Below are 56,337 nucleotides of genomic sequence, written 5' to 3' on the forward strand. Positions count from 1 at the left end.
CGACGCGGGCCCCGGCGCGGCGGGCGCGCTCGGACAGCCCCGCGAGCCCGTGGCCGGACCCGCGCGCGGCGTCCGCGGCGCCGTCCGCGCCGTCGTCGTCGATGGTCAGGGTGTCGTCGGACAGGGTCACGCTGACCCGGGTCGCGGCGGCGTGGCGCAGCACGTTGGTGGTCCCCTCGCGGACGGCCCACGCGAACAGCTCGCGCAGGTGGTCGGGCACGGCGTCGAACGCCCCGGGCACGTCGGCCTCGATGCCGGCGGCGTCGAACGCCTGCCGGGCGCCGGCGAGCTCGCCGGCGAGCGTCACGGCGCGGGTGCCGGCGACCATGCCCCGCACGTCGGCGAGCGCCGACCGCGCCAGGCCCTGGACCTCGAGCACCTCGGCGCGCGCCCGGTCGGCGTCGACGTCCATCAGCCGCGCCGCGAGCTCCGCCTTCACGGAGATGACGGTGAGGCTGTGCCCGAGGATGTCGTGCATGTCCCGGGCGATCCGCTCGCGCTCCTGCTCGACGGCGAGCACGGCCACCTCGTCCCGGGCCGCCTGGAGCTGGCGGTTGCGCTGCACGAGCTGCGTGAACCCGAAGACGGCGAGCGTCGCCAGCACGACCGAGATCACCAGGTCGTCGATCGGCTCCCAGCCCGGGACGACCCGCGGCAGCACGAGGATCGCCGCGATGGACACCGGGGCGACCAGCAGCGCCCGCGGGTCGCGGAGCAGGAAGATCGCGGACACCCCGACGAACACCAGGCCGACGAGCCCGTCCGCGTCGGCGGCGAGCGTCGCCAGCACCACGAGCACCAGCTGACCGGCGAGGAGGGCGGCGGCCTGCGGCAGCGGGGTCGCCCGGCCGAACGGCCCGGCGCGGTTGATCACCACCCAGGCGAACGACGCGGCGAGCAGGGCGACCGCCACCAGGGAGACGTCCCGCTCCGCGCCGGGCGCGCTGTCCCACGCGGCCTGCCAGGGCTGCAGCAGGAACACCACCCAGACCACCCCGAGCGCGGGGCCGACGACGCGCATCACGCGGCGCCCCTCGCCCGGTGCCCACCCGATGTCCCGGGCCGGACGCCGGGGGCGGTCGGTCGTCCCCTCGCTGCTCACCCGGCCCACGGTAGCCACGCGGCGGCGTGCGGCGGCGCGGGCGCCCGCGGCGCGGACGTCCGCCCCGCCGCGGGCGCCCGGCCGGCCGGTCACACGCGGGCCGTGTCGCGGCGGAACCGCCACGCGGCCCCGCTGACGAACACCGCGGCCCAGGCCACCACGTTCACGACCGCCCAGACCGGCACCCCGTCGCCGGTCAGCGGGGCGCGCACGATCTCGGCGAGCCCGTAGGTCGGCGACACCTGCGCGATGTCCGCGAACAGCCCGTCGCCGAGCGGGACGAACAGGCCGCCGGCGAACGCCAGCAGCGCGAGCACCGGGCCCAGGATCTGCATCACGTTCTCCGCGGGGAGCAGGTAGCCCATGAACAGGCCGAAGGCGGCGAACACCACCGACCCGGCCCAGGCGAGCCCGACGCTCAGCGCCAGCCGGCCGGCGTCGCCGCTCGCGCCGGAGACCAGCCCGACGACCGTGACGACCAGGGCCGAGGCCAGCCCGAGCACCATGGCGACGACGACCTTCGTCGCGACGTACGTGGTGGGCCGCAGCGGGGTCAGCCGCAGCTGCCGGGTCCAGCCCTGGGCGCGCTCGACGGAGACGCTCGCGCCGCCGCCGGTCGTGGCCAGCATCGCGCCGTACAGCGCCATCGAGGTCATGATCCAGGCCGTGACGTTCGCGTGGCCGACGGACTCGGACGTGTACGCGTCGGCGGTCCCGAAGATCAGGAAGAACGCGGGCGGCATGATCAGCGTGAACACGATCGTCCGACGGTTGCGGAGCAGGCGGCGCAGCTCGACGGCGAGGAACGCGGGGTTGATCAGACCGGCGCGCGGGGCGCGGCCCGGGTCGGCGGCGGCGGCGGGCGCGGGGACGGGTGCGGTGGCGGTGGTGCGGGCGGCTGCGGCGGTCATGCGAGGCTCCGGGCGGTGTCGGTGGGGCGGTCGGCGGTGGCGGGGGTCGCCGCCGGGTCGGTGGCGGCAGCGCCGTCGCCGGTGAGCGCGAGGAACGCGTCCTCCAGCCCGCGCGCGGTGATCTCGACGTCCGACGCGGTGGTGGCGGTGAGCAGGTGCCGGGCGACCCCGTCGGAGTCGGTGGTGCGGACCAGCAGCCGGTCGCCGCGCCGCTCGACCGAGCGCACCCCGGGCAGCGCGCGCAGCGCCGCGACCTCGGCGTCGTCGGCGCCGGGCAGCGCCGCCGACACCAGGCGCCCCGCGGCGAGGTTCTTCACCTGCGCGGCGGACCCGTCGGCGACCACCCGGCCGTGGCTGACCAGGACGACCCGGTCCGCGTACGCGTCGGCCTCGTCCAGGTAGTGCGTGGCGAACAGGATGGTGCGCCCGCGGTCGGCGTCGGCGCGCAGCGCGTCCCAGAACGCGCGGCGGCCCTCGACGTCCATGCCGGTCGTCGGCTCGTCGAGCACCAGGACGTCCGGGTCGGGCAGCAGGGCGAGCGCGAACCGCAGGCGCTGCTGCTGGCCTCCGGAGCACTTCCCCACGGGCCGGTCGGCGATGTCCTCGATGCCGGCCCGGCGCAGCACCGCGGCCGCCGACCGGGTGGCGCGGAAGAACGACGCCGTGACCTGGACCGTCTCCCGGACCGTCAGGTCCTTGAGCAGCCCGCCGGTCTGCAGCACCGCGGCGACCCGGCCCTCGGCGATCGCGCGGTCGGGGTCGAGGCCGTGCACCCGCACGGTGCCGGCGTCGGGCCGCGCCAGGCCGAGCAGCATGTCGATCGTGGTCGTCTTGCCGGCGCCGTTCGGCCCGAGGAACGCGACGACCTCGCCCGGGCGGACCGCCAGGTCGATGCCGTCGACGGCCTGGACCGGGCCGAAGGCCTTGCGCAGACCGCGCAGGTCGATGGCGAGCGGGCCGGCCGGGGCGGCGGGGGCGTCCGGCGCGGCCAGGGGTGCGGTGGTGTCCATGCAGGCCAGCCTGGCGCGGGCGACGGCCCCGGTCCCCGGCCGCCCGTCACCGGTCCGGTATGACGGATGTCATCGGCGCGCGCCGTCGCCCGTCGGCGGCGTCACACCGCCACCGCGTCGAGCCGGAAGCCCCGCGCGCGCAGCCGGGTGACCAGCGCGTCGCCGAGCGCGGTCGCCGGGGTCAGCGAGCCGGCGCGGTCCGGGAGGGCCGTGCCGTCGAGCGCCAGCGCCAGCGCGGCCTCGCCGAGCATCACCGCGGTCGCCGCGTACCCGGGGTCCCCGGACGCGGCGACCCGGGCCGCGTACCGCCCGCCCGCGGCCGTCGAGGCGAGGAACCGGTGCCGGAACCAGCCCGCCTCCCGCGTCGCGGCGTCCGGGCCGTCGCCCGCGGCCGGGAGCGCCTGCTCGACGAGCCGGCGCGTCGGGGGCAGGGCGAGCGCGGCGGCGCCGAGCACCGTGGCGCCGGTCAGGGCGGCGGCGCGCAGCAGCCCGGCCACCCCGCGCCCGGCGTCCAGGTGCTCCGCGTACCGCAGCCCCCGGCCGTACGCCCACGCCGTCAGCGCGTTGGACCGGCGCACCACGTGCGCGTCGAACGGCGCCATCACCGACGGTGCCGCCCACCGCCCGGACACCCGGTGCGGCGGCGCCAGCAGCCGCGGCTGCGCGGTGCCCGGCTCCGCCGCGGGGTTGGGGGACAGGGCGTGCGGGTCGGCGTGCAGCCGCCGGGCGCCCGGGTCGGTCCGCACCGCCTCGACCTCCCCGAGCAGCGACGACACCGTGCCGCCGGACACCCCGCCGCGCGCCGCGACGAGCGCCTGCACCGCGGTCAGCCCGCTGCCGTCGCCGGCCGCCTGGGCGGCGCGGTGCAGCAGGTGGACGCCCAGGTCCGACGGCACGGAGTCGTACCCGCACGCGTGCACCAGCCGGGCGCCCGAGGTGCGTGCGGGCCCGTCGGCGGCGTCGACGGCCGCGCGCACGAACGTGAGCTCCCCGCTGAGGTCGGCGTAGTGCGTGCCGGTCGCCGCGCAGGCCTCGACGACCGGCAGGCCGCGGCGGGCGTACGGACCGACGGTGGTCGCGAGCGCGGTGGTCGAGCCGGCGACGCGCCGCAGCCCGGCCGGGTCCGTCGCGTCCACGACGACGAGCGGCCAGTCCGCCGCCGGTGCGGGCAGTCGCCGGCGCACCGCGGCCAGCCGCTCGCGGTCCCGGCCGGCCAGCGCGACGCGGGTGCCGGGGGGTGCGGCGCGCGCCAGGTGCTCGGCGGTGAGCGCGCCGACGAAGCTCGTCGCGCCCAGCAGGACCAGGTCGTGCTCGCGGTCGGCCATGCGCCGCACCGTAGGCACGCGCCGGTCCCGGGCGCGCGGTGGCCGCGGGGTTCCGGGAGTACATGATCCGCTGTACTGTCGCGCTCATGGAGACGGTGACGCTCACGCACACGGCCGCGCTCGCGCGCCTGGGTCACGCGCTGTCCGACGAGACGCGCGCCCGGATCCTGCTCGCGCTGCGCGAGGCCCCGGCCTACCCCTCCGACCTCGCCGACGCGCTCGGCGTCTCCCGCCAGGTGATGTCGAACCAGCTCGCCTGCCTGCGCGGCTGCGGGCTGGTCGAGGCGATCCCCGACGGGCGGCGGGTCTGGTACCGGCTGGCCGACGGGCACCTCGCGCCCGCGCTGGGCGACCTGCTCGCGCTGGTCGTCGCCGTCGACCCCGCCTGCTGCGGCCCCGACTGCACCTGCGCATGACCGCCGCCGCCCTCGGGCCCGGCCGCCGGGCCGTGCTGCAGCGGCGCATCCGCCTCGTCGTCGCCGCGACGATCGCCTACAACGTCGTGGAGGCGGTCGTCGCGATCACCGCCGGCCGGGTGGCGTCGTCCGCCGCGCTGATCGCGTTCGGGCTCGACTCGGTGGTCGAGGTGCTGTCCGCGGCGGCGGTCGCCTGGCAGTTCGCGGCGCCCGACCCCGAGACCCGCGAGCGGGCCGCCGTGCGCGCCATCGCCGTGTCCTTCCTCGGGCTCGCCGCGTTCGTGACCGTCGACGCCGCCCGGGCGCTGCTCGGAGCCGGGGAGCCGGACCGCTCGACGGTCGGCGTGGTGCTCGCCGCCGTGAGCCTGGCCGTCATGCCGGGGCTGTCCTGGTTCGAGCGGCGTACCGGCCGGGAGCTCGGGTCCGCGTCCGCGGTGGCCGACTCGAAGCAGACGCTCCTCTGCTCCCTGCTGTCGGCGGTGCTCCTCGTCGGGCTGCTGCTGAACGGCGCGCTCGGCTGGTGGTGGGCGGACCCGGTGGCGGCGCTGGTGATCGCGGGCTTCGCGGTGCGCGAGGGCGTGGAGGCCTGGCGCGGCGACACCTGCGGCACCCCGCTCGCGGAGCTGGTCGGCGGCGACGCCCGGGCCCCGCACGACGACTGCTCCTGACCGCCGCCCCCTCGCGCACGTCGTGCACCGCTCGGCGGGGCGGTGCGTCACCCCGGGCGGGGGATGCTCGCAGCGCCGGGGCGCGTCAGCGTGGCGGGATGGACGGGCTCGCGCGGTGGACCGACTTCCACGTGGCCGTGGCCGGGGCGGGCGCCGCGCTCGGCGGGCTGCTCGTGGTCGCGCTGTCGATCGGCGTCCGGCAGGTCGCCGGGTCCCGGGGCCCGGCCGCCCGGGCCGCCGCCGCGGTCGCCGCCGTCGTGGTGGGGGTGGTGCTCGCGGCCGTCGCGCTGATGCCCGGGCTGTCGCTGCCGGGGTACGGCGTGGTGGCGCTGGTCGGCGCGGCGCTCGCCGGGGCCGCGGCGCTCGCGACCACCCGGCGCGTGCTGCTCGGCGGCGAGGGCGTGCCGTCGCGCGGGCGCCCGGCCGACGCGCTGCCGGTCGTGCTGCTCGCGCTGCCGGTCCTCGCGTACTTCGTCGGCGGTGTGCTGCTGACGGCGGGCGTGACGGGCGGCGTCGTCGCGGTGGCGGTCGGCATGCTGACGGCGCTGGTCGGCGCGGTGGTGCTGACCGGGGTGGCCCTGGTCGCGGTCCTCCGCTGACGCTCAGCCGCCGCCGTACGTGCGGCGACGCCACGCGACGTACTCGCGCTGCCGGCGCGTGCGCAGACGCCCGCCGAGCCGCGCACCGGCCACCGCCCCGCCCGCCGCCCCGACCACGAGCCCCGCACCGACCAGCACCGGGTACGACGGCACGGCTTCGCCGCGCCGGACGCTCACGCTGAGGACCGTGCCGCGGTCCGCCGGCCGGGGTTCGACGAACACGGCGACCTCGACCCCGTCACGCCCGGCGTACACCCCCGTCCCGCCCTCGGCGCTCCGCTCGACCTCCCGGAGCTCCCAGCCGGCGTCGGACAGGGAGGCGGCGAGCCCGGTCGGGTCAGGGGCCGCGTCCGTGAGCGCCCTGCTGAACACCTGGCCGCGGTAGAACGCCGGAGGCCACGCGCCGGAGACGGCCGGCGGCTCCAGCACCGTGAACCCCTCGGGCACGACCTCGGCGGCCACCGCGCGCAGCTCGTCGTCGCTCGGCTGCACGAGGACGTAGTGCGCGGCAGCCGCGGCCGCGCCACCCAGCGCGGCGACCGGCAGTGCCAGGGCCACGGCGACGGCGGTGCGCAGAGCGACGCTCACCCGGGGGACGCTAGCGCGCCGCTCCTCCCCGGGGGCGGCATCTGCGCACGTCACCCGATCGGCGGCACCGCCGCGTACCCGGTCGGCGAGTTCGCCGGTTCCGCGCCACAGAGGCCCGCGCAACCGGCGAACTCGAGCGCAACCGGCGAACTCGAGCGCAACCGGCGAACTCGGCGGAGTCCACGGGGCCCGCCGCGGCCGGGGTCCCGCACAGGGGTCGGGGCCGCGGCCGCGGCGGGGTCTGGGGGAGCGGGGCTCAGGCGCCCCGCGCGAGGGCCGTCCCCGGGAGGGGGCCGCCGAGCTCCGGGACCGCCGCGCGCAGCCGCGCGGTGTACGGGTGCGCCGGTGCCTCCAGGACGCGCCGGGCCGGGCCGCGCTCCACGACCCGGCCGGCCTCGAGCACCACGGCGTCGTCGCAGAGCCGGTCCACCACGGCCAGGTTGTGCGTGATCAGCAGCATCGCCAGGCCCCGCTCGGCGCGCAGCCGCTCCAGCAGGTCGAGGACCCGCGCCTGCACCGTCACGTCGAGGGCGGAGGTCGGCTCGTCGAGCACCAGCAGCCGGGGCTCGGCGGCCAGGGCCCGGGCGATGCCGACGCGCTGCCGCTGGCCGCCGGACAGCTCGTGCGGGCGGCGGTGCGCGAGCGCGGGGTCGAGGCCGACGTCGGCGAGCAACCCGGCCACGGCGGCCGCCCGCTCGGCGCGCGGCAGGGACAGGCCCTCCGCCACCGCCGACCCCACCCGCTGCCGCGGGTCGAGCGTCTCCGGGCCGTCCTGGAACACCGGCTGCACCGCGGCGCGGTAGGCGCGGCGGCCGGCGGCGTCCAGGCGGTCGAGCGCGGTGCCGCGGTACCGGACCTCGCCGCCGACGGGGCGGAGCAGGCCGAGCGCGGCACGGGCGGCCGTCGACTTGCCGGAGCCCGACTCGCCGATGAGTGCGACGGACGCGCCCGCCGCGACGGCCAGGTCGAGGCCGTGCACGACGGTCCGTCTGCCGTACGCCAGGTCGGCGCCGGCGAGCTCGATGATCGGGGCGTCAGGCACCGGTGGCCTCCTGGGTCGTGGCGGGCGCGGTGCGCCCCAGCCGCGGCACGGCGTCCAGCAGCGCCCGGGTGTACGGCACGGTCGACCGGTGCAGGACGTGGTCGACGTCGCCCGCGTCGACGACGGCGCCGTCCTGCATCACGACGACGTGGTCCGCGACCGTCGACACCAGCGCGAGGTCGTGCGAGACGAGCAGCACCGCGGTGCCCTGCTCCCGGCGCAGCCCGTCGAGCACCGCCATCACCTCGGCCTGGACGGTGACGTCGAGGGCGCTGGTCGGCTCGTCGGCGGCGATCACGGGCGCGCCGAGCGCGACGGCCGTCGCGATCGCGAACCGCTGCGCCTGGCCGCCGGACACCTCGTGCGGGTAGCGGTCGACGATGTCGGCGGGCAGCCGCACGGCCTCGAGCGCCGCGGCGACCCGCCGCTGCGCCTCGGCCCCGCGCACCCCGTGCCGGCGCAGCGCGTGCCGCACCAGCCGCCCCAGCCGCATCGTCGGGTTCAGCGAGCCCTGGGGGCTCTGCAGCACGAGCGCGACCGCGGACCCGCGGACGCCCCGGGCGGTGCGCTCGGAGGCGCCCACCATCTCGGTGCCGCCCACCACCACGGAGCCCGACACCCGTGCGGGGCTGCCGTTCAGCAGGCCCAGCACCGCGAGCAGCAGCGTCGACTTCCCGGAGCCGGACTCGCCGACGACGGCCACGCACTGGCCGGGGCGCACGTCGAGGGCCGGCACGGCGGACACGGTCCGGTCGCCGTACCGGACGACGAGGTCCCGGACCGCGACGAGCGGCGCGGCGGCGGTCACGACCGGCCCCCGGCGGCCCGCGGGTCCAGCAGGTCCCGCAGCCCCTCGCCCAGCATGTTGAAGCAGAAGGCCGTCACGAGGATCGCGAGGCCGGGGAACGCGGACACCCACCAGTGCGTCGTGAACAGCGACTGCCCGGACTGCACCATCAGGCCCCACTCGCTGGTCGGCTCGGTGGCGCCCAGCCCCAGGTAGGACAGGGACGCCGCGGTCAGGATGACGCCGCCGGCGTCCAGGGAGAGCTGCACCAGCACGGGCGTCAGCGAGTTCGGCAGCACGTGCCGCAGGACGATCTTCGCGGGGTGCACGCCGAGGCAGCGGGCCGCGTCGACGTACGGCCGGGTGCGGACCGACTGCGCCACCGAGGCGGACAGCCGGGCGTACCAGGGCCACCAGGTCGCGGCGATGGCGATGATCGTCGTCTCGACGCTGGGGCGCAGGATCGCGGCCAGCGCCAGGGACAGCAGCAGGGCGGGGAACGCCAGGAAGACGTCGGTGACCCGCATGATGACGTCGCGCAGCCAGCCGCCGGCGAACCCCGCGACCACGCCGAGCGTCACGCCGACCACCGCCGAGATCGCGAGGACGGCGGCGGCGATGCCGAGCGAGGTGCGCGCGCCGTAGAGCACCCGGCTGAGGACGTCGCGGCCGACCTGGTCGGTGCCGAACCAGTGCGCGGCCCCGGGCGCGATCAGCCGGTCGGCGGGGTGCGTGGCGGTCGTGCCGTCGCCGGGGAACGGCGCGACCCACGGCGCCAGCGCGGCCAGCAGCACGATCACGACGAGGACCACGGCGGAGGCGGCGGCGAGCCGGTCGCGACCGACCAGCCGGCCGACCCGCGCGGCGAGCGACCCGGCGCCGGGCACCCGGGAGGCGGGCGGCACGGGCAGGGCGGGCGCCGCCTCGGTGACGGGGGAGGGGTGGATGCTCATGTCAGCCGGACCCGGGGGTCGAGGGCCGTCTGCGCGAGGTCGACGGCCAGGTTGAGGACGACGTACACCAGCGCCACCGTCAGGGTCACGCCCGCGATGGCGGGGGTGTCGACGGAGGAGATGGCGGTCGCCGTGTAGGACCCGAGGCCGGGCCAGTTGAAGATCGACTCGACCAGGAAGCTGTTCACCAGCGCGTAGGCGAACACCAGCGCGACCAGCTGCAGCACGGGCGCGGACGCGGCCCGCAGCGAGAACCGCACCAGGACGGCGAGCCGGCCGAAGCCGAGCGCCCGCTCCATGCGGGCGTGGTCCTGGGCGGCCTCCTCGAGCAGCGCGGCGCGGGTCATCTGCGCGATCACGCCGGTCGGGTAGGCGGCGAGCGCGAGCGCGGGCAGCGCCAGGTGGTGCAGCACGCTGCCGAGCATCGCGCCGTTCCCGGTGATCAGGGCGTCGACCACGGTGATGTCGGTCCACACGCTGAGCGGGCTCGTGGTGTCGAGGGACCGGTCGTACTCGCCCGCCGTGGGGAACCAGCCGAGCCGGGTCGCGAACACCAGCTGGAGCACGAGCGCCAGCAGGAAGACCGGCGCCGACACCGCGAGCACCGACCCCACCCGCACCGACACGTCGACGCCCCCGGCGCGCCCGCCGCGGAACCGCGCGGCCAGGACGCCGAGCGGGATGCCGAGCAGCACGGCCAGCAGCATCGCCGCTCCGACCAGCTCCAGCGACGCCGGCAGCGCCGACCCGAGGTCGGACGCCACCGGCTGCCGGGTGTGCAGGCTGGTGCCGAGGTCGCCGCGGACGAGGTCCCCGAGGTACCGGAACAGCTGCACCGGGAGCGGCTGGTCGAGGCCCAGCCGCTCCCGCGCGGCGGCGAGCTCCGCCGCGCTGGCCCGCGCGCCGGTCGCCGAGACGGCCGCGTCACCCGGGACCGCCCGTGCGACGAGGAAGCTCACGACCACCACGCCCAGCACGACGACGGCGGACTGCGCCAGGCGGCGCACCAGGTGACGGGCCAGCACGGTCAGCGGCTCAGCTCGTGCACGAACACGACGTTGGGGTACGCCGGGTTGTCGGCGTAGCCCTGCACGTCGGCGCGGAACGCGCGCTGGTAGGTGTCGACCCACAGCGTGCTGACCGCGGCGTCCTCGACCTCGATGCGCTGCTGCAGCTGCTCGTAGGCGGCCTGGGCGGCGTCGGCGTCGGTGGCGGTGAGGGCCGGCAGCTCGTCGATCAGCGCGTCGACCTCGGGGTCGGCGAGGTACGACAGGTTGAAGTACGGCTCGTCGGAGGAGTGGAACACGTTGACGAACCAGGAGTACGCGTCGGCGTAGTCGGGGTACCAGTACATGACGAACACGTCCTGGCGGTCGCCGGTGCGCGCCTGGTCCCACTGCGCGTTCCACTGCAGCGGCTGCGCGTCGAGGGTGACGCCGATCTCGGCGAGCGCCGAGGTCAGCAGCGTGACGTACAGCTGCTGGTTGTCGTCGCCCTGGGCGTAGGTCAGGGTCAGCGTGAGCGGGCTGCCCTCCCCGTAGCCGGCCTCGGCGAGCAGGTCGCGCGCCGCGTCGAGGTCCTGCTCGGTGCTGATGCCCGCGCCGGAGCCGAGCAGCCCGTCCGGGACGATGCCCTGGGCGGCGACACCCGAGCCGTTCAGCGCGTCGACCAGGCCCGCGGTGTCGGTCGCGAGCTGCACGGCCCGGCGCACCCGGACGTCGGCCATCGGCCCGTCGGCCGTGTTGTAGAGCGCGAGCAGGTTCTGGAACGAGCCGGTCTCCGAGGTGGCGATGCCGTCGGTCGACTCCGCCTGGTCGAAGATCTCCGGGTTCAGCGTCTCGACGAAGTCGACCTCGCCGTTCTGGAGCAGCTGCCAGGCCGTGGTGGTCTGCGGGGTCACCCGGTACTCGACAGTCGAGTACTGGCCGTCCGTCCAGCCGCCCCAGTAGTCGTCGTCCGCGACGAGCGTGAGCTCGTACTCCTGGCCGCTGGCCCACTCGTCGACGGTGTACGGGCCGGTGCCGGCCTCGTTGCCCTCGGCGAACCAGGCGTCGAGCGCCGCCGGGTCGTCGCCCGCGGCGCGGGTGTCGTAGATGTACGCCGCGTAGGCGGACGACGCGATCAGGTCGACCGGCGCCGCGTACGACAGGTGGAACACCAGCGTCGTGGCGTCGGGGGCCTCGATCGAGTCGACGGCGTCCCAGATGTACGCGGCGCCGCCGGCCTTGGCGATCGTGCGGTCCAGCGCCTCCTTCGCGGCGGTGGCGTCGAGCGCGCGGCCGGTGTGGAAGGTGACGTCGTCCCGCAGCGTGAAGGTCCAGGTGAGGCCGTCCTCGGACGGCTCCCAGGCGGTGGCCAGGCGCGGCTCGACGGTCTCGGTCGCGGCGTCGTACCAGGTCAGCGACTCGTAGACGTTCTCCATCGCCCGGATCTCGTTGGAGTAGGACAGCGCGGGGTCCCACTCGGTGACGATCTCGGTGTTGGTGACGAACGTGAACGTGTCGTCGGAGGACGAGGCCGCGGCGGTCTCGCCGGTGCCGCGCGTCTGCCCGCCGCCGCACGCGGCGACCAGGGCGAGGACGGCGACCGCGCCGGTGGCGGTCAGGATGCGTCGCACGGGGGTGCTCCGTTCTTCAGGGGGAGGGGGTCAGAGCCGGCCGAGCGGGCCGGCGGCCTTGACCTGGACGCGGATCGCGGGCTCGGGGAGGTAGGAGAGGGGGACCTCGGTCAGCTCGACGACCTCGACGTGCTCGGGGTCGGCGCCCGCCTGGATCGCCCGGCGGCAGGCGACGGACTTGGCCTCGTCCAGCGCCTCGGTGCGGCCGGCCCCGGCGGGGACGATCGCCTCCCACCGGCCGGACGCCAGCGCGATCGCGGCGCCGACGGCGTTCGCGACCTGGCCGAACTCCGGGCGGAGGACCGCGGCCACGCCGGGCACGTCGTCCGGGACCAGGAACGCCCCGCCGCCGACGGCGACCAGCGGCTGCTCGGAGCGGCCCATCGTCACCATGTCGACGGCCTCCGCGATCGCCTCGTCCGCGGCGGCCAGGCCCGCGGCCAGCAGCCCGCGGTCGTCCCCGCCGACGCGGGCGGGGTGCGCGATGTCGATCGTGGTCCGGCCCGCCACCAGGCCGGCGTCGGTCAGCGTCGGGGTGTCGCCGCCGAACGCGAGCCCGTGCCGCGGCAGCGCGTAGCCGACCGAGTCGGGGCCGATCCGGACCTCGTCGGCCGTGCCGCGCACCCGGGTGCCACCACCGACCGCGATGCCGAGGATGTCGGGCATCCGGAAGTTCGTCCGCACGCCGCCGATGTCCACCGCCAGGGCCGACTCGCGCGGGAAGCCCTTGAGCAGCACGCCGAGGTCGCTGGAGGTGCCGCCGACGTCGATCACGACGGCGTCCTGCACCCGCGAGAGGTAGGCGGCGCCGCGCAGCGAGTTCGCCGGACCGGAGCCGATGGTCAGCACGGGGTACCGCGCGGCGTAGTCGGGCGCCATCAGGGTGCCGTCGTTCTGCGCGAAGTAGGTGACGACGTCCAGGCCGTGCGCGCGGACGACGTGGTCGAGCGCCTCGGTGACGTCCCGGGCCACGCCGTACAGCGCGGCGTTGAGGGCGGTGGCGTTCTCCCGCTCGACCAGGCCGAGCGAGCCGATCTCGTGGCTGAGCGACACCGGCACGTCCGCACCGGCCTCCTCGGCCACGACCTGCGCGACCTCGAGCTCCTGGTCGCGGAACGCCGGGCTGAACACGCCGGTCACCGCGAACGCGTCGGCCGCCTCGCGGTGCTTCCGGACGAACGCCCGGATCGCCTCCGTGTCGAGCGGCGCGATCGGGTAGCCGTCGATCAGGTGCCCGCCGCCGACCACGACGGCGTCCACCAGGGCGGCGTCGCGCAGGTCCTTCGGCCAGGAGTACAGCGGCGGCACGGCGGTCGTCGCCGGCGCGCCGATCCGGATGACGCCGACCCGGCCGAGGCCGCGGCGCTCCAGGATCGCGTTGGTCGCGTGCGTGGTGCCGAGCATGACCCGGCCGACCCGCTCGCGGTCGTCGCCGATCTGCTCGAGGACCGCGCCGACCGCGGCCTGCAGGCCGGACGTCACGTCGCGGGTGGTGGCCTGCTTGGTCCAGGCCAGGACGGTGCCGCTCTCGTCGAGCACCACGGCGTCGGTGTTGGTCCCGCCGACGTCGATCCCGATGCGCAGCGGGCGCTGCCGCAGGTCAGCCACGGACGGCTCCGATCTCCTCGACGGGGACGTAGTCCAGGTCGTAGCCGAAGGCCCGGGGGCCGACGACCTCGAGCCCGCGCTCCGAGCGCCACAGCGGGTGGCACGCCCAGGCCAGGACGCTGACGCGCTGGCCGTAGCGGAGGTTCTCGGTCTGGATGGCGCGGGCGCTCGCGGTGTCGACCACGGTGATCAGGTCGGGCACGGACGCGAGCAGGGTGCCCTCGTCGAGCACGACGAGGTTCTCGTTCTGGATCTCGACGCGCACGAGGCGGCCGCGGTCGTCGCCCAGGCCGTCGATCACGACGGAGCCGCGGACGAAGCCGCCGCCGGTGCGGCGCTCGATGTCGATGATCTTGCCGGTGACCAGGACGCGGGCGCCGAGCGCCTCGACCAGGGCGGCGAGCGGGTCCTCGGCGCCCTCGGTGGCGTGGCCGAGGCGGACCGCCTGGCTGACCGTGCCGGGGATGACGGCGCCGTCGAGCTGGGCCCCGTCGAGCAGGTAGTCGGCCATGAGGGCGTGCGACCCGGCGGCCACGGCGACGGCGCGGGCCAGCCGCTCGGCCCACAGGCCGTCGACGGGCTTCATCGTCGTGACGTTGCCCAGGGTGTCGGCGAGCACGATCGAGTTCACCGGCAGCCCGGCGACGTACATCGAGATCATCTGGACCTCGGGGAACGCGCGGCCCATGCCGTCGGCGTCGACGAGCGGCACGCCGAGCCGCGCCGCCCAGGCGACCGGCTGCACGCCGTTCGACCCGCCGATCTCGGAGGACATCACGGCGGCGACCTCGCGGCCGGTCAGCTCCTCGACCGCGTCCCGCAGCCGCAGCACGTCGTCCGCGTCGGGGATCATCTCCGCCGACACGGTGGGGGCGCCGATGCCCGACAGCGGCACGACGAGGGCGTCCGGGGCGACGTCGCCCGGCTGGACCACCTCGACGGGGCCGTACTGCTCGAGGGCGTGGCCGGCGGCCAGCAGGCCGGTCTCGACGCCGCCGCCTCCGCCGGTGCTGAGCACGGCGCAGCCGCGCCCGAGGGCGCCGACCGACTCCGCGTCGATGGTCTGGATGGGGGAGAACACGCTCACGGGACGAGAGTCTGCGCGGCGGCCCGCGGGGGCGGAATGTCGTCTCACGACGAGTTTTGCCGAGGATCTGTGCTGCGGCCACAATTCGGGGCATGGCGACGGTCGGTGAGCTGGTGGCGCGTGGCGCGCATCACGGTCTGCGGGTGCTCGGGGCGGGTGAACCCTCGGCGGACGGTGGGGCTGCCGGGGAGGCCACCGAGGCCGCGGAGGTGCGCGAGGTGGCGACCGTCGGCGACCTCGCGTCGGTCGGGTCGCCCGGGGCCGGGGCGCTCGTCGTGCTCATGGCGGGCGCGCTGCGCTCCGCGGAGCCGTACGAGGTCGACGTGGCCGTGCGCCGGTCCGCGCAGCGGTCGCACGCCGGGCTCGTGCTCGTCGGCGCCGAGCGGGTCCCGGTCACCGCGGCGCGGATCGCGGCCCGCGCCGGCCTGCCGCTGCTCGCGGTGCCCGCGACCGCCGACGTCAACGACCTGATCGTCTGGCTGAACCGCACCGTGCGCGGCGGCACCTCCGACACGGTGGCCCGCGCCGAGGCGGTGCTCGACGTGCTGACCCGGGGCGCTGCCGGCGACGACCAGGCGGAGGACGGCGGGGTGGCGGCGCTGCTGGCGGCGGTGTCGGACGCGCTGGGCCGGCCGGTGGAGCTGCACGGCGGGGTGGGCGGGCTCGGGGGTGCCGGGGGTGGAGGTGGCGCCGGCGGTCTCGCGGGCCCGGGGCGCGGTGGCGCGGGCGGCACCGCGGGTGCGGCCGCCGGGGCCGGCGACGGGTCGGCCGACCCCGGCGCGGTGCTGGTCGGCGAGCGGGTGGTCGGCACCGTCCGGTGCGCCGTGCCCGACCGCGCCGCGGACCTCGTCGTCCCGTCGGTCGCCGCGGCGGTGGGCCGGCTCGTCCGCCGCACCCTGGAGCACCGGTTCGCGCCGTCGCAGACCCGCGCCGAGCTGCTGGCCCAGATCGTCGTCGCGGAGCCGACCCACCTGGTCGGCCTCACCGAGCAGGCCCGGAGCATCGGCCTGCCGGTGGACAGCACGCACGTGGCGTTCTGGGTGGACCTGCGCCCGGCGCACGCCGGCGAGGGCGACCCGCCGATCGCCGAGCGGCGCCGCCTGCTCGCCAGCGCCGAGATGCTCTGCCTCGAGATCATGCACCCGTCCGACACCTGGTGGCACGTGGTCCGGGTCGGCGGCAGCCTGCTCCTGCTGGCCAGCGACGACGACGGCGGCGACGGCCAGGTGCTGGTCCGGGCCGCGCGCGCGGACGTCGACGTCGCGGTGGCGCGGCTCGTCGCGGACGAGGGGGCCGTCGTGCACGTCGGCATGGGCACCGACCAGCGCGGGCTGGGCGGCATCCGGCAGTCGTCGGTCGAGGCCCGCTCGGCCGCGGAGCTCGCCCTGCGCACCGGCCGGCCCGGGGTCATCACCGTCATGGACACCACCGGCCTGCGCCGGGTGCTCGCCGACCTGCACGCGTCCCCGCTGTCCCGCCGGGTGATGGACGAGCTCCTGGCCCCGCTGGACGCGCTGGGGCCGACCCGGGCCGCGACGGCCGTGCGGACGCTGACGGCGTACCTCGACCACCAGTGCTCGCCGAAGCACGCGGGGGCGGCCCTGCACCTGCACCCGAACGCGGTGACCTACCGGATCCAGCGGGTCACCGAGACGCTCGGCGTGGACCTCGCCGACCCGGACGTCCGCCTCGGCCTGCACCTGGCGTGCCGGATGCGGGGCCTCCTGGACGCCGCCCCGGCGTCCTGACGCCCGAGCCCCCGGACGCAGGCGCCCACCGTCGCCCACCGTCGCCCCCGTCGCCCACCGTCGCCCACCGTCGCCGAACTTGCACCTGTCGCGGGGTTCCGCACCAGCGAAGCCGGCGGGTTGTGCAGACTCGGCGGCGGGGCGCGGCGCGGGGTGGCGCGGGGGCGCGGCGCGGGGTGGCGCGGGGGCGCGACGCGGGGTCAGCCCGCGGCGACCTCGTCGAGCAGGGCGAGGCTCGCGGTGACGATCTCGGCCTGCGCCTGCGCGCGCGGGACCGTCGGGGTGCCGTCCCCGGGCTGCGCGCCGTAGTCGGCGAAGAACGCGTGCACCGCGCCGTCGACCTCGGTGAACCTCGTCCCGGCGGGCAGGTTCGCTCGCGACGCGTCGACGTCGGCCGGCGTGGTCAGCCCGTCCTCGGAGCCGGACACGGACGCGACGACCAGGTCCGCGTCCGCCATGACGCCGAGCGGGTAGGACGCGTGCAGCAGCAGCCCGTCGACCTCGTCGTCGTGCGCGGCGGCGAAGGACGACGCCGCGACCCCGCCGAGCGAGTGCCCGCCGACCGCCCAGTGCCCGACCCCGTCGAACGAGGCCATCGCCGACGCCGACTGGTCCGGGGAGGTCAGCGCGATGCCGAGCGGCTCCTTCAGGGCCACGACCAGGTACCCGGCCTCGGCGAGCGGGCGCAGCACGGCGGCCGTCGCGCGGACGTCGACCCGGGCGCCGGGGGAGTAGACCAGGCCGGTCGTCGGCTCGGCCCCGCGCGGGACGAACGCGTACCAGCCGGCCGACTCCCGGACCTCGACCGCGTCGTCGCCGCGGAGGGCGTCGAGCGCGGCGTCGGTCGCGGGGAACGGCCGCAGCCACGCGGTCCCGGCGGCGAGCACGGCCAGCAGGGCGAGGCCGATGCCGGCGCCGGTGGCGCGGAGCGCTCGGCGGGCGCGGGGGCGCTCGGCGGCGGCGGGACGCGCCGGTGCCGCAGGAGCCGACGCGCGGCTCCGCTCCCGTCGCCACGCCAGCGCGGTCGTCGCCAGCAGGGCCACCCCGGCGAGTGCGCACACCGCGAGCAGCGCACCGAGCGTCCAGTGCTGGTGCGGGACGGCGCCGCCGGCGGTCGCGAGCACCCACGCGGGGGCGGCGAGCAGGGCGACGGCCACCAGCGCGCGCAGGATGAGCCAGGCCGTCCGTCGGGTCATGCGGTCCAGTCTAGGTGATCCTCAGCATGCTGAGGATCGCCTCGGGGTCGGCGAGGAGGAGCGGACGGACCGCGTCGCCCGGAGCGCGCCGCTAGCCTGCACCGCAGGGGCCGGGGCGCCGGCCTCGGACGGACGAAGGGGACCGGCATGGCGACGCGGGGCGAGGTCGAGGGCCGGCGGTTGCTGGTGCCTGCCGGGTACGACGTGCTCTGGACGGGCGCGGGCGCCGTGCTGCTCACCCTCACGGGCGTCGCCCGGGACCGCCGCTCGGGCCGGACCGCCGCCCGCGTGTCGACGGAGGGCTGAGCACGTGGGCGCGTGGGTCCCCGAGATCGTGCTCCCGGACGGCGAGTCGCTCGTCTGGCGCGCGGCCGTGAACTGGACCCACCAGGGGCTCGCGCGTGGCGGACACCTGGCGCTGACGTCCCGGGCGCTGCAGTTCCAGCCGAACCGCGTGGACGCCGCCGCGGGCGCCCGTCCCTGGCGGCTACCGCTCGCCGAGGTGCGGTCCGTCGGAGTCCAGCCGGTCACCTGGTGGCACCTGTTCTCGGGCGGGCTGCGGCGGCGGCTGCGGCTCGACCTGGTGGACGGGAGTGTCGTGCTCCTGGTGATCAACGGCCTCGACCGGCGGGTGCGCGAGGTGGCCGCCGCGGTCGACGCGGCGCACCAGGACGGCTGACCGCCCGCCCCCGGGGACGGGCGGTCGTGGTCCTGCCGGCGGTCAGGCGCTGCGCCGCCGCCGCACGGCCGCGACGAGCGCGCCGCCGGTGACGAGCAGTGCCGCCACGAGCCCGCCGAGCGCGACCGGGTCGGTGCCGGTCACGGCGAGCTCGTCCGCCGGGCCGGTCAGCGTCACGCCGACGTCGGCGGCACGGCCCGAGTCGGCGCCGGTGGCGACCACCGTGTGCGCGCCGGCCGGGACGCCGGCGGGCAGGGCGACGGTCAGCGCCGCGACGCCGTCGGCGTCCGCCACGGCGGTGCCCAGGACCACCGGGTCCGAGTGCAGCACGAACGTCACCCGCTCGCCGGGCACGAAGCCGCGCGCGACGAGAGTCACCTCGGCGCCGGCCCGCATGAGCGTCTTCGACGAGGTGATCTGCGGGGTCGCGTCGGAGCCGGTGAGCGGGGCGGGCGAGAGCGGCGCGGGCTCGACAGGAGCCGGGGTGACCGGGGCCGGGGTGACCGGCGTCGGGGTGACGGGCGTCGGGGTGACCGGGGCCGGGCCCGGCTCGGGCGACGGGCCGGGCCCGGGCTCCGGGGCGGGCTCGGGCGTCGGCGCGACCGCGACCACCAGGTCCTGCTCGGCGGAGTCGGTCTGGGCGTACGGCGCACTGCCGCCGCCGGAGTAGTGCGCGAGCAGGCGGTAGGTGCCCACGGGGAGCGTGCCGGTCGAGACCGTCACGGCGCCGTCCGCGAGCGTGCCGTTCGTGACCGAGACCGGCCCGGTGCCGGGCACGTAGATGATCAGCTGCACGCCACCGCCGGGGACCGGCAGGCCGGCCGTCGGGGCGGCGACCTGCACGGTGGCCGTGAGGCCCGACGTGCCGGCCGTCGTGGGAGCCGAGACGGTGACCACCGGGACCGGGATCGGCTCGACCAGCACGTCGGCCCGGCTCGACCCCGCGTCCCCGTAGGTCGCGTCGCCGCGGTAGACCGCGACCACGTCGTCGAGCACGCCCGCCGCCGGGGCGACCACGGACGTGGTGGCCACGCCGTCGACGAGAGCGGCGCTGCCCAGGGGCGCACCCTCCGAGTACAGGAAGTCGACCGTGCCGGTCGGGACCGCGCCGCCGTCGGGGCCGGTGACCCGGGCCGAGAGCGTGAACGGCACCGAGGTGTAGACCGAGGCGGGCGCGGTGAGCGTCACGGTCGGCCGCACCACGAGCGGGACGACGGCCGCGGTCGACGTCGACGTCCGGTAGGTGCTGCCGGCGGGCAGGTACCGGGCCTCGATCGTGGCGGACGACCCGCTGAGGCCGTCCAGCTCGAAGGGCGCGGTGCCGTCCACGAGCTCGACCGTCCGCACGGGCGAGCCGCCCACGAGGAGCTGGGCCTGCCCCTGCGGGATCCCGCCGGCGCTGGTCACGGTCACGTCGCCGGAGACGCGGCCGCCCTGCGCCGGGCCGGTGATCCGCAGGTCGGTCGTCGTGGCGTGCCCCTGCACCTCGACCTCGACGACCGGCCAGCTGCCGGCGGGGAACTCGCCGTAGACGCACGCGACCTGGAACCAGGCCGACCGGGCGTCGGGGAAGACGACGTCGGCGCGGAACTGCACGCCGCCGTCGACGGCCACGCCGTTCTCGACCCGCACGCGCGGGGAGGTGTTCTGGGACGTCAGGTACTCGATCGCCGTCGCGGACGGGTCGGGGCAGGTCACCAGGAAGGGCGCGGGCTCGCCGACGGTCACGGTCTGCGGCACGACGATCTCCGACGCCGGGTCGAACGGGGCCGCGGAGGCGGCACCGGCACCGGCACCGGCGAGCAGCGTCACCAGCGCGAGCACCGCCGGCGCGCGGCGGGTGCCGCGCGGGCGGTGGGTCGTGGACGGGGCGGGCGGCTCGACGGGCACGGGCCGCCGGAAGAGGACTGCCACAGGGAGGCTCCAGGTCGGGGCGTCGCCCGGGGGAGCGACGGCGCCGTCGACCGGCGCGTCCGACCGATCGGCGCGGCGGGGCCGTGCCTGAGGGACGAGCGGGGACGCCTGGGTGCCAGCACCCAGGCGCCCCGTGCGTCAGCCGCGGGCGCGGAGCGTGACGACCACCCGGTCGAGCAGGTCGTCGACCGCGTCCGGGTCGTAGCCCTGCGTGCGGACCCGCTCGGTGACCTGCTCGGTGGTCAGGTCGGCGCCGTGCGGCGCGGGCGCGGAGCCGCCGAGCGGCCGCGTCAGCCGCCGAGCCGCCGCGTCAGCGAGGACATCCCGTGGCCCTCAGTCCGAGGCGCCGTCGGCGTCGGCCGCGGGCCGGTCGGCCGGGGCGTGCACCGGTGCGACGGCCGCGTGGCTCTGCGCCGGCACGGTGTGCGGCGCGGTCGACGCCGAGCCGCCACCCAGCCCGCGGACCAGGTCGAGCAGGTCGATGCCGGTCTGCGCCTTGAGCATGGTCGCCAGCTCCTGCACGCCGGTGGACACCTGCCCGGGCAGCCGCGAGGCGCCGTCCTTGTCGATGATCGTGATGCCGTCGATCGCGCCGAGCGCGTCGGCGTACGGCTGGGCGAGCTTCGGCAGCGCCTCGAGCACCATCTGCAGGCGCGCGGACTCCGGGAACGCCTGGTAGGCGTCGGACTCCGCCTTGATCGCGGCGGCGCGGGCCTCGCCCTGGGCGCGCTCGGCGGCCGCCTCGGCCTCACCGCGCGCCTGGATGCCGTCGGCCTCGGCCTTGGCGAGCGCGAGCGCGCCCTCGGCGCGGCGCTGCTGCTCGATCAGCGCGGCCTCGGCGCGGGCGCGGGCGGCGGACGCCTCGGCCTCCGCCTGGGCGGTCGTGCGCTGGGCCTCGGCCTCGGCCTTGCGGATGGCCGCGGTCTTGGACGACTCCGCCTCCTGCTCGGCGGCGTACTTGCGGGCGTCGGCCTCCTGCGCGGCCTCGTACTTGCGGGCCTCGGCCGGCTTGCGCACCTCGGTCTGCAGCTCCTGCTCGCGCAGCGCGGCACGGCGCAGCGCGACCTGCTCCTGCTGGACCAGGACCTCCTGCTGGGCCTCGGCCTGCGCGCGCTCCTGCGCGGCGGCGGCGTCGGCCTGCGCGGTCGCGGTCTCCTGGGCGATCTGGGCGTTGCGCAGCGCCAGCGCCTTGTTCGACTCGGCGATCTGCACGGCGGCCTCGTTGGACCGCTCGGTGCTCTCCTGCTGGGCCTGGGCCTCGGCGATCTCGGCGTCGCGGGCGACGGCAGCGGCGCGCGGGCGGCCGAGGTTGCGGATGTACTCGCCGGTGTCCTCGACCGTCTGGATCTCGAAGTTCTCCAGGACCAGGCCGCGCTCGGCGAGCATCGGCACCGCGATGTCCTTGACCTCCTTCGAGAAGTCCTGGCGCTCGTAGAGGATCGACTCGACGGTCAGCGTGCCGGCGATCGTGCGCAGCACGCCGACGAGGACCTCGGAGGTCTGCTGCTCGATGACCTGCTCCTGGCTGCGGCCCGCGAACCGCTGCGCGGCGGCGCGCACCATGCGCTCGGTGCCGCCGACCTTGACGACCGCGATCGACCGCAGCGTCACGCCGACGCCGGACTTGGTGGTGGCGTCCTCGGCGGCGACCGGGAAGCTCTGCGACGCCAGCGACAGCCGGACGACCTGCTCGAAGATCGGCTTGACGAACGTGCCGCCGCCGATGACGACCCGCTGGCCGGAGAGGTCGGTGGTCTCGTCGCCCGTCTCGGGGTTGATGACCGGCTTCCCGCTCTTGCGGCCGGTGATGATCAGCGCCTCGTCGGGCGTCGCGATCTTGAACCGGACCTTGGCGTAGATCGCGCCGACGATCGCCACCGCGATCACGACGACGACCGCCAGGACGACGATCAGGGCAGTTCCGGCGAGCTCCATGCCGACGACTCTAGGCGGACTCCCAGCCGACGGTCAGGCGTTTCCGGACCCGTCACCCCTCCGTTTCCCGAGGTCGGGGGTTCCGCACCGCGACGCGGTGTGTCGACGCGGCGTGTCGCGCGGAACCACCGACCTCGTGACCCGGCGCCTCAGGCCGGGCCCACCCGGAGCGTCGGGTCGGTGGCCCACTCGGCCTCCGTGAGCAGGCGGCTGCGGATGAGGAAGCGGACGCCCTCGGGGGCCTCCAGGCTGAACCCGGCGCCGCGGCCGGGCACGACGTCGATCGTGAGGTGGGTGTGCCGCCAGTAGGCGAACTGGCTCCGGCTCATCCACACCGGCACGGCGAAGCCCTCGTCGACGTCGAGGTCCCCGAGGTGCACGTCGGCGTCGCCCGTGAGGAACTCGCCCGCCGGGTAGCACATGGGCGACGACCCGTCGCAGCACCCCCCGGACTGGTGGAACATCAGCTCCCCGTGCTGCTCGCGCAGCCGGCGCAGCATGTCGGCGGCGGCCGGGGTGTGGTCGACCCTGCTCATCGTGCCTCCCTGCCCGTGGGACCCCGGCGGTGCGGGGCCCCACGGGGTGCCGGTCAGAAGAACCCGAGCTTCTGGCCCGAGTAGGACACCAGCAGGTTCTTGGTCTGCTGGTAGTGGTCGAGCATCATCTTGTGGTTCTCCCGGCCGACGCCGGATCCCTTGTACCCGCCGAACGCCGCCGCCGCGGGGTACGCGTGGTAGCAGTTCGTCCACACCCGCCCGGCCTCGATGTCGCGGCCCGCGCGGTAGGCGATCGCCGACTCCCGGGACCACACGCCGGCGCCCAGCCCGTACAGGGTGTCGTTGGCGGTGTGGATCGCGTCCGAGTAGTCGGAGAACGACGTCACGGCGACGACCGGGCCGAAGATCTCCTCCTGGAAGATCCGCATGGAGTTCTTGCCCTCGAAGATCGTCGGCGTCACGTAGTACCCGCCGGCCAGGTCGCCGTCCAGCTCTGCACGCGTCCCGCCCGTCAGCACCTTGGCGCCCTCGGCCTTGCCGATGTCGATGTAGGACAGGATCTTCTCGAGCTGGTCGTTGGACGCCTGGGCGCCGATCATCGTCTCGGTGTCGAGCGGGTTGCCCTGCTTGACCGCCTCGGTGCGCGCGATGGCGTCGCCGAGGAAGTCGTCGTAGATCGACTCCTGGATCAGCGCGCGCGACGGGCAGGTGCACACCTCGCCCTGGTTGAGGGCGAACATCGTGAAGCCCTCGAGCGCCTTGTCGTAGTAGTCGTCCTTGGCGCGGGCGACGTCCTCGAAGAAGATGTTCGGGCTCTTGCCGCCGAGCTCCAGCGTGACCGGGATGATGTTCTGGCTGGCGTACTGCATGATCAGCCGCCCGGTCGTGGTCTCGCCGGTGAACGCGATCTTCCGGATGCGCGGGCTGGACGCGAGCGGCTTGCCGGCCTCGACGCCGAACCCGTTGACCACGTTCACGACGCCCGGCGGCAGCAGGTCGGCGATCAGCTCCATCAGCAGCAGGATCGACGCGGGCGTCTGCTCGGCGGGCTTCATCACGACGGCGTTCCCCGCGGCGAGCGCCGGGGCGAGCTTCCAGGTCGCCATGAGCAGCGGGAAGTTCCACGGGATGATCTGCCCGACGACGCCCAGCGGCTCGTGGAAGTGGTACGCGATCGTGTCGGCGTCGATCTCCGAGATCGAGCCCTCCTGCGCACGCACCGCCCCGGCGAAGTACCGGAAGTGGTCCACGGCGAGCGGCAGGTCGGCGGCCAGCGTCTCGCGGACGGGCTTGCCGTTCTCCCACGTCTCGGCGACGGCCAGCATCTCGAGGTTGGCCTCGATGCGGTCGGCGATCTTGTTGAGGATGACGGCCCGGTCCGTCGCGGACGTCTTCCCCCAGGACCGCGCGGCGCCGTGCGCGGCGTCGAGCGCGCGGTCGATGTCGGCGGCGTCGCCGCGCGCGACCTCGGTGAACGTGCGCCCCGTCACCGGCGACGGGTTCTCGAAGTAGCGGCCGGACGCGGGGGCGACGAACTCGCCGCCGATCCAGTGGTCGTAGCGCTCGCGGTAGGTGGCGGGGCTGCCGGGCTGCCCCGGCGCTGCGTAGACGGTCATGTGCGCCCTCCGTGCAGGCTGACCGGCCGTCCGGGGGTGCCGGTGGCGGCCGGGCGCGCCGCCTCGTTGCGGCGCGTGCCCCGGACGCTAGGTCGGCGACGGTTGCAGGTGCGTTGCACCGCAGGCCGGGCGCGCGGCGATCAGTTCGGGACCTCGGTCAGCGCCCGCTCGATGCGCTCCAGCCGGTGCTCGATCGCCTCGAGACGCACCAGGACGTCGTGTCGCGAGGGCCCGGCGTTGATCTGGGCGATCTTGCGGCGGTTCTTCAGCACGCCGTCGACGACCGAGGCCAGGCTGCCGAACACGATCGCGCCCAGCACGATCCACGCGAACCAGGGGATGCTCTCCATGCTCAGGGCCTTTCCTCAGGGGTCTCGGCGAACGCCGCGGCGACGATCGCGGGGGTGACGCGCAGGTCGAACGGGACGACCTCGTAGTGCCGCAGCGCCTTGCCGTCCGGCGAGACGCTGTGGTGGCTGACGACCAGGCCGGCCTGCTCCAGCTTGGTGAGGTGGCCGTAGAGCAGCGGGCGCGACATGCCCAGCCGGCGGGCGAGCTCGCTGACGTGCACGCTCTGCTGCCCGAGCTCCGCGAGCACCCGCAGGCGCTGCGGGCTCGCGAGGGCGCCCAGCGCCTGCACCAGCTCGTCCACCGTCACGACCGACCTCCACGTGTCAGGAGAAAGTTACACGTGGAACCGCGGGCGCGTCCAGGAACGCTGCTGCGCCGGGGTCAGCGCCAGGGGTGCCGCGCGGGGCCGGCGCCCAGGCGGCGCACCAGCAGGTCCAGGCGCCCGGCCGCGCGGGCGTGCGCCGCGGAGCCGGGCGGCGTCAGGGCGACGAGGCGCTCCCACGCCTGCCAGTCCTCGGCGCCCTCCTCGCGGTCGAGCCAGCGCTCCAGGACGACCGGGTCGGTGGCGTGCAGCACGGCGGCCCGGGTGTCCGACGCCAGGGCGTCCCGCACCTGCTCGACGCCCGGCGCGCGCGACCGCGGCAGCACCGGCCCGGAGTACCGGTCCAGGGCGGCCCGCACGTCGCCCGCGGCCAGCGCCTCCCGTACGCCCGCGACGTCGGTGCCGAGCGGACCGGCGAGCCGGTACGGCCGCGACCGGTCGACCAGCGGCCCGGCGGCGCGCCGGAGCCGGGACACCTCGGCACGCACGGCGACGTCCGACATCGCGTCGGGGTGCAGCAGCACGGCGAGCTCGTCGGCGTGCAGGCCGCGCGGGTGCTCGGCGAGCAGGAGCAGCAGCTCCGCGTGCCGCAGCGACAGGGTGCGCGCCGGGGCGCCGGGGGCGTGCAGGATCCCGGAGCCGGGCCGGAGCACCTCGAGCCGGGCGGCGGGGGGTGCGTCGCCGCCGTCCGACCCGGCGAGGGCCGGGGCGTCGCCCGACGCCCCGGGGGTGGCCGGCCACCCGCCACCGACCGCCGTCGGCCACCCGGCCCCGCCCGCCGGTCCCGGGCCGCGCGCCAGCACCCGTGCCCGCAGGTCCGCCTCGACCGCCGCGGCCGTCGCCCGCACGAGCGACAGCATGAGCGCCGACGCCGCCGCGTCCCGCCCGGTGACGTCCAGCGCCCCCAGCGCCTGACCGGCGGGGTCCCGCAGCACCGCGGCGGTGCAGCTCCACGGCTGGACGGACCGCGTGAAGTGCTCCGCGCCGAGCACCTGGACGTCGTGGCCCGTCGCCAGCGCCGTGCCCGGCGCGTTCGTCCCGGCGTGCGCCTCGTCCCACCCGGCGCCCTCCACGAACCCGACGCCCTCGACGGCCCGCCGCACGCGCGCGTCGCCCGCCACCCACAGCAGCCGGCCGTCCGCGTCGGTGAGCGCGACGAGGAACCCCTCGGTGAGCGCGGCGTCGAGCAGCAGCCCGCGCACGACGGGCAACGCGTGCCGCAGCGGGTGCTCGGACCGGTAGGCGCGCAGGTCGGCGTCGGTCAGCGCGACGGGCGGGGCGGGCCGCTCGGGGTCGACGCCGCTGCGCAGGCTGCGCCGCCAGGAGTCGGCGACGAGGTCGCGGACGCCCGCGACCGCCCCGGTGCTGAGGAACCGTTCGTGGGCCGCGTGCAGGGCGCGGCCGCGCGCGAGGGAGCGCGCGTCAGGACGGAGCAGGTCAGGTTCCTCGCCCGGCACGGCCCACCCCCTCGACGTCGTCGTCGCGGGTCAGTGTCGCGCGCCCGGACCCGGGGCGCCAGGGTGCCGGGCGTCCCCGGCCGGTGCGCGGCCGGTCGCGCGGTCCCGGGACGGGCGGCGGCTGGTCCGACCGGGTGTCGACCGTTCGGGGGAACGCGCTTGCCGTCCGCGCCGGGCGCGCGAGCCGCGGGGTGGGTGTTCCGGACCTGCTGAGCAGGGGTGTCGCCCGCGGGGCGGCCGGGGCGCTGCCGCTGGCGGAGATCCCAGCCGAGCGGTCGCCAATCGGTTCACCCGGAAATGCACCCAAAACCGGACAAAGCGCTCCGTACGCTCACGCTCGGACACGCCGGGACCCGGCATGCCAGGGGGAGGACACCGTGCGGACCAGGCTGCTCGCGCTCGCCGACGTGACCGACGCGGAGGGGGAGACCTGGCACCGGCTGGCCGACCACGCCGCCGAGCCGAACGTCTACCTCGACCCGCGCTTCCTGATCCCGGCGCGCGACCGCGGCCGCGCGGCGGACGGGCTCCGGCTCCTGGTGGTGGAGGACGGCCCCGAGTGGCTGGCGGCGCTCGCGGTGACCACGAAGCCCTTCGCGCCGCGGCTGCCGCTGCGTGCTGCGACCACGGGCGGGCCGTTCATGACGTGGCACGCCGACCGGCACCACCCGCTGCTGCGGGCGGGACGCGAGGTCGAGGCGATCGGCGCGCTGCTGCGGGGCGCGCGGTCGGCGGGTCTCCCCGGGCTCCTGCAGCTGCAGCACGTGCCGCTGGACGGTCCGGTCGAGCGTGCCCTCGCCGCGGTGACGTCGGCCGACGGGATGGCGGTGCTGGAGCGCCGGCGCGAGGTGGCCGCCTTCGCGCCGCGGGTGGCCGTGGCGGTGCCGGAGGTGCCCGAGGGGCCGGGGCCCGTCGTCGACCCACCGCTCGCGTGGGACCACATGGCCACCGACGAGCGCCGGAACATGCGCCGCGGCGTCCGCGGGCTGGCGCGCGAGGCGGGCGGGCCGCTGGAGCTGCACGACGTCACCGACCGACCGGGCGCCGACGACGACTTCATCGCGCTGCAGGCCGCGGGCTGGAAGGGCGACGCCGGTCGGGGCGGCGCCGCGCTCGCGCTGGACCCGGTGGCCGAGCGGTGGTTCCGCGCCGTGGTCGGCGGGTTCCGGCGGGACAAGGACCTGCGGGTGGTCCGGCTCGCCGCGGGCGGGGCGACGCTGTGGACCGGCTACGCGCTGCGGTCGGGCACGGCCTGGTTCGGCTTCCTCGACGCGTACGCCGAGGCGCACCGGCGGTACAGCCCCGGGTCGGTCGGCCGGGTGGCGAGCATGACGTACCTGCTCGCGACGACGGACGCCCCGTTCTTCGACCCGGCGTTCGACTCCCGGTACGCCACCGGCGCCCGGATCTTCCCGTCGACCCGCACGCACGTCGACCTGCTCGTGGCCACCGGCGGGCCCGTGGCCGCCGCCGTGCTCCGCGCGGTGCCGTCGGCGCGCCGCCTGGGCCTGGTCCCGGACTGACGGGCACGGCCCGCGCGCCCGCCGCGGCGCGGGAGCCCGCGTGGGACGCTGGGGTCGTGAGACTCCGCCGCCCCGTCGTGGCCGCCGAGGTCCCGTCCGGCTTCCACGCCGCCGAGGCCCGCGCGCTGCAGGTCGCCCTGACGCAGGTGCTGACCGGCGTCGAGCGCGCCGCCGACCGGCCCGTGCCCGTCGACGTCGTGCTGGAGGCCGGCCGGGACGACGCGGTCGTCGTGGTGTGCCGGAACCGGGTCGTCGGCTTCGTGCCCGCCGCGCACGCCGCGGGGCTGCGCGCCCAGGTGGACCGGGCCGGCCGCCGGACGCACGTCGTGGCGCCGGCCACGGTCGCACGGCACGACGGGCTCTGGCACGTGTGGGTCGGCCCGGAGCCCGAGGGCGGGGTGCCGCCGGTGCCCGACGGCCTGGACACGCTGCCGGAGCCGCAGGCGACCGTCCTGGGCGTGCCGCTGCGCCGCGACGGGTCCTGACGGCTCACGCCCCCGCGAAGAAGCCGGCCGGCGCGATGCTGTCGCCGAGCCGCGGCGCGTAGTGGTCGAAGAACACCCGCGCCACCAGCTCCCGCCGGCTCCCGACGCCGGCCTTCTCGAACACCGCCTTCAGGTGGTCCTGCACCGTCCACGGCGACAGGTGCAGGGACCGGCCGATCTCCTGGGTGCTCTCGCCCTGCAGCACGGCCGCGACGACGTCCTGCTCCCGGCCGGTCAGCCCGAAGGCGGCGACGACCAGCGGCACGATCTCCGGCGGCCGGGCCTGCTCGATCGTGACGACGACCTGCGGCGGTCCGCCCGCCGGCCCGGTGAGCGGCGCCGCGTGCACGACCAGCCACTCGCCCGCCGGGGTGCGCACCCGCAGGCGGGGCACGGTGCCGCGCCGTCCGCTGCCCAGGGCGCGCGCGGCGGCGGTGATGGCGGCGACGGCGTTGGGCAGCGCGCCCCACCCGCACCCGCCGAGCTCGGCGATCCGCGCCTCCGCCGCGGGGCTGAGCCGGCTGACCGAGTCGTCCGCCTCGACGACCAGCACCGCCGGCCCCGACACGCCCGCGGTCCCGTGCCCCGCCCGCGGTGCCGCGTCCGGCGCGCCCTCCGGCCGCGACGCGACCGCCGTGACCAGGCCGGCCCGCACCCCGAGCGCGATCGTCCGGGACACCCGGCCCAGGAACTCGGCCTCCGCGGGGCTGAACCCGCCGGTCGCCCCGCTGCGGTACAGGGCGACCGCGGCCCACGGGGTGCCGTCGACCAGCGCGGCCGCCCGCATCTCGTGGTCGAGTGCCCAGTGCGGCACGAACACGTCGCGGTGCCTGCTGCTCCGCGCGGGGTCACCCCCCGTGTCGTCGGCGAGGATGCCGACCGGGCGCTCCCGTCGGGCGAGCGCCGAGAACAGGTTGACCTCGTCGGTCACGTACTCGTGGCGCAGGAACTCGGTGTCCATCTCGTCGCCCAGGTTCCGCTTCACCGACCCTGTGAGCAGGCCGGTGTCCGGGTCCACGGGGCCGATGCACGCGGCGTCGTAGGGGACCGCGGCCGCGAGCAGCTCGACCGCCCCCTCCACGAACGCGTGCCACTCCAGCCCCGACCGGGCCAGGGAGTCGAGCCCGCGCTGCACGGGCTCCGTCCGGAGCGTCGTCATGCTCCCGATGGTGCTCCTGTCCGGTTCGCCCGGAAAGGTCTATTTGTGCGGTGGCGCGCCGGCGTGGGAGGACCGCCCTGCGACCACCCAGGTTCCTGGGATACCGCGGGTGCCGCCGGTGCCGCGACGCTCGTGCGCATGGTCATGGAGATCGCGGCGCGCGAGCCGCTCGGCACCACCCTGCTCGACGAGCTCCGCACCGCGGTCGCCGGCGCCGTGCTCGGCCCCGGCGACCCCGAGTGGGACGTCGCTCGCCTGCCGTGGAACCGGCTGGTCGACCAGCAGCCGCTCGCCCTGGTCATCGCCGCGGACGCCGCCGACGTGGCGGCGACGGTGCGGTGGGCCGCGCGGAACGGGGTCACCGTCAGCGCCCAGCCCAACGGGCACGGTGCCAGCGCCGCGCTCGACGGCACCGTCCTGGTGCGGACCGCGGCGCTCGACGACATCTGGGTGGACGCCGACGCCCACGTCGCCCGGGTGGGCGCGGGGGTGAAGTGGGGCGACCTGCAGACCGCGCTGGACGGCACGGGCCTGACCGGGCTGGTCGGCTCGAACCCCGACGTGACCGTCGTCGGGTACAGCCTGTGCGGCGGGCTGTCCTGGTTCAGCCGGGCGTACGGCGCGGGCGCCGGGTCGATCCGGGCGGCCGAGGTCGTCGACGCCGCCGGGGAGCTGCGCTGGGTGCGGCCGGACGACGCCGCGGACGCGGACCTGCTCTGGGCGCTGCGCGGGGGCGGCGGGGAGTTCGCGCTCGTCACCGCGCTCGAGCTCGACCTGCACCCGGCACCGCGGATCTACGGCGGCCTGCTCGGCTACCCGGCCGAGGCCGCGGGGTCCGTGCTCCGGGCGTTCCTGGACGTCACGCGCGCCGCGCCGGAGGAGCTGACCGCGTGGTTCACGCTCATGCACCTGCCGGACGCCCCGTTCGTCCCGGCGGAGATGCGCGGGCTGTCGCTCGCCGTCGTCACCGCCACCTACCTGGGCGACCCGGAGTCCGCCGAGCGGCTGCTCGCCCCGCTGCGGGCCGCCGGGCCGGTGCTGCGCGACACGCTCCGGAGCGTCGCGCCGGGGGAGGTCGGGCTGCTCGCCGAGGAGCCGGTCGACCCGGTCCCGGCCGTCCTCGCGGGGACCCGGTTGCACGGCTTCGACGACGACGCGGTGGACGAGCTGCTCCGCGTCGCCGGCGCCGGCAGCGGCACCCCGCTGCTCCAGGTGCAGCTGCGGCACGTCGGCGGGGCGCTCGCCCGGGAGCGGGTGCCCGCCGCCGCCGGCACCGCGGACGAGCCCTACCTGCTCACCGGCCTGACGATCGTGCCGAGCCCGGACCTCGCCCCGCTGGTGTCGGCGGCGCTCGACCAGCTGTTCACGACGTTCGCGCCCTGGAGCACCGGCACGGCGCCGCTCACGTTCCTCGACCGCGACGAGTCGATCCGGCGGGCCTACCCGGCCGCGACGATCGACCGGTTGCGGGCCGTCAAGGCCGCGGTCGACCCCGCAGGGACCTTCCGGGGCAACCGCCCGGTCGACGCCTGACGCGCACGGCGTGCGGGCCGGTCCCCGGCAGGGGGGTGGACCGGACCGCGCGCCAGGGCCTCCGTGCCCGTCACCGCCCCGCGGACCACGCCCACCGGATGAGCGGCCACTGCAGCGGCAGCCGCGCGAGCGTCACGGCGGCGCGGACCGCCCGGTCGCGCGACCGGTGGCGCGCCAGGCCGCCGACGCCGTCGACCGCCATCTGCACGTTCGCCGGGAAGACCGCGGCGAGCAGCGCGGCGCTCGCGGGACCCGCGACCCGGCGGGTCGCCGGGACCGCCAGGCCGGCGGCGCACGCGAGCTCCGCCACGCCCGAGGCGAGCACGAGGCCCCGCGGCCGGGGGAGGACGCGGGGCACGGCCGGCTCGAACACCCGGGGGCGGACGAGGTGGACCACGCCCGAGACGAGGAACGCCGCGGCGACGACCCGGGCGCCCCGGCCGAGGGGGCGGACGGCGGACGGGGCGGCGGGCCGCGGCGTGGCGGTCGGGAGGCGGCGGGTCACCCGGACATCCTCGCCGGGTGCGCCGGCGCGGGCACCCGGGCCAGACTGGGGCGATGACCGCACGTCGCGTCGTGGTGCACGGACAGGTGCAGGGGGTCGGCTACCGGGCGTCGATGGCCGCGGAGGCCCGGCGGCTCGGCGTCGTCGGCTGGGTGCGCAACCGCGCCGACGGCACCGTCGAGGCGCTCGCCGAGGGCCCGGAGGAGGCGGTGGCGGCGCTGGTCGCGTGGGCCCGCAGCGGCCCGCGGTTCGCCGACGTGGAGCGGGTCGAGGAGCGCGACGCCGACCCGGAGGGCGGCTCGGACTTCACGATCGCGAGCTGACCCCGCGCCCGCTCCGGACGCCGAGATCGGCCGTTCCACCCGAGATCGGCGCTCGTGAGCACCGATCTCGGCGAGAAGCACCGGTTTCGGCGGGAAGCACCGGTCTCGGCGCGCGCGTGTGTCGGGGGTCACGTCTACGGTCGGAGCATGAACGTCGTCCTGATCCCGGGTTTCTGGCTCGACGCGTCCTCCTGGGCGCCGGTCTCCGCGGCCCTGGAGGCCGCCGGGCACACCCCGCACCCCGTGACGCCGCTCGGCGCCGGTGGTGCGGCGGACGAGGTCGCGAGCATCACGCTCGCCGACCAGGCGGCCGCGGTCGTCGCCATGATCGACGGCATGGACGGCCCGTTCGTGGTCGTCGGCCACAGCGGCGGCGGCGCGGTGGCGCACGCGGTCGCCGACGCCCGGCCCGACCGGGTCGAGCAGGTGGTCTACGTCGACAGCGGCCCGCTGGGCGAGGGCGGCGCCGTCAACGACGAGCTGCCGGTGGTCGACGGCGTCGTACCGCTGCCGGACTGGGGCGTGTTCGAGGAGGAGGAGCTGGAGGGGCTGACGGACCAGATCCGCGCCGACTTCCGCGCCCGCGCGCTCTCCGTCCCGCCGCTGGTGGCCAACGGCGCGCAGCGCCTGCACGACGAGCGCCGGTACGACGTCCCGGTCACGCTCATCACGTCGACCATGCCGGAGGCGGTGCTGCGCGACCTCGTGGCCAAGGACCACCCGTACGTCCGTGAGCTCGCGCGCATCAAGGACGTGACGGTCGTCGAGCTGCCGACCGGGCACTGGCCCCAGCTCAGCCGCCCGGACGACCTGGCCGCGGCCGTCGTCGCCGCGGTGCAGGGAGAGGCCGACGCCGAGGAGGCCATGGCCGTCCCGACCTGAGCCACCCCGCCCGCCTGCATGGATGACATGTCAGGCGCCCGTCACCTACCATCGGCCGCGACCCGCCGGAGCCGCGGGCCGCGACAGGGGACCGCGGCACGCCACGCCGCTCCGGGTGGGGCGACGGCCCGCGCCGACCCGCGGGTAAGGCAGGCGGACCCCGGGGAACGGCACCGTGATCAGGATCGGCATCGTCGAGGACGACGCGGCGAGCGCCGCGCTGCTCCTCGACCACCTCCGTCGGTACGAGAAGGACCACGGCGAGCAGTTCGACGTCACCCGGTTCAGCGACGGCGCGAAGGTGGTCGCGGGCTACCGCCCGGTGTTCGACATCCTCCTGCTCGACGTCGAGATGCCCGAGCTCGACGGGTTCAGCGCGGCCGAGAAGATCCGGCAGGTGGACCGGGACGTCGTGATCGTGTTCATCACGAACATGACGCAGTACGCCATCAAGGGCTACGAGGTCGACGCGCTCAGCTACGTCCTCAAGCCGGTGCCGTACTTCGCGTTCTCCCAGGAGATCAAGCGCTCGATCGCGCGGCTGCGCCGTCGCTCGTCGGACTACCTGCTGCTGACCGTCGACGGCGGCCTGGTGCGGGTGGCGACCGACGACATCGTGTTCCTGGAGTCGGCGAAGCACCGCACGACGGTGCACACGGTCGACGGGCGGTACTCGGTGGTCGGGCCGCTGAAGTCGCTGGAGGCGGAGCTGGCGGGCAAGAGCTTCTTCCGCAGCAACAGCGGCTACCTGGTGAACCTGCGGCACGTGCTCGGCGTGCAGGGCAGCAGCGCGCTGATGGTCGGCGGCCACGACCTGCTGATCAGCCGGCCGCGCAAGAAGGCGTTCCTCGCGGCGCTGACCGACTACCTCGGGGCGCGGCACGCGTGATCATGGAGACGCTCCCGGACATCCCGCGGGTCCTCACGGGCATCGCGGAGTGGGCGGCGTGCCTGATGTACGTGCTGCTGCGCAGGCGCCGGCTCCCGGTCCGCCGGCTGGTGCTGGTCGCGGGGATCGCGCTCGGCGTGCTGGTCGGGGTGCAGGAGCTCGCGGACAGGCTCCCGCTGTCCCTGTGGTCGCTGGGCATGGCCACGGCGGTGGCCGCGATGTTCGCGTTCATCGTGACGGCCGCGCGGGTGTCGGCCCGGGACGCGGGGTACTTCGCCGCCCGCGCGCTGGTGCTGGCCGAGCTGGTCGCGGCCGCGCACTGGCAGATGCACTGCTTCTTCTTCCTGCCCGAGGACCGGCCGGGCGTCGGGTGGCAGGTCGCGTTCGGCGTGGTGATGTACGCGGCGTCGTTCGTGCTGGTGTACCTGATCGAGACCCGGCACTTCCGCCCGGCGCAGCCCCTGGAGGTGTCGTACGGCGAGCTCGCCTCGGCGGTGGCGATCGCGCTGGTGACGTTCTTCATGAGCAACATCAGCTTCCTGAACGCGAACACGCCGTTCAGCGGGCGGCTCGGGCTGGAGATCTTCTACATCCGCACGCTGGTCGACCTGTGCGGGTTCGTCGCGCTGTACGCGCAGCAGGGGCAGCGGCTGCAGCTCCGCGCACGGGCCGACGTGAAGGCGGTCGACGAGATGCTGCGCCGGCAGCACGAGCAGTACCTGCAGTCCAAGCGGAGCATCGAGGTCGTCGACCGGAAGTACCACGACCTCAAGCACCAGATCGCGGTGATCCGGGCCGAGGGCGACGAGCGCAAGCGGGCGTCGTACCTGGACGACCTGGAGGCCAGCGTGTCGGGGTACGCCGCGCAGGCGCGCACCGGCAACGGGGTGCTGGACGTCATCCTCACGTCCAAGAGCCTGGAGTGCGCCGAGAAGGGCGTCGACCTCACGTACGTGGCGGACGGCGCGACGATCGACTTCATGTCGGCCATGGACGTGTCCGCGGTGTTCGGCAACGCCCTGGACAACGCGATCGACGCGGTGATGGCGGTGCCGGACCCGGAGAAGCGGCTGATCAAGGTCGCGCTCTACGCCACCGGCGGGTTCGTGCTGGCGACGTTCGAGAACTACTTCGCGGGCACCCTGAAGACGGAGGACGGCGCGATCGTGACCCGGCGCGCGGACCGCGACCGGCACGGGTACGGGCTGAAGTCGATCCGGTACACGGCGGAGAAGTACGGCGGGTCGATGACGGTGAGCGCGGAGGACAGCTGGTTCGCGCTGCGCATCCTGCTGCCGGTCCCGGCGGCCAGCCGGCCGGAGGCGCTCGCGCGCTGAGCGCTCAGCCCAGCGCCACCCGCGCCGCCAGCGTCGGCGCCGACCGCTCCAGCACGGCCCCGCTCGTCCACAGCGACAGCGCCGACGCGATCGCCATGTGCATGTCCAGGTACAGGTACGACCCGAGCCGCCCGCCGAAGTGCACGTCGGGCTCGCCCTCGGCGAGGTCGCGGTAGGCGCGCAGCCGCTCCCGGTCCTGGGGGGTCGCGACGGGGTAGTACGGCTCGTCCCCGGGCAGCGCGAACCGGGACCGCTCGCGCATGACGACGGTGCGGTCCTGCGCGTGCCGGTCCTCGCGCTCGGGGTGGTAGTGCCGGAACTCGTGCACCCGGGTGTACGGCACGTCGAGGTCCGCGTAGTTCATGACGCTCGTGCCCTGGAAGTCGCGGACCGGCAGCACCTCGGTCTCCAGGTCGAGCGTGCGCCACCCCAGGGGCCCGGCGTGCTCGTCGAAGTACCGGTCGACCGGGCCGGTGTAGACCACGGGCACCTGCCCGCGCACGGCGGCCCGGCTGAACGGCTGCGACGCGTCGAAGAAGTCGGTGCCCAGCCGCACGTCGATGCGCGGGTGCGCGGCCATCGCCTCGAACCACGGGCCGTAGCCGCGGGTGGGCAGCCCCTCGTAGGTGTCGGCGAAGTACCGGTTCTCGTAGGTGTACCGGACGGGGAGCCGGGCGATCACGGAGGCGGGCAGCTCGCGCGGGTCGGTCTGCCACTGCTTCGCGGTGTAGTCGCGGATGAACGCCTCGTACAGCGGGCGCCCGATGAGGGAGATCGCCTTGTCCTCGAGGTTGGTCGGGGCGCCGCCCGCCAGCCCCTCGGCGGCCTGCTCCGCGACCAGCGCCCGCGCCGCCTCCGGCCCCATCGCGGTGCCGAAGAACTGGTTGAGCGTGCCGAGGTTGATGGGCAGCGGGTACACCGTGCCCGCGTGCGTGGAGTAGACGCGGTGCCGGTAGCCGGTGAACGCGGTGAACCGGCGGACGTAGTCCCAGACCCGCTCGTTCGAGGTGTGGAAGATGTGCGACCCGTACCGGTGCACCTCGATGCCCGTCTCCGCGTCGACGCTGCTCCAGGCGTTCCCGCCGAGGTGGTCCCGCCGGTCGATGACGGTGACCGACAGGCCGGCCTCGGCCGCGCGCTCGGCGACCGTCAGGCCGAACAGCCCGGCGCCGACGACGAGCAGGTCCATGCGGGTTCCTCGGGGGACGGGGCCGCGGTGCGGCCGGGTGGCGGGGCGAGCGCCCCGAGTGTATGGGGCGCGCGAGAGCCCCCGTGGCGACGGCCGACGACCCGCGCAGTCTGTGCACCGGAAACGACAGATCGTGCACGTCACCGGGCCGTGCCGACCCCGTCCCGGCCGGGTCGGCTCCCTGCCGACCCCCCTCGTCACCACCCCGCCTGCACCCCGTCCCGAGACCGCTCCGTGATCCGCCTGTGACCTTGCTGACCGTTTGTGGACCCGAACCGACAGTCTTTCGACGCCCCGGTCCCGGGCTCTCGCCGCCCTGGTCGACTGGGGCCCGCGACCGCAGGACGAGGACGTCGAGTTCACGGGTCGCGATCGGTTCTCCAGGTGCGCTGTGTCGCGCACAGGACGCCGGCACCGCCCGACGAGGGCGCGGCGCCGGCGGCGCGCGAGCAGAGCCGCGAGATGACAAGGAAGGTCGATGAAGACAACCATCACGGTGCGACGGCGCAACGGCGGGTACGTCAAGGGTGCGGCGGCGGTGGCGGGTCTCGCCCTGCTCGCCCTGACCGCGTGCTCCCCCTCCTCGTCGGACGAGGACAGCTCGGCGGGCAGCTCCTTCACGACCCGGGAGGTGACCGACGGCAAGACGGAGTTCGTCGTCGTCACGAACCCGGGCGACGGCCCCGTGCTGTCCTACGGCAAGGACAGCGGCGTCGAGCTCCTCACCGAGGAGGTCGACGGCAAGGAGTACGCCTTCAAGGACATGAACGGCAACGGCGAGCTCGACGTCTGGGAGGACTGGCGCGAGGCGTCGGAGGACCGCGCGGCGGACCTGGCGCAGCACCTGTCCAAGGAGCAGATCGCCGGCCTGATGCTGTTCAGCTCGCACGAGCGCTCGCCCGCGGACGGCCTCACGGACGCGCAGAAGGAGTACATGGCGGAGTCGCGGCTCCGCAACGTGCTGAACGCGGGCCCGAACGACGTGGAGGCCAACGTCACCTGGTCGAACCAGCTCCAGGAGTACGCCGAGGAGCTGGCGACCGAGGACGAGCCGTACGTCCCGGTGAACTTCTCCTCCGACCCGCGGTCCACCGCCGAGTCCGGCGGCAACTACAACGCGTCCGGCGACATCTCGCGCTGGCCGTCCCACCTGGGGCTGGCGGCGACGTTCGACACCGACACGATGACGGCCTTCGCGCAGGCGGTCTCGGCCGAGTACCGCGCGCTCGGCGTCGGCACCGCGCTGAGCCCGCAGATCGACCTGGCGACCGACCCGCGCTGGCTGCGCGTCGACGGCACGTTCGGCGAGAACGTCGAGCTGGCGTCCGCCATGGCGACGGCCTACGTCGACGGCTTCCAGACGACGGTCGGCAGCACCGGCGAGGACGGCTGGGGCGACGAGTCGGTCAACGCGATGATCAAGCACTGGGCCGGCGACGGCCCGGGCGAGGGCGGCCGCGAGTCGCACACCGAGGCCGGCAAGTACGGCGTCTACCCGGGCGACAACTTCGACGCGCACGCCGAGGTGTTCCTGGGCGCGATGGACGCGGCCGCGGTGATGACCGCGTACTCCATCGCCCTGGACGGCGAGGGCCAGCCGCTCGGCGGCGGGGACCGCATGGGCAGCGCGTACGACTCGTACCGCACCGGCCTGCTGCGGGAGAACTTCACCGGCGTGGTCGTGACCGACTGGGCCGTGACCGCGGGCGGCAGCACCGACCCCGACGCGATGATCGGCACCTCCTGGGGCGCCGACGACATGACCGTCGAGGACCGGCACTACGCGATCCTGAAGAACGGCGTCGACATGTTCGGCGGCAACAACGCGGTGGAGCCCGTGCTCGCGGCGTACGACATGTGGCAGGCGGACTTCGAGGCCGGCGAGAACGACGTCGACGCGCAGACCCGCTTCGAGGAGTCCGGCACCCGGATCCTGACCATGCTGTTCCAGCCGGGCCTGTACGAGAACGCCTACCTGGACCTCGACGAGTCGAAGGCCGTCGTCGCGAGCGAGGACAAGCTGGACGCCGGCTACCAGGCGCAGCTCGACTCGGTCGTGATGCTCAAGAACGACGCCGGCACGATCGCCGCCGCCGAGGCGGGGGACTGGGCGGACAAGACCGTCTACATCCCGCGCAACTTCGACACCGGCCAGGCCGGCCTGTTCGGCCCGGGCGAGTACTCCGAGGGCCCCGGTCTGACGGTCGAGATCGCGGAGGAGTACTTCGCGAAGGTCGTCACGGACGAGGCCGTGGAGGACGCGGACGGCAAGGTCACGAGCTACACCGCCCCGGACCTGTCCGACGTGGACCTGGTGCTGGTCGGCATGGACAGCCCGAGCTCGGGCGCCGTGTTCGCCAACTCCGGCCACGACGAGACCACCGGTGAGTGGTACCCGCTGTCGCTGCAGTACCGCCCGTACACCGCCGACGGGGAGAACGTCCGCAAGGTCTCGATCTCCGGCGACATCCTGGCCGACGGGACGCAGGAGAACCGCTCGTACTTCGGCAACACGTCGCGCACGTCGAACGAGTCGGACCTCGACGCGTTCGAGCGCGCCGTGGCCGCCGTCGAGGCGTCCGGCAAGGACATCCCGGTCATCACCGTCCTGAAGGCGAAGAACCCGACCGTCCCGGCCGAGTTCGAGGCGAAGTCCGACGCGATCCTGGTCGGCTTCGGCGTCAGCGACCAGGCGCTCATCGAGACCGCGATCGGCCTCAGCGAGCCGCAGGGCCGCCTGCCGATCGGCTTCCCGGCGTCCATGGACGCGGTCGAGAAGCAGCTCGAGGACGTCCAGGAGGACACCGAGCCGTACGTCGACGCGGCGGGCAGCTCGTACGCGTTCGGCTTCGGCCTGAACTACGCGGGCCCGATCGAGGGCTGACGCACCACCCCGCCCGCGCAGGCGGACCCGCCGTCAGGCGGACCCGGCCGCGGGGTGGGCCCGCGGCCAGCACCCACCAAGGAGCACAGAAGTGAAGCGCAACAAGGCCCTGACCTCCGCCCTCGGCGTCGTGGTCGCCCTCACCGGCGTCTTCGGCCTCACCGCCTGCGGCAGCGACGACGGGGGCAGCAGCACCAGCTCGTCCTCGGGCGAGCAGGCGGCGTCCGAGTCGGACATCGCCGAGGACCTCGAGAACGCCCGCACCGCCGTCGCCGACGCGCTGGCCGAGGACGACTCCTGGGCCCAGATCATGCTCGCGAGCGACGTCTCGGCGCCGACCGTCAAGTACGGCCTGCTCGTGGTGCCCTACACCGCCTCCGAGGCGGCCTCCCGCATCCAGGGGACCGTCAACATCGAGGACGGCAAGTACACGATCGACGGCGACTCCGCCGAGACCGGCCAGACCTGGCAGATCGACCAGGACGGCACCATCACCGAGGTCACCGAGTAGCCGCCCCGCCCGCCCGGCGCCCGGCCCCCGCGGGGGCCGGGCGCGGACCGGGTCCGCGGCGCGTGACAGTCCGTGCCGCGAAACCGACTGATCGTGCAGCCGCGCCGGACGGCCCCGATCGGCGCACCTAGCCTGATCGCCGGTCAGCACTCGAGGAGGAATGCAGTGAACGCCAGGGCGAAGAACGCCGATCGTGCGAAGAGGCCGATGTCGAACAAGAAGTACCTGTGGATCTGGGTGCCGGTGCTCTCGCTGGTCACCGTGGTCGCCGTGGTCGCGAACATCGCGCTCGTGGTCGCCGGCGGCTGGGTCGCCTCCCAGTTCGGCTCGGGCACGTACGAGTTCACGAACGCCGAGGAGTCGGCCGACTGGGACACCGAGTACTACAGCGCGGACTTCGACAGCATCGACGACGTCGACGCCGCCGCGAAGGAGCTCGTCGAGGAGATCTCCGGCGCGGGCATCGTCCTGGCGAAGAACCAGGGCGCCGCGCTGCCCCTGGCGGCCGGGTCCAGCGTGACCATGCTCGGCCGCGCGGCCGCGGACCCCGTGTTCGGCGGCTCCGGCTCCGGCTCGGTGGACACCAACTCGGCCGTGAACGCGCGCCAGGGCCTGGAGAACGCCGGCTTCACCGTGAACGACGCCGTGTACGGCGCGATCGAGGCGTACGCCGCCGAGAACCCTCGCGGCCACATCGAGATGGACAACCCGGGCGCGTCCAGCTACTACATCGGCGAGATGCCGGTCGACGGCTACGAGGCGCAGTCCTCGACGTTCGGCGACTACGCCGACGCCGCGGTCGTCTACATCGGCCGCCCCGGTGGCGAGGGCGGCGACCTGACCCGCGACATGTCCGACTGGGACGACAACGCGGAGCCCGGCCAGCACCAGCTCGAGCTGAACAAGGACGAGAAGGACCTGATCGAGCTCGCCAAGGCGAGCTTCGACACGGTCGTCGTCGTCGTGAACTCCTCGACCACCGTCGAGATGGGCGACCTGCAGGCGGACACCGGGGTCGACGCGATCCTGCTCGCCGGCTCCCCGGGCGCCACCGGCCTGAACGCCGTGGGCACCATCCTGTCCGGCGAGGTGAACCCGTCCGGCCGCACCTCGGACCTGTGGGCCGCGGACTTCACCGCGGACCCGACCTTCGCGAACTTCGGCGGGTTCCTCTACGACGGGCTGTCGGTGTCGTACCCGGTGTCCGCGGTCGAGACCGCGACGTCGAACGCGACCGTCACCGACGAGGCGCCGTTCGTGAACTACGCCGAGGGCATCTACTTCGGCTACCGCTACTACGAGACCGCCGCGGCCGAGGGCTTCCTCGACTACGACGAGGCCGTCGTCTACCCGTTCGGCTACGGCCTGTCGTACACCGACTTCGCCTGGACCGTCACCGGCACCCAGGCCGGCGAGGTGGACGGCACCATCGCCGTGACGGTCGACGTGACCAACACCGGCACCGTCGCGGGCAAGGACGTCGTCGAGCTCTACTACACCGCGCCGTACACCCCGGGCGGCATCGAGAAGTCCGAGGTCGTCCTCGGCGACTTCGCCAAGACCGGCGTCATCGAGCCGGGCGCCAGCGAGTCCGTGACCCTGGAGCTGCCGGTCGAGGACATGGCGTCCTACGACTACGCGGGCGAGCAGGCGTACGTCCTCGAGGCCGGCGACTACACGATCTCGGTGCGCACCGACTCGCACACGGTCGCCGCGGGCACCGAGCCGATCACCTACACCGTCGACTCCGACGTCGTGTACTCCGGCGAGAACCACCGCTCGACCGACCTGGCCGAGGTCACCAACCAGTTCGACGACGTCTCGGCGCAGTTCAGCACCGAGCCGGGGGACGGCGCGATCGTGCCGATGTCCCGCGCGGACTTCGCCGGCACCTTCCCGACCGCGCCGACCGGCGACCAGCTCGTCGCGAGCGACGCCGTCGCCGAGGGCTTCGCGGCCTGGGACGTCGACGCCGAGGCGGACGCCTTCGACGGCGACATGCCCACGACCGGTGCGAGCACCGAGCTGTCGCTGATCGACCTGCGCGGTCTGCCCAAGGACGACCCGCAGTGGGACGAGCTCCTCGACTCGCTGAGCGTCGGCGACATGACCGACATGCTGCTGAACGGCGCGTACCAGACCGCCGCGATCGGCTCCATCGGCAAGCCGCAGACCACCGAGCCCGACGGCCCGGCCGGCTTCTCGTCCTTCATCAACTCGTCGATCAACGGCGTGGCCTACCCGTCCGAGTTCCTCATCGCGCAGACGTGGGACGTGGACCTGGGCCGCGCGATGGGCGAGATGCTCGGCAACGAGGCGATGTTCAAGGACATCAACGGCTGGTACGCCCCGGCGGCCAACCTGCACCGCTCGCCGTTCGCGGGCCGCAACTTCGAGTACTACTCGGAGGACCCGTTCCTGTCCGGCCTGATGATGACCTCGGTCGCCGACGGCGCGGCGGAGAAGGGCGTCTACACCACGCTCAAGCACTTCGCGCTGAACGACCAGGAGACCAACCGGGTCAACAACGGCATCGCCACCTGGGCGACCGAGCAGACGATCCGCGAGATCTACCTCAAGCCGTTCGAGATGGCCGTCAAGAACATCTCGATGGAGGTCCCGTACCTCGCCGACGACGAGGGCACGATCGAGACGACCACGGTCGGCGCGACCGCGATCATGAGCTCGTTCAACCGCATCGGCGCGACCTGGGCCGGCGGCTCCGAGGCGCTGATGACGGACGTGCTGCGCGGGGAGTGGGGCTTCGAGGGCTTCGCCATCTCGGACTTCAACCTCTACCCGTACATGAACCCGAACCAGTCGATCAGCGCGGGCACCGACCTGACCCTGACCTTCCAGCCGTCGAAGTCCCTCGCGGACACCTCCTCGGCCAAGGCGGTGTCGGACATCCGCGAGGCGACCCACAACATCCTGTTCACCGTCGCGAACTCCAACGCGATGAACGGGCTGGCGCCGGGGGCGACGGTCTCCTACACGCCCCCCACCTGGGTCTACATCCAGATCGGCGCGTCCGTCCTGGTCGGCCTGCTGGTCGTGGCCGGCGCGCTGATGGTGACCCGGCGCGTCATCCGGCACCGGAGGACCGCCGAGCCGGCAGCGCCGCAGGGCGACGCCGAGCCGGTCTCCGCGGGGCACTGACCCGCGCAGACGCCCCGCCGGGCCGGCAGTGCCCACCACTGCCGGCCCGGCGGCCGGGGCCGCACAGGCCCCGTCGAACCGCAGCCACCGCGCACCACCGCCGAGGACGTCATGATCGAGAACCTGACCCTGCTGGAGAAGGCCGCCCTGCTGACCGGCAAGACGGTCTGGGAGACCCACGACCTGCCGCGGCACGGCGTGCGGTCGCTCTGGCTGGCGGACGGGCCGCACGGGGTGCGCAAGCAGACCGGCGCCGCGGACCACCTCGGCATCGCCGAGTCCCAGCCCGCGACCTGCTTCCCGACCGCCGCGGCGGTCGCGAACACCTGGGACCCGGAGCTGGCCGAGGAGGTCGGGCGGGCGCTGGGCGCGGAGGCCGCCGCCCAGGACGTCGACGTGCTGCTGGGCCCGGGCCTGAACATCAAGCGCTCCCCGCTGGGCGGGCGGAACTTCGAGTACTTCTCCGAGGACCCGCTGCTGGCCGGGCGGATGGCCGCCGGGTACGTGCGCGGGATCCAGTCGGCCGGGGTGGCGGCCTGCCCGAAGCACTACGCGGCGAACTCCCAGGAGCTGCGCCGGATGGCGTCGGACTCCGTGGTGGACGAGCGGACGCTGCGGGAGATCTACCTGACCGCGTTCGGCATCGTGGTCGAGACCGCGCGGCCGCGGACGATCATGTCGTCCTACAACCTGGTCAACGGCACGTACGCCCACGAGGACCCGTTCCTGCTCGGCACCGTGCTGCGGGACGAGTGGGGCTTCGACGGCGCGGTCGTGTCCGACTGGGGCGGCTCGAACGACATCGTGGCGGCCGCGGCCGCCGGCGGGACGCTGGAGATGCCCGCCGCCGGACTGGACTCCGTGCGGCAGCTCGTCGCCGCCGTGCGCGACGGCCGCCTGGCCGAGGCCGACCTGGACGCCCGGGCGGCCGAGGTGCTCCGCCTGGTGGCGGACGCCCGCGAGCCCGGGACGGCTGCGCCCGTCGACGAGGCCGCGCACCACGCGCTCGCCCGCCGCGTGGCCGCCCGCGCCGCCGTCCTGCTGAAGAACGAGGACGCGATCCTGCCGCTGGCCGCGGGGACCCGCGTCGCCGTGATCGGCGACTTCGCGCGCACCCCCCGCTACCAGGGTGCCGGCTCCTCGGCCGTGAACCCCACCCGGCTCGACTCGGTCCTGGACGTGATCGGCTCCTCGGGCCTCGAGATGACGTCGTTCGCCGCCGGGTTCCGGCGCAACGGGACCCCCGACGCCGCGCTCCGCGCCGAGGCCGTCGAGGCCGCCCGCGGCGCCGACGTCGCCCTGCTGTTCCTGGGCCTGGACGAGATCGCCGAGTCCGAGGGGCTGGACCGGGCCACCCTCGCCCTGCACGCCGCGCAGACCGAGCTGCTCGAGGCGGTCGCCGCCGTCAACCCGCGCACCGTGGTGGTGCTGTCGGCGGGCGGCGTGGTCGAGATGCCCTGGCTCGCCTCGGCGCGGGCGCTGGTGCACGGCTACCTGTCCGGCCAGGCGGGCGCGGGCGCGCTGCTCGACGTGCTGACCGGCGCGGTGAACCCCGCCGGGCGGCTGGCCGAGACCGTGCCGGTGCGGCTGTCGGACACCCCGACGGCGGACACCTTCCCGGGGCAGCAGCGGACCGCGGAGTACCGCGAGGGCCTGTTCGTCGGCTACCGGTACTACACGACCGCCGGGGTGCCGGTGACGTTCCCGTTCGGGTTCGGGCTGTCGTACACGACCTTCGCGTACTCGGGCCTGACCGCGACGGAGGAGTCCGCGACGGTGACCGTGACCAACACCGGTGCCGTCGCGGGCTCCGACGTGGTGCAGGTGTACGTGCGGCGCGAGACGCCGGGTGTGCACCGCCCGGACCGCACGCTCGCCGGGTTCGCCCGGGTCGAGCTCGCGCCGGGGGAGTCCGCCACCGTGACCGTCCCGCTGGGCGACGCCGCGTTCCGGCACTGGGGCCTCCGGACCCGTTCCTGGGAGGTCGAGCGCGGCACGTGGACCGTGCTGGCCGGTGCGAACGTCGCGGACCTGCCCCTCACGGCGGCGATCGAGGTCGCCGGGACGGTCCCGGCCAGCCACGACGACCCGGCGCCGGCCCGGTACCGGACCGGCGACGTGCGGCACGTGCCCGACGCCGACTTCGCGGCCCTGCTCGGCCGGCCGGTCCCGGCCGCGTCGTGGTCCGGGCCGCTGGGGGTCAACGACGCGCTGGGGCGGATGCAGACCGCGCGCAGCCCGCTGGCCCGGCTCGCGTACCGCGTGCTCGCGCTGCTGCGTGACCGCGCGGACCGCAAGGGCAAGCCGGACCTGAACATCCTGTTCCTGCTCAACATGCCGTTCCGGGCCATCGGGAAGATGACCAACGGCATGGTCAGCGCCGAGATGGTCGACGGCATCGTCCGCATCGTCAACGGCCACTTCTTCGCCGGCGCCGGCGCCACGATCCGCGGGTTCGTCCGCAACCGCCGCGCCAACCGCACCACCGCGCGCCGGCTGCGCGGCGACGCCTGACCTCCCGGAAGAGAGACCCGCTCGCATGTTCACCCGTCTCAAGGACGCCTGGGGCCGCTTCGCCACCGCGCGTCCGGGCGTCGCCCAGTTCGTCGTGTTCCTCGTGCTCAGCAACGGCATCACCGTGCTGCAGCTCGCCCTCATGCCGCTCATCAAGTGGCTGTTCGGGATGACGTCGCTGGTCGACACGTCGTTCCAGGTCTGGCCGATCGGCTCGAACCCGGACGGCTCGCAGTACTTCGTGTTCGACTACGCGGCCGGCGCCCTGCCGGCAGGCGGCGGCGGCCTGGCATACTTCTTGGCCGTGCAGATCACCCTGCTGATCGCGCAGGTGATCAACTTCTTCGCTCAGCGCAGCATCACCTTCAAGTCGAACTCCTCGGTCGTGAAGGCGGCCAGCTGGTACGCCATCGCGTACGTCGTGATCACCCTGATCGCCGCCGCGCTCCAGGGGCTCTACAAGGCGCCGATCTACGACCTGTTCATCGACACCTGGGGGATGGGCGGCACCGGCGAGACCCTCGCCGACTTCGTCACGATGATCATCAACGCGGCGATCTCGTTCTGGGTGTTCTTCCCGATCTTCAAGGTCATCTTCAAGCAGGTGCCCGAGGAGGCGGTCCCGGCCGCCGCCGCGGACGCCACGGAGGTGCGCTCGGCGTGAGCCCCGTGAGCCCGGTCCTGTCGGTCGTCGTCCCCGCGTACAACGCGGAGGCCTACCTCGCGCGCGCCCTCGACTCCCTGGTGGGGTTCGACGGCGTCGAGGTGCTGGTCGTGGACGACGGGTCGACGGACGGGACCGCTGCCCTGGCGCAGCGCTACGAGGCCGCGCACCCGGGCGTCGTCCGGCTGCTCTCGAAGCCGAACGGCGGGCACGGCTCGGCGATCAACGCGGGGCTGGCCGAGGCGCGCGGCGAGTACCTCAAGGTCGTGGACGCCGACGACTGGCTCGACCGGTCCGCGCTCGGGACCGTGCTCGCGACGCTGGGCGGGTTCCTCGCCGCCGGGCGGCCGGTCGACCTGCTGGTGTCGAACTTCGTCTACGAGAAGGTCGGCAAGCGCACCAAGACGGTCGTGCGGTACCAGGGTGCGCTGCCCGCGGGAAGGGTGATCGGCTGGGGGCAGACCCGGCGGTTCGCCAAGCGGCAGTACCTGATGATGCACGCGCTGACGTACCGGACGGCGGTGCTGCGCGCGGCCGGGCTGGTGCTGCCCGAGCACACGTTCTACGTCGACAACCTGTACGCCCTGGTGCCGCTGGCGCACGTGTCCACGCTCTACTACCTGGACGTCGACCTGTACCGGTACTTCATCGGGCGCGCCGACCAGTCGGTGCAGGAGGCCGTGATGATCCGGCGCATCGACCAGCAGCTGCGGGTCAACCGGCTGATGCTCGAGCACCTGTCCCGGGTGCGGGTCGCCGACCGACGGCTGCGGGCCTACCGTCTGCACTACGTCGAGATCATCTGCGCGGTGTCCTCGATCCTGCTCATCCGCGCCGGGACCCGGGGCCACCTGGCGGAGAAGGACCGGCTGTGGTCCGAGCTGCGCGCCCAGGACCCGTGGCTGTACCGCAAGGTGCGCTGGTCGGTGCTGGGGCAGATCTCGAACCTGCCCGGGCCCGCGGGGCGCCGGGTGTCGGTGCTGGCGTACCGGGTCGCGCAGCGGACGATCGGGTTCAGCTAGGCCGGTCCTCCGGGGCCGGGCGGTCGGTCGCCGGCCGTCCTGCCGGACGTCGGGCCCGGGCGGTGCGGAGCAGCGCGGCCACCTCGGCGTCGGCCGGCGGCGCGAAGTCGGCGTACTCCAGGCCGACCGCCTGGAACAGCCGCGGCACCCGCAGGCACACCAGCTCGTCGGCCTCGGCGGCGAGCGCCGCGGCCGTGTCCGGCGGGCACACCGGGAGGGCCACCACGACGCGGTCGGCCCCGCCCCGGCGCAGCGCGGCCACCGCCGCCCGGACGGTCGACCCGGTGGCCGCGCCGTCGTCCACGACCACGGCCGTCCGGCCCGTCACGGGCAGCGCGGGCAGGTCCCGGCGGAACACCGCCTCGCGCCGGCGCAGCTCGACGAGCTCCGCCGCGCGCACCGCGCCGATGACCTCCGGCGGCACCCGCGCCGCGTGGAGGACCGGCTCGTGCAGCACCTCCACCACCTCGCCGCCCAGGCCGGCGAGCGCACCCATCGCGAGCTCCGGCTGCCGCGGCAGGCCGAGCTTGCGGACCACCAGCACGTCGAGCGGGGCGCCGAGCGCCTCGGCCACCGGCACCGCCACGGGGACGCCGCCGCGGGGCAGCGCCAGCACCACGACTCCGGGCCGACCCGCGGAGGCCGCGAGCCGCCCCGCGAGCGCGGCGCCCGCCTGCGCCCGGTCCGCGAACGGCTCCCGACCTGCGGCCACGCGCTCCACCCGACCCCGCTCCAGCCCGCCCGACCCCGGACCGGCCCGTCAGCGCTGCATGATCGAGCCGCACGTCAGGTCGAGGATCGCCCCGGTGATCGCGCCCGCGCGCTCGGAGGCGGCGAACGCCGCGGCGTCCGCGACCTGCTGGAGCGTGGGCATCCGGTCGAGCGCGGTGCCCCCGGTCATGAACTGCTCGGCCTCCCGGACCGGCGGCGTGCGCTCGCCCCACGTCTCCGGCAGCGCGTCCGGGCGCAGGCACACCACCCGCACGCCGTGCCGGCCGACCTCGCCCGCGAGCGACCGGGTCAGCTCCTCGACCGCCGCGCACGCCACCCCGAACCCGCCCGTCGCGTGGAACCGCCGGTCCCGGCCGGCGAGCGCCGCCGCCGACGTCGACAGCGTGAGGATCGCCCCCGACCCCGCCTCGGCCATCCGCCGCGCGGCCGCGGTGGCGGTGCAGAACTGCGAGCGCAGCCCGGTCATCGCGGGCAGCAGGAAGTCGTCGACCGGCATCTCGCGCAGCGGGGTGCCCTGCAGGTCGCCGCGCAGGCTCGTGGCGTTGAGGCTGACGTCCAGCCGGCCGTGCTCGGCGACCACCGCGCCGACGTGCGCGTCGACGGCCTCGGGGTCCGCCGCGTCCACCACGGCGACCTCGGCCCGCCCGCCGGCCCGGTGGATCGCGTCGGCGACGGCGTCGAGCGGGTCCCGCCGGCGACCCACGAGCACCACGTGCGCGCCCTCGCGGGCGAACGTCCGGGCGGTCGCGCCGCCCACCGCGCCCGCCGCGCCGTACACGACCGCGACCCTGTCCTCGAGCAGCATGCCCACCCCCGGCATCGACCGCGGGACCGCTCCGCTGCGCACCCGCTGCTCCCAGTCTTCCGCCCGGGACCCTCCCGCGCTACGCGCCCCGCCCCTCGCCACCCCCGCCGACCTTGCACACGATGCGGGGTTCGAGCCCCCGGAACCCCGCACTTGGTGCACTCTCGGCGGGGGACGTGCGTTCGGGGGGATACATTGAATATGCTTGAACGACATCGACGGAGGTCACGCGTGGTGCTCTACCGACAGGTCTACGACGCGCTGCGTGACCGGATCGAGGACGGGACCTACGCCGTCGGCGACCGGCTCCCGTCCGAGGCCGAGCTGTCGCAGGAGTACTCGGTCAGCGCGATCACCGTCAAGCGCGCCCTGGACCTGCTGCGGTCGGACGGGCTGATCGTGCGGCGCCCGCGGCTCGGCACGTTCGTGACCAGCGCGCACCCTCGCGCCCCGCAGACGTCCGGGTCGGCACCGTCCCGCCCGCTGATCGGGTGCGTCGTGACGAACTTCGACGACACGTTCGGCAGCCGCGTGCTGGAGGGCCTGCTCGCCGGCGCCGGCACGGACGACCACCTGGTGCTGATGCGGTCCTCGGGCGACGTGGACCTGGAGGACGCGAGCATCCGGTCGCTCCTCGACGCGGGCGTGTCCGGCCTGGTGCTGCAGCCGTCGTCGTCGGAGTACATCCCGCCGGCCGCGCTGGAGCTGGTGACCCGCCGGTTCCCGCTGGTCATCCTGGACCGGGTGTACGACGGCATCCCCGTGTCGGCGGTGCGGTCCGACAACCTCGCGGGTGCGATCGCGGCGACCGCGCACCTGTTCGAGCTCGGGCACACCAGCGTCGGGTTCGTCAGCGCGGCGAGCCACGTGTCGACGAGCGAGGAGCGCCGCAACGGCTGGGTGCACGCCCACGCCGCGTTCCACCGCACGCTCGACGACACGGCCGAGCTGCGGTCGATCGGCTCGACGGTGCCCGGCAGCACCGTGACCAAGGACGAGGACGTCGAGCGGCTGGTGGCGTTCGTCCGCGCCCACCCGCACGTGACCGGCTATCTCGCGGCCGAGTACAACATCGCGCTGCTGCTGCGGGAGGCGTGCCGGCGGCTCGGCCTGCGGGTCCCCGAGGACGTGTCGGTCGTGTGCTTCGACCACCCGGACGCGGCGTTCGACGACGGGCTGTTCCGGTTCACCCACGTCCGGCAGCAGCAGGCGGCGTTGGGGGAGCGCGCCATCGCGAGCGTCCGCCGCCAGCGGCTCGAGCCGGCGGCGGTCGACAAGGTCGTCCTCCCCACCGAGCTGGTCCCGGGGGCGTCGACGGCGCCCCCGCCGGCGGGCTGACCCGCCGCCGGGGGCGCCGCGCTCACGACCCGGCCGCGCCCACGTCCGCGCCGGCCGCGAGCGCAGGCGGGAAGCCCGCCTCCAGCCGCCAGCGCTGCTCGACGGCCATGATCGCGCTGAGCAGCGTGGAGTACGGGATCGGCGCGGTCGTCGGCCGGCTCCAGTCGTTGCCCGGCCGGAGCCGGCCGTCGTGCAGACCGTGCGCCACCAGGGCGTCGGTGCCGGCGCGGGCGAAGTCCTCGAGCGCGGACCGGTCGTCCCCCTCCGGCAGCACGGCCAGCAGGGTGCCGAGGTAGCGGTAGAACACGCCCTTGAACAGCCCCTCGTCGCCGCCGTCGCCCTCGTCGCGGAACACCGCGCCGTCGCTGAGCTCGGCGACCGCCGTCCGCGCGGTGCGCACGGCCCGCGTCAGCGCGGACGGGTCACCGGTCGCGTGCCACTGCTCGACGAGCGCGCCGATGTAGAGGCCCTGGTTGTAGGTGAACCGCCACTGGACGTCGACGCGGCCGTCGCCCTCGCGGTTGATCCCGTCCTCGACGAACCCGTCCGGCCCGACGAGGGTGCGCTCCAGCCAGTCGAGCGCGCGGCCGGCGTAGGACCGGAACGCGCGCCCCGCGGGGTCGGCGACCGCGCGGTCCAGCCGCAGGGACAGGATGACGAGCGGGCCGTTCGCCGGGGTGTTCTTGTACGCGAGCTGCTGCTTGCGCCACGCCAGGCTGGGGCCCTGCTGGTCGTTCCACCCGTGCTCCACGACGTGGTCCCAGATCGCCACCGCGTCGGCGAGCGGCCGGGGGTCGCCGTCGGCCTCGTGCAGCCGCAGCAGCGCGAGCGCGAACCACAGCATGTCGTCGAAGTAGTCGTTGAACAGCGAGCCGCCGTTGCGCTCGACGATGTTGGCGACCGTCTCCCGCGCCCGGTCGAGCCACTGCGGGTCGCCGGTGCGCTCCCAGGCGTCCACCCGCACGTCGACGACGTGGGCGAGCCACCAGTAGTTGAACGTCGACGGCTCGCCGGTGCCGACGGGGTGGCTGTTGTGCAGGTGCTGCGGCCAGGGCGCGCCGAAGAAGTGGTCCAGGCTGTCCTGGGCCACGTCGGCGAGGTGTCCCCAGTCGCGGTCGTCCGTGGTGGTCATCGGTGGTTCCCGTCCTTCGAGGGGTGCGGTGCCCGGCCCGCGTCGCCACGGGGGCGGCGCGGGCCGGGTGCGGGGTGCGGGGTGGTGCGGGTCAGCGGGCCGCGGCGAGCAGCGCGTCGCCCTGCTCCTGCGCCTGCTGCAGCGCCTGCTCGGCGGACAGCTCGCCGGCCATGAACTGCTCGAGGGCGGGAACCAGCGCCTTGCCCTCGACGTCCGAGAAGCCCTCGACGTTCGGCCGGACCTGGGCGTAGTCCATGGTCCGGATGTACGCCGCGTACCGGGGGTCCTCGGTGAAGTACGGATCGTTCGCGGCCTCGACGTTCGCCGGGATCCAGCCCGAGATCTCGCCGAACGCGACGCCGTTCTCCGGCTGGGTGGTCCACCAGCGCATGAACTCCCAGGCGCCCTCGGGGTTCTTCGCGCCCTCCGGGATGACCAGCCCGAAGCCGCCCATGTACGCCCCGGGGCCGGCGGGGCCGCTCGGCGGCTCGACCACGGCGTAGGAGAGGCCGTCGACCTGGTCCAGCGTGGCGAGCGCCCAGGGGCCGTCGAGCTTCATCGCGACGGTGCTCTCCGCGAACGGGTCGGTCCCGTCCCCGAAGCCGAGCTCGTACACGCCCTCGTCCATCAGGTCCTGCCAGAGGTCGAGCACCGCGAGGCCCTCGGGGCTGTTGAACGCCGTCTCGGTCTCGTCGTCGTTCAGCAGCGAGCCGCCCGCCTGGGTGAGGAACATGTTGAACAGGCCGGGGTCGCTGAGGTCGAAGCCGGCGCGCTCGAGCGTGCCGCCGTCCCGCTGCGTCAGCGCCACCGCGGCCGTCCGCAGCTCGTCCCAGGTGGTCGGTGCGGCGACCCCGGCCTCGTCGAGCGCGGTCTGGTTCACCAGCAGGGACCGGTTGTCGACCAGCAGCGGCAGCCCGTACAGCGAGCCGTCGACCTCCATCTCGCCGAGCGCCGGGGCGTAGAACGCGTCCAGGTCGACGTCGTCCGCGGCCACCATGTCGTCGATCGGCGCGAGGGCGCCCTTCGGCGCGTAGAGCGACGTCTGGTACCGGTCCCAGAGCACGACGTCCGGCACGGCCCCGCCGGCGAGTGCGGTCAGCAGCTTCTCCTCGACGAGGCCCTGCGAGACGTACTCGACCTCGTAGTCGTCCTGCGAGGCGTTGAACGCGGCGGCCTGCTCCTCGAGCTGGGCGACCTGGTCGCCGGACCAGGACCCCCAGAAGACGACCGGCTCGGGACCGTCGACGGACCCGCCGCCCGCGCCGTCGCCCCCGCCGCTGCTGCAGGCGGTGACGGCGAGCAGGGACGCGAGCGCCAGGGCGACGCCGGTGGTGGTGGTGCTCTTCATCGAGCTCTCCTCAGGGTGGGTGGGGGCAGGGGTGTGGCGGGAACGGGGGTGGGTGGGGTCACTTGCTGCCGACGTGGGCGACGCCCTCGATGATCCAGCGCTGCGCGACCAGGAAGACGAGCAGCACGGGCAGGCTCGCGACCACGGTTCCGGCCATGAGCGGGCCGAACGCGGTCTCGTAGTCGTTGACGAACGACGACAGCCCGACCTGGACCGTCATCATCGACGGGTCGTTCAGCACGATCAGCGGCCACAGGAAGTTGTTCCAGCCGGCCTGGAACGACAGGATCCCGAGCACCGCGAGCCCGGCGCGGGCCAGCGGGAAGTACACCTGCACGAAGATGCGGAACTCGCTCGCGCCGTCGATGCGCGCGGCCTCGCCGAGCTCGTCCGGCAGCGTCTCGAAGAACTGCTTCATGAAGAACACCGCGAACGCCCCGGCCGCGCCCGGCACGATCACCGCGGCGTACGTGTTGAGCAGGCCGAGCCCGCCCTGGCCGAGCAGGTCGTTCCCGCCGGCGAGCGGGAAGTGCCGCAGGATCAGGAACGTCGGGATCATCGTGACGATGCCGGGGATCATCAGCGACGACAGGAACAGCGCGAACATCCCGGCGCGGCCCCGGAACCGGAGCTTGGCCAGCGCGTAGCCGCCGAGCCCGCCGAAGAACACGTTCGTCACCGCGCCCCCGACGCCGAGCACCAGCGAGTTGACGAAGTACCGGCCGAACGGCACGTCCTGGAACACCCGGGCGAAGTTGTCCAGCGTCGGGTTGTCGGGGATCAGCGACAGCGCCCCGGACAGGATCTCGGTCGCGGGCTTGAACGCCGTCGCCAGGGTCCACACGAGAGGCGCGACCATCACCACCGCGAGCACGGACACGGCGACGTACCAGACGACGGTGCCCAGCCGCCGGCGGCGGGAGGGCGGCCGGCGTCGTACCGGGGGAGCGGCGGACGGCGCGGTCGGCGCGGGGCGCGCGGCGAGGGCGGTCACCGGACGACCCCCGCGGCGGGCACCGCGGCGGGCAGCCGCCGGCGGCGGACCCTGCCGCTGTCGCCGGGCCGGTTCAACCGGGCATTGACCAGGGAGAACACCAGGATGATGAGGAACAGCACGAACGACAGCGCCGACGCGTAGCCCATCTCCAGGGAGCCGAAGCCCTTGTTGTAGATGTAGTAGACCATCGTGACCGTCGAGTTCCCGGGGCCGCCCTTGGTGAGGACGTAGGCCTGGTCGAACACCTGGAACGCCCCGATGATCAGCAGGGTCGACACCAGGAACGTCGTGCGGGTCAGCGACGGCAGCGTCACGTACCGGAACTGCTGCCAGGCGTTCGCGCCGTCCAGCCGCGCCGCCTCGTACAGGTCGCCGGGCACCCCCTGCAGCCCGCCGAGGAAGATGATCATGTTCGTGCCGAAGCCGGCCCACACGCTCATCAGGACGATCGCCGTCATCGCCCACTGCGAGTCGTAGAGCCACCGCGGCCCGTCGATCCCGAACCAGCCGAGCGCGACGTTCAGCAGGCCCTTCTGCGGGTTGAGCAGCCAGTACCAGATCGTCGCGGTGGCCACCGTGGAGGAGACCACGGGGATGTAGAACAGCGTGCGGAACAGCCGGACCGCCCGGTACGACCGGTTGAGCAGCAGCGCCGTCCCGAGCGCCACCACCAGCCCCAGCGGCACGTACATCAGCGTGTAGCGGGCGGTGTTCCGCAGGGCGGTCCAGAAGAACGCGTCGTCCCAGATCCGCGCGTAGTTCTCCCAGCCGACCCAGGTGGTGTCGCCGATGATCGCGTAGTCGGTGAGGCTGATGACCGCGGCCATGCCCATCGGCAGCAGCATGAACACCAGGAACAGCGCGAGCGGCACGGCGAGGAACCACCACCCGGCACGACGCATCTGGCGCGCCGTCGGGCTGACCGGCCGGGTGCGGGGCGGCCGGCGGGCGGCCGGGGCGGCCGGGACGGGCGCGGTGGCCAGCGCGCCGGTCACGACGCGCTCCCGGCGGCGACCGCCCGCGGGGCCGGCGTGGGCCGGGCGGCGGTCCGCAGCCCGGCGACGTCCAGCACCAGCTCGCAGAACATGGCGTCGGCCCAGGAGAACCACTCCCGGGTGAACCGCGCCGGGTCGTCCTTGTGGAACGACTCGTGCGTGGACCCGGTGCCGGCGTCCGTGGCCAGCAGGGTGTCGAGCAACCGGGCGCGCTCGGCGTCGTCGGAGGTGGTGAGGCCCTCGAGCGCGAGCCCGATGGGCCAGATGTGGTCCGGCGGGGTGTGCGGGCTGCCGAGCCCGCGCGCCGCGGTGCCCACGAGGTAGGTGGGGTTGTCCGGGCTCAGCACGAACGCCCGGGTGGCCAGGTACAGCGGGTCCTCCGACGAGCACCACCCGAGGTAGGGCAGCGACAGCAGGCTGGGGACGTTCGCGTCGTCCATCAGCAGGACGCCGCCGAGCCCGTCCACCTCGTACGCGTAGATCGCGCCGTGGCCCGCGACCTCGACGACGCCGTGCTCGGCGATGCCGCGCTCCAGGTCCGCCCGCAGAGAGCGCGCCTCGCGGGCGAGGTCGGGGTCGCCGAGGACGGCGTCGGCCGCGTCGGCGACGTCCGCCAGCACGACGGACGCGAACACGTTCCCCGGGACGAGGTAGCCGTACCGGCAGGCGTCGTCGCTGGGCCGGAACCCCGACCACGACATGCCCGTGACGGCGGTCGGCGCACCGCGGCCGTCGCGCACCAGGGTGTCGGACGGCGGGCAGTCGTCCCGCTCGAAGCGGTAGGGCGACCGTGCCTCGTGGTCCTGCTCGGTGCGCCACAGCGCGATCGTCGCGCGGGCCGCGGCGCGGTACCGCTCATCGAGGTGGTCCGTGCGGCCGGTCGACCGCCGGATGTCCGCCGCGAGCTGGAGCGGCGCGCACAGCGAGTCGATCTCGTACTTGCGCTCCCACACCCACGGCGACTGCTCCGTGCGGTCACCCGCGTGCCCGGCACCGGTCGGGCCGGCGTTGAAGGCGTTCGCGTAGGGGTCCCGCGCGACCTGGTCCAGCTGTCGCCGGTTCACGGACACCAGCAGGTCGGCGACCTCGGCGTGGTCCCCCGCGACGTGCAGGTACGGCGCCAGCTGGGCGCTGGAGTCCCGCAGCCACATCGCCGGGATGTCCCCGGTGACCACGAACGCCGTGCCGTCGGGCTGGGGCTGCACCGTGCGGCGCAGCGTGTCGCCGTAGGCGGCCTCGAACCGGTGGGCCGTGGTCGCGTCGGTGCGCTCCCGGACGGCGGTGCCGACCTCGCGGACGAGGTCCTCGATCCATCGAGCCACGTGCTCCTCCGTCTTCGTCATCGAACCGCCGCGTCGTCGCGGCGAGAGTGAGCATGTTGAATATATGTGACGCGCACGCGTCGACGCAACGGGGTGCGCGGACCGGTCGGCGGGCACTCCATTCGAAGGGAACGCGTGCCCTGACGGTGCGGGCGGGCGTGGACAAGCGAGGCCCCGAACGCGGAAGAGCATTCAATATACTTAGCACGCCGATACGCCGACCCGGCTGGGGCTGCGGCATCCGCGGCCGGACACCCCCGCGCCCGCTGCTCACGCGCGACCGGCGCACCGCTGCGTCCGCGTGGCGCACGCCGCGACGCCGACTCTGCATCCCGCGCCTGTGCACCGGCGCGCCGGCAGAGGCGCGGGATGGAGACTCGGCGAGGGGACACGCGCGCCGGTGCGCGGGGCGTCAGGGGAGGGGCGCGGGCTCGTCCAGGGTGGCCGTCGGGGCGTCCGACGGGGTCGGGGTCGGGGTCCCGCCGTCGGTCGGGGTGATCGTGATCGTGATGCTGACCGTCGCCGTGTCGCCGAACTTCGCCGACGCGAAGCCCGCCGCAGGGCCGATGAGCGCGGCCCCGACCAGCAGGGTCGCCAGGACGAGGCGGCCCCAGCGGCCGAGCACCGGGGCCTCGCCCGCCGCAGCGGACGACGCGTCCGG

Annotated in this window: 51 protein-coding genes and 1 pseudogene; 20 read left to right on the forward strand and 32 right to left on the reverse strand. The window is 75.1% G+C overall.

Going from position 1 to position 56,337, the window contains the following annotated elements; genetic code table 11:
• From FA014_RS01510 to FA014_RS01525, 4 genes are all read right to left on the reverse strand, one after another.
• Positions 1-1,102, reverse strand: a 1,102-nt coding sequence (locus tag FA014_RS01510; protein WP_154727949.1) for a sensor histidine kinase, incomplete at its 3' end; no start/stop codon positions are given.
• An 89-nt stretch (positions 1,103-1,191) separates the two neighbouring features.
• Positions 1,192-2,013, reverse strand: coding sequence for an ABC transporter permease (locus FA014_RS01515; protein ID WP_154727950.1), 822 nt, complete (start codon positions 2,011-2,013; stop codon positions 1,192-1,194).
• Entirely contained in the window at positions 2,010-3,023 is a 1,014-nt protein-coding gene (locus tag FA014_RS01520) for an ABC transporter ATP-binding protein (protein ID WP_154727951.1), read from the reverse strand. The genes FA014_RS01515 and FA014_RS01520 overlap by 4 nt, the downstream gene beginning before the upstream one ends.
• Positions 3,024-3,124: 101 nt before the next feature.
• On the reverse strand, positions 3,125-4,348 hold the full coding sequence (locus FA014_RS01525; protein WP_154727952.1) for a saccharopine dehydrogenase family protein: 1,224 nt from the start codon (positions 4,346-4,348) through the stop codon (positions 3,125-3,127).
• Positions 4,349-4,434: 86 nt separating this feature from the next.
• Here FA014_RS01525 and FA014_RS01530 point away from each other — a divergent pair, with 86 nt between their 5' ends.
• The 3 genes from FA014_RS01530 to FA014_RS01540 all read left to right on the forward strand — a co-directional run bounded on the left by FA014_RS01530 (position 4,435) and on the right by FA014_RS01540 (position 6,031).
• Positions 4,435-4,764 carry an ArsR/SmtB family transcription factor gene (locus FA014_RS01530; RefSeq protein ID WP_154727987.1) on the forward strand — a complete coding sequence of 110 codons (330 nt, stop codon included), beginning with the start codon at positions 4,435-4,437 and terminating at the stop codon, positions 4,762-4,764.
• A complete protein-coding gene (locus FA014_RS01535; RefSeq protein WP_154727953.1) occupies positions 4,761-5,432 on the forward strand; it encodes a cation transporter in 672 nt (223 codons plus the stop codon). Before FA014_RS01530 ends, FA014_RS01535 begins: the two co-directional genes overlap by 4 nt.
• 98 nt (positions 5,433-5,530) lie before the next feature.
• The gene (locus tag FA014_RS01540) at positions 5,531-6,031 is read left to right on the forward strand and encodes a hypothetical protein (protein WP_154727954.1); all 501 of its coding nucleotides are present in this window, start codon (positions 5,531-5,533) and stop codon (positions 6,029-6,031) included.
• Between the two features lie 3 nt (positions 6,032-6,034).
• Here the strand turns inward: FA014_RS01540 and FA014_RS01545 are convergent, their stop codons facing one another.
• From FA014_RS01545 to FA014_RS01580, 8 genes are all read right to left on the reverse strand, one after another.
• On the reverse strand, positions 6,035-6,619 hold the full coding sequence (locus tag FA014_RS01545) for a hypothetical protein (RefSeq protein ID WP_154727955.1): 585 nt from the start codon (positions 6,617-6,619) through the stop codon (positions 6,035-6,037).
• Between the two features lie 256 nt (positions 6,620-6,875).
• Complete coding sequence (locus FA014_RS01550; RefSeq protein ID WP_230322778.1) at positions 6,876-7,661, reverse strand: ABC transporter ATP-binding protein; 786 nt, start codon at positions 7,659-7,661, stop codon at positions 6,876-6,878.
• Positions 7,654-8,469: an ATP-binding cassette domain-containing protein gene (locus FA014_RS01555; protein ID WP_154727956.1), complete on the reverse strand. Its 816-nt coding sequence runs from the start codon at positions 8,467-8,469 to the stop codon at positions 7,654-7,656. Before FA014_RS01555 ends, FA014_RS01550 begins: the two co-directional genes overlap by 8 nt.
• The gene (locus tag FA014_RS01560) at positions 8,466-9,401 is read right to left on the reverse strand and encodes an ABC transporter permease (protein ID WP_154727957.1); all 936 of its coding nucleotides are present in this window, start codon (positions 9,399-9,401) and stop codon (positions 8,466-8,468) included. The genes FA014_RS01555 and FA014_RS01560 overlap by 4 nt, the downstream gene beginning before the upstream one ends.
• A complete protein-coding gene (locus tag FA014_RS01565) occupies positions 9,398-10,426 on the reverse strand; it encodes an ABC transporter permease (protein ID WP_230322779.1) in 1,029 nt (342 codons plus the stop codon). The genes FA014_RS01560 and FA014_RS01565 overlap by 4 nt, the downstream gene beginning before the upstream one ends.
• Positions 10,427-10,428: 2 nt before the next feature.
• On the reverse strand, positions 10,429-12,018 hold the full coding sequence (locus tag FA014_RS01570; protein ID WP_154727958.1) for an ABC transporter substrate-binding protein: 1,590 nt from the start codon (positions 12,016-12,018) through the stop codon (positions 10,429-10,431).
• Between the two features lie 30 nt (positions 12,019-12,048).
• A complete protein-coding gene (locus FA014_RS01575) occupies positions 12,049-13,626 on the reverse strand; it encodes a hydantoinase/oxoprolinase family protein (protein ID WP_230322780.1) in 1,578 nt (525 codons plus the stop codon).
• Positions 13,619-14,713: a DUF917 domain-containing protein gene (locus FA014_RS01580; RefSeq protein WP_230322781.1), complete on the reverse strand. Its 1,095-nt coding sequence runs from the start codon at positions 14,711-14,713 to the stop codon at positions 13,619-13,621. The genes FA014_RS01575 and FA014_RS01580 overlap by 8 nt, the downstream gene beginning before the upstream one ends.
• Positions 14,714-14,805: 92 nt before the next feature.
• On the opposite strand from FA014_RS01580, the gene FA014_RS20910 reads away from it, so the two are divergent.
• Complete coding sequence (locus FA014_RS20910; RefSeq protein WP_195969116.1) at positions 14,806-16,461, forward strand: PucR family transcriptional regulator; 1,656 nt, start codon at positions 14,806-14,808, stop codon at positions 16,459-16,461.
• A 200-nt stretch (positions 16,462-16,661) separates the two neighbouring features.
• On the opposite strand, the gene FA014_RS01590 is transcribed toward FA014_RS20910, so the two are convergent.
• Positions 16,662-17,657, reverse strand: a complete 996-nt coding sequence (locus FA014_RS01590; protein WP_154727960.1) for an alpha/beta hydrolase — start codon at positions 17,655-17,657, stop codon at positions 16,662-16,664.
• A 147-nt stretch (positions 17,658-17,804) separates the two neighbouring features.
• Between FA014_RS01590 and FA014_RS01595 the strand changes: the two genes are divergently transcribed.
• Together FA014_RS01595 and FA014_RS01600 are read left to right on the forward strand one after the other, a co-directional pair.
• Positions 17,805-17,963, forward strand: a complete 159-nt coding sequence (locus FA014_RS01595; protein ID WP_154727961.1) for a hypothetical protein — start codon at positions 17,805-17,807, stop codon at positions 17,961-17,963.
• A gap of 4 nt (positions 17,964-17,967) precedes the next feature.
• Positions 17,968-18,336 (forward strand): hypothetical protein, encoded by a 369-nt coding sequence (locus FA014_RS01600; protein ID WP_154727962.1) that lies wholly within the window; start codon positions 17,968-17,970, stop codon positions 18,334-18,336.
• 42 nt (positions 18,337-18,378) lie between these two features.
• Here FA014_RS01600 and FA014_RS01605 read toward each other — a convergent pair whose 3' ends face one another.
• From FA014_RS01605 to FA014_RS01640, 8 genes are all read right to left on the reverse strand, one after another.
• On the reverse strand, positions 18,379-20,250 hold the full coding sequence (locus tag FA014_RS01605) for an Ig-like domain-containing protein (RefSeq protein WP_154727963.1): 1,872 nt from the start codon (positions 20,248-20,250) through the stop codon (positions 18,379-18,381).
• Between the two features lie 138 nt (positions 20,251-20,388).
• Positions 20,389-20,544 (reverse strand): DivIVA domain-containing protein, encoded by a 156-nt coding sequence (locus FA014_RS21045; RefSeq protein WP_154727992.1) that lies wholly within the window; start codon positions 20,542-20,544, stop codon positions 20,389-20,391.
• A 39-nt stretch (positions 20,545-20,583) separates the two neighbouring features.
• Positions 20,584-22,185, reverse strand: a complete 1,602-nt coding sequence (locus FA014_RS01615; RefSeq protein ID WP_154727964.1) for a flotillin family protein — start codon at positions 22,183-22,185, stop codon at positions 20,584-20,586.
• A 149-nt stretch (positions 22,186-22,334) separates the two neighbouring features.
• The gene (locus FA014_RS01620) at positions 22,335-22,721 is read right to left on the reverse strand and encodes a DUF779 domain-containing protein (protein ID WP_154727965.1); all 387 of its coding nucleotides are present in this window, start codon (positions 22,719-22,721) and stop codon (positions 22,335-22,337) included.
• A 53-nt stretch (positions 22,722-22,774) separates the two neighbouring features.
• A complete protein-coding gene (gene exaC / locus FA014_RS01625) occupies positions 22,775-24,298 on the reverse strand; it encodes an acetaldehyde dehydrogenase ExaC (protein ID WP_154727966.1) in 1,524 nt (507 codons plus the stop codon).
• Between the two features lie 140 nt (positions 24,299-24,438).
• Positions 24,439-24,648 carry a hypothetical protein gene (locus FA014_RS01630; protein WP_154727967.1) on the reverse strand — a complete coding sequence of 70 codons (210 nt, stop codon included), beginning with the start codon at positions 24,646-24,648 and terminating at the stop codon, positions 24,439-24,441.
• 2 nt (positions 24,649-24,650) lie between these two features.
• Positions 24,651-24,956 carry an ArsR/SmtB family transcription factor gene (locus tag FA014_RS01635; protein WP_154727968.1) on the reverse strand — a complete coding sequence of 102 codons (306 nt, stop codon included), beginning with the start codon at positions 24,954-24,956 and terminating at the stop codon, positions 24,651-24,653.
• Positions 24,957-25,030: 74 nt separating this feature from the next.
• The gene (locus tag FA014_RS01640; protein WP_230322782.1) at positions 25,031-26,428 is read right to left on the reverse strand and encodes a transcriptional regulator; all 1,398 of its coding nucleotides are present in this window, start codon (positions 26,426-26,428) and stop codon (positions 25,031-25,033) included.
• 377 nt (positions 26,429-26,805) lie between these two features.
• On the opposite strand from FA014_RS01640, the gene FA014_RS01645 reads away from it, so the two are divergent.
• Together FA014_RS01645 and FA014_RS01650 are read left to right on the forward strand one after the other, a co-directional pair.
• On the forward strand, positions 26,806-27,951 hold the full coding sequence (locus FA014_RS01645) for a GNAT family N-acetyltransferase (protein WP_154727969.1): 1,146 nt from the start codon (positions 26,806-26,808) through the stop codon (positions 27,949-27,951).
• Between the two features lie 56 nt (positions 27,952-28,007).
• Positions 28,008-28,436, forward strand: a complete 429-nt coding sequence (locus tag FA014_RS01650; protein ID WP_154727970.1) for a hypothetical protein — start codon at positions 28,008-28,010, stop codon at positions 28,434-28,436.
• A 4-nt stretch (positions 28,437-28,440) separates the two neighbouring features.
• Here the strand turns inward: FA014_RS01650 and FA014_RS01655 are convergent, their stop codons facing one another.
• Positions 28,441-29,595, reverse strand: coding sequence for a helix-turn-helix transcriptional regulator (locus FA014_RS01655; protein WP_154727971.1), 1,155 nt, complete (start codon positions 29,593-29,595; stop codon positions 28,441-28,443).
• A gap of 138 nt (positions 29,596-29,733) precedes the next feature.
• On the opposite strand from FA014_RS01655, the gene FA014_RS01660 reads away from it, so the two are divergent.
• On the forward strand, positions 29,734-31,128 hold the full coding sequence (locus FA014_RS01660) for an FAD-binding oxidoreductase (RefSeq protein ID WP_230322783.1): 1,395 nt from the start codon (positions 29,734-29,736) through the stop codon (positions 31,126-31,128).
• A gap of 70 nt (positions 31,129-31,198) precedes the next feature.
• On the opposite strand, the gene FA014_RS01665 is transcribed toward FA014_RS01660, so the two are convergent.
• The gene (locus FA014_RS01665; RefSeq protein ID WP_154727972.1) at positions 31,199-31,633 is read right to left on the reverse strand and encodes a DoxX family protein; all 435 of its coding nucleotides are present in this window, start codon (positions 31,631-31,633) and stop codon (positions 31,199-31,201) included.
• A gap of 53 nt (positions 31,634-31,686) precedes the next feature.
• Between FA014_RS01665 and FA014_RS01670 the strand changes: the two genes are divergently transcribed.
• From FA014_RS01670 to FA014_RS01685, 4 genes are all read left to right on the forward strand, one after another.
• Entirely contained in the window at positions 31,687-31,956 is a 270-nt protein-coding gene (locus tag FA014_RS01670; RefSeq protein ID WP_154727973.1) for an acylphosphatase, read from the forward strand.
• 147 nt (positions 31,957-32,103) lie between these two features.
• Positions 32,104-32,838, forward strand: coding sequence for an alpha/beta fold hydrolase (locus tag FA014_RS01675; RefSeq protein WP_154727974.1), 735 nt, complete (start codon positions 32,104-32,106; stop codon positions 32,836-32,838).
• A gap of 175 nt (positions 32,839-33,013) precedes the next feature.
• On the forward strand, positions 33,014-33,727 hold the full coding sequence (locus FA014_RS01680; protein ID WP_154727975.1) for a LytR/AlgR family response regulator transcription factor: 714 nt from the start codon (positions 33,014-33,016) through the stop codon (positions 33,725-33,727).
• A 2-nt stretch (positions 33,728-33,729) separates the two neighbouring features.
• On the forward strand, positions 33,730-35,064 hold the full coding sequence (locus FA014_RS01685) for an ATP-binding protein (protein WP_154727976.1): 1,335 nt from the start codon (positions 33,730-33,732) through the stop codon (positions 35,062-35,064).
• 4 nt (positions 35,065-35,068) lie between these two features.
• Here the strand turns inward: FA014_RS01685 and glf are convergent, their stop codons facing one another.
• Positions 35,069-36,253, reverse strand: a complete 1,185-nt coding sequence (gene glf / locus FA014_RS01690) for a UDP-galactopyranose mutase (RefSeq protein ID WP_154727977.1) — start codon at positions 36,251-36,253, stop codon at positions 35,069-35,071.
• A gap of 478 nt (positions 36,254-36,731) precedes the next feature.
• Between glf and FA014_RS01695 the strand changes: the two genes are divergently transcribed.
• From FA014_RS01695 to FA014_RS01720, 6 genes are all read left to right on the forward strand, one after another.
• Positions 36,732-39,137 (forward strand): glycoside hydrolase family 3 protein, encoded by a 2,406-nt coding sequence (locus tag FA014_RS01695; RefSeq protein ID WP_154727978.1) that lies wholly within the window; start codon positions 36,732-36,734, stop codon positions 39,135-39,137.
• A 91-nt stretch (positions 39,138-39,228) separates the two neighbouring features.
• Entirely contained in the window at positions 39,229-39,648 is a 420-nt protein-coding gene (locus tag FA014_RS01700; RefSeq protein WP_154727979.1) for a hypothetical protein, read from the forward strand.
• 165 nt (positions 39,649-39,813) lie between these two features.
• Positions 39,814-42,807 (forward strand): glycoside hydrolase family 3 C-terminal domain-containing protein, encoded by a 2,994-nt coding sequence (locus tag FA014_RS01705; protein ID WP_230322784.1) that lies wholly within the window; start codon positions 39,814-39,816, stop codon positions 42,805-42,807.
• 111 nt (positions 42,808-42,918) lie between these two features.
• Positions 42,919-45,321, forward strand: a complete 2,403-nt coding sequence (locus FA014_RS01710; RefSeq protein ID WP_154727980.1) for a glycoside hydrolase family 3 C-terminal domain-containing protein — start codon at positions 42,919-42,921, stop codon at positions 45,319-45,321.
• A 25-nt stretch (positions 45,322-45,346) separates the two neighbouring features.
• The gene (locus FA014_RS01715) at positions 45,347-45,985 is read left to right on the forward strand and encodes a hypothetical protein (protein WP_154727981.1); all 639 of its coding nucleotides are present in this window, start codon (positions 45,347-45,349) and stop codon (positions 45,983-45,985) included.
• The gene (locus FA014_RS01720; RefSeq protein WP_195969117.1) at positions 45,982-47,007 is read left to right on the forward strand and encodes a glycosyltransferase family 2 protein; all 1,026 of its coding nucleotides are present in this window, start codon (positions 45,982-45,984) and stop codon (positions 47,005-47,007) included. Before FA014_RS01715 ends, FA014_RS01720 begins: the two co-directional genes overlap by 4 nt.
• On the opposite strand, the gene FA014_RS01725 is transcribed toward FA014_RS01720, so the two are convergent.
• A complete protein-coding gene (locus FA014_RS01725) occupies positions 47,000-47,719 on the reverse strand; it encodes a phosphoribosyltransferase (protein WP_154727982.1) in 720 nt (239 codons plus the stop codon). The two genes, FA014_RS01720 and FA014_RS01725, sit on opposite strands and share 8 nt — an antisense overlap.
• Positions 47,720-47,767: 48 nt before the next feature.
• The gene (locus FA014_RS01730) at positions 47,768-48,586 is read right to left on the reverse strand and encodes an SDR family NAD(P)-dependent oxidoreductase (RefSeq protein WP_230322785.1); all 819 of its coding nucleotides are present in this window, start codon (positions 48,584-48,586) and stop codon (positions 47,768-47,770) included.
• A gap of 189 nt (positions 48,587-48,775) precedes the next feature.
• On the opposite strand from FA014_RS01730, the gene FA014_RS01735 reads away from it, so the two are divergent.
• Positions 48,776-49,882, forward strand: a complete 1,107-nt coding sequence (locus tag FA014_RS01735; RefSeq protein ID WP_195969118.1) for a GntR family transcriptional regulator — start codon at positions 48,776-48,778, stop codon at positions 49,880-49,882.
• A 22-nt stretch (positions 49,883-49,904) separates the two neighbouring features.
• Here FA014_RS01735 and FA014_RS01740 read toward each other — a convergent pair whose 3' ends face one another.
• The 6 genes and pseudogenes from FA014_RS01740 to FA014_RS19800 form a co-directional block, all read right to left on the reverse strand.
• A complete protein-coding gene (locus tag FA014_RS01740; RefSeq protein WP_154727984.1) occupies positions 49,905-51,014 on the reverse strand; it encodes a glycoside hydrolase family 76 protein in 1,110 nt (369 codons plus the stop codon).
• Between the two features lie 91 nt (positions 51,015-51,105).
• A complete protein-coding gene (locus FA014_RS01745; RefSeq protein WP_154727985.1) occupies positions 51,106-52,362 on the reverse strand; it encodes an ABC transporter substrate-binding protein in 1,257 nt (418 codons plus the stop codon).
• A gap of 58 nt (positions 52,363-52,420) precedes the next feature.
• Positions 52,421-53,356: a carbohydrate ABC transporter permease gene (locus FA014_RS01750; RefSeq protein WP_230322786.1), complete on the reverse strand. Its 936-nt coding sequence runs from the start codon at positions 53,354-53,356 to the stop codon at positions 52,421-52,423.
• Positions 53,353-54,354, reverse strand: a complete 1,002-nt coding sequence (locus FA014_RS01755) for a carbohydrate ABC transporter permease (protein WP_230322787.1) — start codon at positions 54,352-54,354, stop codon at positions 53,353-53,355. Before FA014_RS01755 ends, FA014_RS01750 begins: the two co-directional genes overlap by 4 nt.
• Positions 54,351-55,697, reverse strand: coding sequence for a glycoside hydrolase family 125 protein (locus FA014_RS01760; RefSeq protein ID WP_154727986.1), 1,347 nt, complete (start codon positions 55,695-55,697; stop codon positions 54,351-54,353). Before FA014_RS01760 ends, FA014_RS01755 begins: the two co-directional genes overlap by 4 nt.
• 391 nt (positions 55,698-56,088) lie before the next feature.
• Positions 56,089-56,337, reverse strand: a pseudogene (locus tag FA014_RS19800) (hypothetical protein); the annotation flags it as partial.

The sequence above is a fragment of the Cellulomonas hominis genome (assembly GCF_005239125.1).
Lineage (GTDB): Bacteria > Actinomycetota > Actinomycetes > Actinomycetales > Cellulomonadaceae > Cellulomonas > Cellulomonas hominis_A.

Coding starts and splice junctions, on each gene's coding strand:
- FA014_RS01615 (WP_154727964.1), bottom strand. CDS start 22,185: ATGGAGCTCGCCGGAACTGCCCTGATCGTCGTCCTGGCGGTCGTCGTC.
- FA014_RS01525 (WP_154727952.1), bottom strand. CDS start 4,348: ATGGCCGACCGCGAGCACGACCTGGTCCTGCTGGGCGCGACGAGCTTC.
- FA014_RS01695 (WP_154727978.1), top strand. CDS start 36,732: ATGAAGACAACCATCACGGTGCGACGGCGCAACGGCGGGTACGTCAAG.
- FA014_RS01710 (WP_154727980.1), top strand. CDS start 42,919: ATGATCGAGAACCTGACCCTGCTGGAGAAGGCCGCCCTGCTGACCGGC.
- FA014_RS01715 (WP_154727981.1), top strand. CDS start 45,347: ATGTTCACCCGTCTCAAGGACGCCTGGGGCCGCTTCGCCACCGCGCGT.
- FA014_RS01740 (WP_154727984.1), bottom strand. CDS start 51,014: ATGACCACCACGGACGACCGCGACTGGGGACACCTCGCCGACGTGGCC.
- FA014_RS01630 (WP_154727967.1), bottom strand. CDS start 24,648: ATGGAGAGCATCCCCTGGTTCGCGTGGATCGTGCTGGGCGCGATCGTG.
- FA014_RS01590 (WP_154727960.1), bottom strand. CDS start 17,657: ATGACCCGACGGACGGCCTGGCTCATCCTGCGCGCGCTGGTGGCCGTC.
- FA014_RS01670 (WP_154727973.1), top strand. CDS start 31,687: ATGACCGCACGTCGCGTCGTGGTGCACGGACAGGTGCAGGGGGTCGGC.
- FA014_RS01660 (WP_230322783.1), top strand. CDS start 29,734: ATGGTCATGGAGATCGCGGCGCGCGAGCCGCTCGGCACCACCCTGCTC.
- FA014_RS01760 (WP_154727986.1), bottom strand. CDS start 55,697: ATGACGAAGACGGAGGAGCACGTGGCTCGATGGATCGAGGACCTCGTC.
- exaC (WP_154727966.1), bottom strand. CDS start 24,298: ATGACCGTCTACGCAGCGCCGGGGCAGCCCGGCAGCCCCGCCACCTAC.
- FA014_RS01675 (WP_154727974.1), top strand. CDS start 32,104: ATGAACGTCGTCCTGATCCCGGGTTTCTGGCTCGACGCGTCCTCCTGG.
- FA014_RS01745 (WP_154727985.1), bottom strand. CDS start 52,362: ATGAAGAGCACCACCACCACCGGCGTCGCCCTGGCGCTCGCGTCCCTG.
- FA014_RS01535 (WP_154727953.1), top strand. CDS start 4,761: ATGACCGCCGCCGCCCTCGGGCCCGGCCGCCGGGCCGTGCTGCAGCGG.
- FA014_RS01515 (WP_154727950.1), bottom strand. CDS start 2,013: ATGACCGCCGCAGCCGCCCGCACCACCGCCACCGCACCCGTCCCCGCG.
- FA014_RS01595 (WP_154727961.1), top strand. CDS start 17,805: ATGGCGACGCGGGGCGAGGTCGAGGGCCGGCGGTTGCTGGTGCCTGCC.
- FA014_RS01620 (WP_154727965.1), bottom strand. CDS start 22,721: ATGAGCAGGGTCGACCACACCCCGGCCGCCGCCGACATGCTGCGCCGG.
- FA014_RS01685 (WP_154727976.1), top strand. CDS start 33,730: ATGGAGACGCTCCCGGACATCCCGCGGGTCCTCACGGGCATCGCGGAG.
- FA014_RS01655 (WP_154727971.1), bottom strand. CDS start 29,595: ATGACGACGCTCCGGACGGAGCCCGTGCAGCGCGGGCTCGACTCCCTG.
- FA014_RS01530 (WP_154727987.1), top strand. CDS start 4,435: ATGGAGACGGTGACGCTCACGCACACGGCCGCGCTCGCGCGCCTGGGT.
- FA014_RS01540 (WP_154727954.1), top strand. CDS start 5,531: ATGGACGGGCTCGCGCGGTGGACCGACTTCCACGTGGCCGTGGCCGGG.
- glf (WP_154727977.1), bottom strand. CDS start 36,253: ATGGACCTGCTCGTCGTCGGCGCCGGGCTGTTCGGCCTGACGGTCGCC.
- FA014_RS01520 (WP_154727951.1), bottom strand. CDS start 3,023: ATGGACACCACCGCACCCCTGGCCGCGCCGGACGCCCCCGCCGCCCCG.
- FA014_RS01560 (WP_154727957.1), bottom strand. CDS start 9,401: ATGAGCATCCACCCCTCCCCCGTCACCGAGGCGGCGCCCGCCCTGCCC.
- FA014_RS20910 (WP_195969116.1), top strand. CDS start 14,806: ATGGCGACGGTCGGTGAGCTGGTGGCGCGTGGCGCGCATCACGGTCTG.